Consider the following 56,393-nt stretch of genomic DNA (forward strand, 5'->3'; position numbering starts at 1 on the left):
ATGGAAAGGAAAGAAAATGGTAAAGGTAGACCGTTTCTTTCCTTCTAGTAAAAAATGCTGTAAATGTGGAAGGATAAAGAAAGAGCTGAAATTATCCGAAAGAGCCTATCACTGTGCGTGTGGAAATAAGATGGACAGAGATCGTAATGCGGCAATCAACATACGTGAAGAAGCAAGAAGGATGTTGACAGCATAAACTGTCCGTATCCGGACAAGCTGATAATAAGAAATATGCCCGTATCCGGGCAAAAGAATCGCGGGGCACGCGAGGATAGCTTGTAGATACTTGGCTCAGTAGAGCCATTGAGCAAGAAGCCCCCACTTCAAAATCTATGATTTAAGTGGTGGGAGCATGTCACTAGATATATAGTATAGTTCTTTTATAACAATAAATTTGTAAAGTTAAATTTTCTAAGGGATTCAAGGAGTGTTTGAAAAAATTCTGGTATAGGATAGTGTATTAGCTGTTTAGTAATAATAGTTTATGGACAATCATTTGGCAGTTACAACAAAAGAGTCACGAATCAAACTATATCCAACAATACTTTAGAAGCTAGAAGGAAGAAACACTGGTATGTTACGAAAAATATACAAATTCAGAATCTGTAAATGGACAAATAAAAAATAGGAAAGTAAGAGGAAGAAATCCAAATGTTAAAAGTAATTATTTCCCCAGCGAAAAAAATGAAAATAAGAAACGATATTTTACCGTATAAAAATATCCCATTTTTTATAAAAGAAGCAGAGAAGCTTTTTTCTTACATGGGAAATATGTCATTTGATGAGCTAAAAGATTTGTGGAAATGCAGTGATAAGCTTGTGGAAGAGAATGAGCGACAGTTTCGAATAGGAAACTTAAAACAGAATCTAAGCCCGGCGATTCTTTCCTATGAAGGAATCCAGTATAAATATATGGCTCCAGCAGTATTTGAGGAGCAGGCTTTTACATGGTTAGAAAAACATTTACGGATTTTATCAGGCTTTTACGGTGCACTATCTCCATTTGACGGAGTAATTCCATATCGCCTTGAAATGCAGGCACGCTTCCACAAAGAAGAAATAGATAATTTATATGACTTTTGGGGACAAAAACTGGCAGACTACGTCTTAAAAGACTGCGATTGTCTCATTAACCTTGCCTCCAAAGAATACAGCAAAAGCATTTTAAAATATATCCCTGAAAATGTACGAGTTATAACCTGTGTATTTGGAGAACTGATCGATGGAAAAATAAAAGAAAAAGGAACCTACGCAAAAATGGCAAGAGGTTCCCTTGTACGCTATATGGCAGAACATCAGATAGAAAATCCAGAGGAAATTAAACAGTTCGATGAACTTGGATATAAATACAAAGAAGAATATTCAAACAGTACAAAATATTGCTATTTAATTCATTAAGCGAACTACAGACGAAGGCATTGCCCCCAATAAGGCATATTTGTGATTTTAGTCGCTGCGGTTTAAATGTTCGCTCATGCGCTCACATCCAAACCGCAGCGACTAAAGTCACAAATATAGGATATCGTATCTCTTCTCGGGCGTCTGTCCCTTAATGAATTAAATAGCAACAACCCTATTTTGGTGTTTTATGTAGACTGGGATATGTTTTTTGTGTAAAACCCGGATGACAGGATAGACAATGAAAAGTTCTCCTTCAACGTAAACAGCATCTGGTTTATATTTTAAAATGCCTTTCACATAGTCTTTAATATAAGATGCAAACTCCTCTTTTTCCATAGAAATCTCACCCAAGTTTCTGTCAAATGTAAGTGCGGGCATTTTCGGTAAGTCACAATGGATAATTGCTGCATTTTCCATATGAGGGATTTCTTTAAGGATTTCATCCATTTTGGAAGAACCTCCCAAATTTATAATGCAAGAAGTTTCTGTAAAGTTTTCAAGGCTTATTTTGCAGGCAGAAATTGCATCGTTTACATCATCGACGGTCATGATAAAACCGCCTTTGTGGCAGAAGTTTGCGCTGGTTAAGCCAGTTGCCTGTTTTAATTCGTCTCTCTCTAAACCAAGCCAGTTTTCAGGGAAGCTGCATTTGTAATTGAGAGAATGTTCTTTTTTTAATGGCTGGATGCAATAGCCTCCGCGGTTTGAGGGGAAAATAATAAAGGCAATATCTGTTTCGCGTAATTGTTTCTGGCATGGGACGAATTCAGGGAGAACGAGAATTTTTGCTTCGATTTCAGATTTTTCCCCAGACAAAACAGAAGAATTATGTGCGGCTAAAATTTCTTCTACACGTTTCTCGGCACGTTCATTTCCTTTATATTTTTCGAACATATTTACAAGAATCATTCCAGCTGTCTGTACCGCTCTGGAAAATGCTTCATTTTCTCCATTTTCCACATCCCAGGAAGGATTAAAATTGCCAATTAAAGTGGCAAGTTCATTTTTCTCGCCGGTATTGTCGTTAATATCAAGTGGCTGGATAAATGACTCATCGAACTTTGCGGCAAGTTCTTCGCCAAGAATTTCTGCACCAAGTTCTTCCCATAAAAGACCAAATGCAGCATAAGGAACACCATTTTCACGGATACGGCTGTCGCGCTGGTGATGGTCGTATTTTCCCCTGCCAATATCAAAAACGATTCCATCAAAATCTTTTGGAACTTTATTTCCTCGGGTAATTGTGATTGCAGGATTTAAATATAACAACAGTGCATAGGAGAAAACATCGTCTGCATGAAATTTTCCACTATGTGTAAAAGCTTTTGCATTTTTCTTTTTAATTTGTTCTAATAGAGTATTCATAAAATTCACCTCAGAATTTTTATTTCAGTCGAGAAGCTGCTCAATCTTCAGTATCAGTATAATAGTATAGCATAAAGTTATAGCAGAATTATACAAAAAAATACAAAATATATCCCCCTGGGGAGCTTGTGAGAAAAAATAGAAAGGTATATCCTAGGTTTAAAACATAAAAGCTTTATAGGAGGAAAGAAAGATGCATATACCTGAAAATTATTTGAGTCCTTCGACCTGTGCGGTAATGGCCGCAGCAATGGTTTCGGTATGGACATACTCTGTTAAGAAAGTAAAAGAAGAAATTCCGAAGGTGAAGATGCCATTGCTTGGAATTGGAGCAGCGTTTTCTTTTCTTGGAATGATGTTCAATATCCCGCTTCCGGGAGGTACGACAGGACATGCAGTAGGAGGAACATTGATTGCGATTCTTACGGGAAGTCCATCGGCAGGCTGTATTGCCGTTACGATCGCACTGCTTATTCAGGCATTGTTGTTTGGTGATGGCGGTATTCTCGCTTTTGGAGCGAACTGTTTTAATATGGCTTTCATATTGCCATTTCTCGGATTTGCGATTTACAAGCTTATCTGGGAAAAAACAGGAAAAAGAAAGTTAGCAGCAGGAATTGGTTCCTACATCGGCATTAATGCAGCAGCATTTTGTGCAGCGATTGAGTTTGGAATTCAGCCATTGCTGTTTACTGATGCAGCAGGAAAGGCACTCTATTGTCCATATCCGCTTACTATTTCTATTCCGGCAATGATGATTGGACATCTTACATTATTTGGAATTGCAGAAATAGTTCTTACTACAGCAATCCTTGCATTTGTGGAAAAGATATCACCGGAAACATTAGAGGAAAAACCAGCACAGTCCGCATTTAAGCCATTATATATTCTTATGGCAGTTTTGATTATATTCACACCATTAGGTCTTCTGGCAAGTGGAACCGCCTGGGGAGAATGGGGCGTTGAAGAGATGGCATCCCTTGTAAGTAATGGAAAAGCACTTGGATATACACCGGCAGGAATGGAAAAGGGCTTTAGCCTTGCTTCACTTTTCCCGGATTACTCTATGGCAGGAATGCCGGAATGGATAGGATATATTTTATCTGCAGTTGTTGGCGTAGCGATTATTGTTATCTTCTTTAAACTTTTAGCTGGAAGTAAAAAAGATAAAATAGATTTTTCAAAAGGGCAGTCAGTGTAATGCAAAATCAGGAAAAAAATAATAGTTTTCTTCCATCATGGATGTGTGAAACGGAGCAATATGTTCCGAGTATTGATAAAGATGGATTTATTACAAAAAGTACGCAGGCAGTTCTTGGTGTACTGTCAAAATTAAAATGGAAAGAAGGGAAGGACGGGTGCCTAAGCGCCAGTCCTTCTTTAAAACTATGTTATACATTCCTATATATTTTACTTACTGCCTGTTCAAAAAACTATGTATTTTCATTAATTATGGCAGGCGGAACTATTCTTGCACTTGCAACTTATCCGGCAGAAACAATGAAACAGATACTTTCGGGGACATTTGGAGCAGTACTTTTTTCTGCACTAATACTTTTACCGGCAGTGTTTATAGGAAATCCGCAGATTTTGCTTATTATCACAACCAAAGTGTTTGTATCCGTTACGCTTATAGGTATTCTGTCAGCGGGAACATCCTGGAATAAATTAACAGCAAGCCTCCGCTCATTTCATATACCGGATATCTTTATTTTTACATTGGATATTACATTAAAATATATTGCCGTACTCGGAGAAATCTGCATGGAAATCCTTACGTCACTTCGCTTACGATCTGTAGGACAAAACAGGAAAAAAGCACAGTCCTTTTCTGGGATATTGGGGATTTCCTTTTTAAAATCAAGAGAAATGGCAGAGGAAATGTATGCAGCGATGTGCTGCCGTGGATTTGTTGGAGAATATAAAACACAAAAAACATCTACCTTTCGAAAACAGGATATCTTGAGTCTTCTTTTGATGATAGGAGTAACAGGAATATTCATTTATTTCGAGGGTCTGTGGAAATAACACGAAGCAATCAATCTAGTATCAAAGAGGGTAAAAGACCTTTTAATCCTAACATATAGCAATTTTCTATGAGAAGAGAATAAAAAGTAAAATCAAGAATAACAAAAGTAAAATCAAGAATAACAAAAATAAAAGGAAGATTCAAAATGATAGAATTAAAAAATGTATGTTATGCATATGGGAATGAAATTGCATTACGATACATTAATTTAAATATTCAAAAAGGTGAATCTGTAATAATACAGGGACCAAATGGATGTGGTAAATCTACATTGATAAAAATATTGAACGGAATCATATTTCCGATGGAAGGCAGTTATACCTATGAAGATCACGAAATAACAGAAAAAGCATTAAAAGATTCTCGCTTTGCCAAATGGTTTCATCAGCAGATGGGTTATGTTTTTCAAAATGCAGATACACAGCTTTTTTGTGGAAGCGTAGAAGAAGAAATCGCATTTGGCCCGATCCAGATGGGACTTTCCGAAGAAAAAGTCAAACAAAGAACAGAGGATTGCCTTCGTTTATTTGGAATCGAAAAACTAAGAGAACGCCCACCGTATCATTTAAGCGGTGGAGAAAAACGAAAAGTATCATTAGCGTGCATCCTTTCTATGAATCCCGAAGTTCTTATATTAGACGAACCCCTCGCTGGACTCGATGAAAGTACACAGAAAATGCTTATAGATTTTCTGAAGAAATTTCATGCAGCAGGGAAAACACTAATTATCATTACCCATAATAATCAGCTTGCGAAAGAGCTTGGAACCCGGTTTATCCAGATGAATGAAAATCATGAATTAACTATTTGATTCATTAGGGGAAACAGACGAAAATAAAAAGAATAGACCATAGTAAATGTAAAGATATCACTGCGTAGAAAATGTCTGTCCGGCATTTTTACTTGCTCTCACATTACATTTACTATGGTATTATTTCTTTTTTCGTCTGTTTTCTCTAATGAATAGTAATAGTAAAAGCCTTTCCTAGTGATTTATAGTTAGAGATAGAGATTTCCTGAGCATCATCAGTGTTTGTGGTGCTGACTTCAATTTCAGTAGATTCTGCTACTGTTTTTTCAGTGGATTCTGCCGTTTCTTCTGTACTATTAACAGAGGAAGACAGAGGAAAGTCATTATAATATGGAGTTAAAGTGAGGCAGGTGGCTTTAGGGGAAATATAGCCGGTCATTCTGTCTACTGTAAAAGTACCATTTGTTCCATCGGCGGTATCAAGGTAGAATTCTACAGGGTTTCCAAGGTCATCTTTTCCTTTCAATATAATGTCCCCAGAGAGTCCAGTATTATTTTTTGAAATAGTAAATGAGATTTGATGGTTTACGATATTACTTCTATAATTTTTTAAAGTTATTTTTGTTTTATTTGGTAAGGTAAAAGAATGATTTAATGCTACGTTTGTTGTTTTTGCATTTAATTCTTTACCGGATGCCGCAAATTTTAATTTTCCAATAGAGGTATTTGATTTATCTAATGTGGAAAAGTTGATCGTAAAATCAGCTTTCTCTGATAAAATGGAGGAATCATTTAATTGTATTTCACTTTCAGAAATAGAAGTTAGCTTGTCGATAGGAGTAGAACAGATGCCGACACTTTCTACAATAGGTTCTCCAGCGATAGTAAGGTCTATATCAATTGGCAATTCAGTGATAGTTTTGATATTTGATTTTTTCAATACAGAACTGTCTTTTATTTTTGTTTTGTAGGAAATGATAAGGCTATGTCCATCAAGAATTACTTCATTTAATGTGATAGTGATGCCGTTTTTGGATATAGATTTACCAACGACAGTACTGTAAGGACTAAGGTCTTCTTTGGTGCCTAAAAGTGTGGATAAACTTTCCATAATCTGTTGGGATTGTGCGTATACGTTCTGCCTTACCGGAGCACTGCTTCCACCAAGAAGAATAATAAAGGCAGCTGCGGCAGCAGCATATTTTTTCCAGGTGTGTTTTTTAACGGAAGTTTTTTTCTTTAAAGCAAAAGATTGTTTCCAGTTTTTTAAATCAGTACTTGTAATATCGACAGTTTCAAAAGTATCTATCTGATTGTCAATGTCATTTAATAAATCATAAATATCATTTTTCATAACTCGTACCTCCAGTCAGATGAGTTGAATTTGTTTGAGGGAAAAGAGAACGCAGCTTCTTTTTACTGCGGAAAAGCCGATTATACAGTACAGGCTTGTTTGTATTCATTTCTTTGGATATCTCATCAAATGGTTTTTCTTCTACATATAGTTTGATGAAAAGCTCTCTATCTTGTGGTTTTAGGCAGGATAACATTTGCTTTGTTTCTTCAGAAAATTCTTCTTCAAATTGTGTGTGTAATTCTATTGCATCGTCCAATCCTTTAGTATATTGCGCATTTTCCCAGCTTGTTTCCAAAAGATGATTTGCGTATTTTCTTTTATAATCAAGAGCTTTTAATCGGGCAATTCCGCCAATCCAGTTTGCAAATGGATTACGGGCGGAGTCATATGAGTCGATATGTTCCCATACAGCGAAGAAAACGTCATTCATACATTCCTCTTCGTATTGAGAAAGAACATTCAGATAACGATGCACAACAGACTTTACAAGTCCACCATAATGTACCATCACATATTCTAAAGCTCTCTCATTTCTGTGGGATAACGCTTCCACAAAATTCGATTCTTTTATCTTCATAGGTTACTCCTTTATGTACATTCGAATGTAAAAAATATATGGATAATTATATCGGTTACATTATATATTCGCAAATAAGGGATGAGAATCTCTCACTTTTTTGAAAATATTTTGATTTTTTTGAAAAGGCTGATTTCCGTCTCCCAAACCGCAGAGAACCGAAAGATTTATTTCCTTTGAATGTTACCCTAAAACCTGTTAAGATGGGAGTAGAAATTTTCGAAAGAGGAAACCACCGATGGATTATATTGATATTTTTATAAAAAACGATTATATAGATTTAAAGCAGATTGCAGAGAGTGGACAGTGCTTCCGCTGGAAGAAAATATGTCCGGGAAGATATTTTGTTATTTCTGATGGACGGACGGCATGTTTTTTTCAGGAAAAGACAGGAATCCGTATTTTGTGTCATGAGAAGGATGAGGAATATTTTAGAAAGTATTTGGATTTAGATACAGATTACGAGAAAATAATAGAACAGATTGATCCGGAAGATCGTTTTCTTTCTGGAGCGGCGAAGATGGGAAAAGGGATTCGGATTCTTCGTCAGGATCTGTGGGAGATGATTGTTAGTTTTATCATCAGTCAGAGAAATAATATTCCACGTATTATGAAGAGTATTGATGCATTATGTGAGAAACTTGGAGAAAAAATAGTATTTAATTATGAAGAGGAGCATCTTATTGGTTATAGTTTTCCGGGACCAGAAGTGCTTGCAAAGGCCGATTTGTCGGAGTTTAAGTTTGGATACCGGGAGAAGTATATTCGGCAGACAGCAGAGGATATTTTAACTGGGAAGTTTGAACTGAGTGTACTTCAAACAGCCGTTGCAAAAGGGGCATCGCCGGAAGAGGGAAAGGAGATGCTGAAAAAACTTCATGGAGTGGGAGAAAAGGTAGCATCTTGTATTCAGCTTTTTGGTTTACATCAGCTTTCCTTATTTCCGATTGATACATGGATTGCCAAAGTGGAAAAAATGTATTATAACGGGCATTTTCCAGTAGAAAGATATGAAGGGATAGCTGGTGTGATGCAGCAGTATCTTTTTTTCAGAGTTCGTGAGGAAGCAGAAAAACGTGCCTGCTTGGAAGTAAAAGCAGATAAGATGCAAAAAGAAAAGCCAGAAGAGATACGAAAAAATGTATCAAAAGAAGTTTTAAGAAAGCAGGAGAAGAAAGAATATAATCTTTCTGGCAAAATGCTATATGTATCGGATTTAGATGGCACATTATTAAATAGTGATGCCTTACTTAACGAAGACGTGCCTAAACGATTAAATGCTCTTATTGAGCAGGGACTTTGTTTTACTGTTGCTACAGCGAGAACCTATGCAACTGTGAATTCTATTATGAAAGATGTCAATCTCACCTGTCCTATGATTTTGATGAATGGAGTCATGATTTACGATCCGGTGAAAAAAAGCTGTATTCATGCGGAAATTATTGAAAGAGATTCTGTGGAATATATTTTAAAAGGAAGAAAGAAGTTTGGAGTGACAGGATTTGCATATGCACTGTCCCCTGAAATTTCCGAAGATTGCTCAAAGTCTGGCGAAACATCTGTTGTAGATAGTGCCGGACGAGTCGGCAAGTCTGGACGAAAGATGGCAACCTATTATGAAAAAATTGCGACACAGCATATGGAAAAGTTTTATACGGAACGAAGAGATTTATACCATAAGCCATTTAGTAAAGTGGAAAGATTAGAAGATATTTCAGGTGAAGATATCATTTATTTTTCCATTTGTTATGAAGAAGAAGTGTTACGGCCATTTTATGAATATTTGAAAAAAGATGAGCGGCTGAATCTGAATTTTTATAAGGATGTTTATGGAGATGGTCTGTGGTATTTAGAAATCTCGCATAAAAATGCTTCAAAATATTATGGAATACAGAAGCTGCGAAAGCTTCTTCATCCGGCCGCGATTACCGGAATGGGTGATAATCTGAATGATATTCCTTTATTTGAAGCTTGTGATCGTTCCTGTGCGGTAGGAAATGCACATAAGGAAGTAAAAGAAAGGGCAGACTATATTTTAGATACCAATCTGAATGCGGGAGTGGTAAAATTTCTGGAAAAGGAAATGAAATAAATTATCAAGACAGCCATAGAATCTGGAATTTACCGGAGACTATATAGAGAAGATAGTTGACAAAGAGTTTTGATAATATTAAAATATAGATATGAAAACTACATTACATGGAAATGAGAACACAGATTGCATTGCAGTAAGAGAGAATGCTTCATTTTGAGTGATATTTACAGTGTATTAATTTCTGTGTATAGTAATATAATAATGCATACTGGAGGATGAAATGGATTACAAGATTATTAGTGATGGCTGTTGTGATTTAGAAAAAGAGATCATTGAACAGTATAATTTACGTATTATACCTTTTTATATATCATTTGATGAGGAGACATATTATAAAGAGATTGAAGAAATCGGAATTCGTGAAGTATATGAGCGAATGGTAGGGAATCCAGATGTATATCCGAAGACCTCTCTTCCATCTGTACAGAATTATATTGACGTTTTTACGGAATATGTGAAAGAAGGAACACCGGTAGTCTGTATTTGTTTTACTCCATCTTTGAGTGGTTCTTACAACTGTGCATGTAATGCCAGAGAAATTGTTTGTGAGGATTATCCGGATGCCAAAATTGCGGTGATTAATTCTGAAGCAGGAACAGTAAGTCAGGGTCTTATGGTTATTGAAGCAGGAAGAATGTGTCAGAATGGAGTTCCTTATGAACAATGTGTAGATATTCTTGAGAAGATGAAAAAGACGAATAGAATCTTCTTTACAGTCGGTAACACAGATTATTTAAAACATGGCGGACGAATCGGAAAGCTTGCAGGAATCGCAAGCAGCGCCCTTTCCTTAAAGCCTCTGATTACTTTAGTAAATGGTGAGATCGAAGCTTCAGGAATCGGACGAAGCCGTAAGAAGACAGTTGCCAAAACGATTGCGTTAATGGATGACTATTTTAAAGAAACCGGAGATGCGATGGAAGACTATTCTTTCCGCGTTGGTTTTGGTTACGATATAGAGGAAGGCAAGGAATATTATAATACCGTTGCGAACCATATCTATGGAGAGAGCCATGTAGATCAGGTGGGAATCTGCCAGATTGGGGCAACCATTGCGGTACATACCGGACCATATGCGATTGGAATCGGGTGTGTTAAGAAGTATGAGAATTATTTATAATCTAAGCCAATCCTATTCAAATAATAAAAAAGACCCCACGGAATATAGCTTCGTGGGGTTTTTACTAAATAGAGTTTGAATAGTAAGAAATAATAGAATGTATAAACCAGAAGATATGGTTATTACTTCTCACATTTGCAGAGGCAACTATTATTCTACTTTCTCCGGGAGCGTCTCTCCCTGCCTGAGGCAAAATACTATTTATAAAAATACCAATTATATAAAATGTTTAAGAGAAACTTATTTTACTTTCACAGTTTTCACTTTGCTGTATGCCCCATAAGTCTTAGTCTTTCCAACCTGCTTGTAGGAGCGTACTTTTACAAAGTATTTCTTTTTAGATGTTAATTTCTTTACTACTTTGCTTGTTGTCTTGTTACTCTTTACTACAATTGTTTTCTTTCCTTTGAAAGATTTCTTTGTGGAATATGTGATTTCGTAACCGGAAGCTTTTTTATCTTTTTTCCAGGATACTTTGATTTTTTTCTTTCCATTTGCTTTTACTTTTGTAGTCTGTTTTGCAAGTTTTACTTTTGTGGCTGTTGTGTTTGGCTTCTTTGCTGTAGTAGCAGGTTTTGTAGCTGGTTTAGCAGCAGTTGTTGTATTTGGTTTAGAAGCTGTTGTACTGTCCGGTATGGATGGTGTTGGAGCTTCTGTGGATTGATATGGTTTTAATAATTCAGTAAGTTCATTGATTAAATCAGCAGCATCGGCACTGGTAGAACTTTCGTTTGCTAAGAGTTCTGCTGCCTCATTTTTATGTGCTAATAATACACTATCATCAGCACCGGCACCTTTTAATGCAGTTTCAGCCTGTTTGATAAGTTCCTGTAACTGTGCTTTTTGAGCTTCTGTTACAGGGATTGCAACGTGGATATCAGCGTAGTTATCACAAGAAATAGCAACGCTGTAAGTTCCACCTTCTGCATCAGATGGGATAGCATTTAAGTCAAGAGAAACGCTTTTTGCAATAGCTCCGGAATACAGAGTATAAGGAGTCTTCATATGACCTGCTCCAACAGTATATGTTACAGTTAATGTTCCGTTTTTTACAGTAGGAAGCTGATTTAAAGTAAATGATTTCATATCGTCACTGAAAGTACCGCTGATTTCTTCAGAGTAAGCTGGTTTTATAAAGATTCCATCAGCGAAAGTATAAACATAGTTACCTTCTGGTGTTACATAAGTAATCTTATTAATTGTTTTATTGACAAGCTTTGCAAATTCAGCCGTATTATCTGATTTTGCAATTCCCATAGTAGCTGCTTCATTGGCAACATTAAAAGATAATTTATAAGGTTGTACCCAGATATTTGAAAGATGTTCCAGACCTACTTTATATCCTTCTGTTGTTTCAAGAATGATTCCCTGAATAGTAGAATTGACAGGGAATCCCTCATCTTGTCGGGAATTTCTTAAGTATTTTGTGCTTGTTTCCACCACATCAATCTCGTATTCACCCCAGGTGGATCCTGTTGTTAATGTTGGTACGGCATCAGTTACAGTAGCGACTGTCTTGTTATTAGAAACATAAGAACCGTTTTCCTGAAGTATTTTATACTGAGAAGGAACCTGTGTAGGATTTTCATTTAATGTAATATCAGAAGCTTCCTCATATGCTTTGCTTAATTCTTTGTTTGCATCTTTTAAAATAATAGATTCAACATAAAGGTCAGAATCAACAGCAATATTTACATTCGCAACACCTTTTACATGATATCCCCCTGCAGCTTCTGCACTTTCCTTCTTATAATCTGTCCAGGCATTAGATAAAACAGAATACTTAGAAGTGCTGGCAGTAGTAACGACATCAAAGCTGTCTGTGCTGCTTACGTCACCAGAATAAAATTCTTTGTAAGTTAAATTAGATGTTCCATATATCGTTCCGGAAAAACCTGTACCGTTAGTTAATTTATAATATAATCCACTGTTTCCAATCTGAGTATAGCCTTCTAAAGCTTCTGCAGAATATGTGTAAGTGCTGCCTGCGATAGAAACGGATTTTGTTCCTTCTGCTGCAAATGCAGGAACAGAAAGCTGGCTGACAGACATAAATACTGCCATAGAAGCTGCCAGAGCCTTAGTTAATAATTTTTGTTTTCTCATTAAATTTGTAGTCTCCCTTCTTCTCTTGTATACTTTTAGAACCTGATTATGAAATCAAACATAAAAAATTCCAAAAGGACATATTTGATAAGAAAATAAATATATAAAAATCTGTGCACTGATTTTTAAGGCAAAAAATTAGAGAACTCTCCCTAGCGCGCATACGGAGTGCGTTAGTGGAGGGTCCCCTACCAGGTTTTCATGCATGAATATCTAATAAAAAGATATTAAGCACCGAAAATTCAATTCAAATCTTGTAAGTCTGAGATAGAAAATATATCTCGCAATTAGAGAATACTATATAAAATTAGTTGTGTCAAACAAAAAATACCAAATGAAAAAAGTTCTCAAAAAAGGGAATGCTTAAATACTAATTTTCGTTTCTTTTTTCGTCTACACGAAATCTACAATTATTATTTTGTCTTCACAGTTTTTATTGCAGACCATTTTGATGTAGCTGACTGATATCCGGCTTTTGTATATACGGCGCGGATGCGGACTTTATATCTTGTTTTCTTTTTCAGTTTCTTAAGCTGAGCAGATGTGATCTTAGCCTTGGAAACTTTAATTGTTTTTGTATCTTTTTTGTTACCGAATCCTTTTGTTGTGTACTGGATTTCATAACCGGTAGCCTTCTTAACTTTTTTCCATGTAACTTTTGCTTTGTTCTTTGTTGTTTTTCCAACTTTAAGAACAGGTTTGGAAAGTTTTACGTTTGATTTCTTTAATGCTGGTTTAGTAGCAGGTTTTTTAGTTGTTGTTGTGTCTGGGTTAGAAGGCGTTGCAGGTTTAGAAGGAGTAACAGCTTTTTCTTTTAAGCCTGAAAGAGCTTCTGTAAGTTTTGTGTTTGCAGCATCAACAATTGCCTGTGTGTTAGCGGATTTTGCTTCTTTTGCTTCTGTTAAAGCAGTCTGAAGTGCTTTCCAGGTTTCAGCAGTATATTTGCTGCTATCAAGTGCTTCTGCTTTTTTGATGGAAGCTTCAAGGATAGAAGTATTCAGCTGTACAGTTCCAGATACAGATGGGTAACCGGTTGATGTAAGCTCTATTGTGTAAGAAGCAGATTTGTCTGCAAATACAGGTGTGGAAGAACCATCTTTACCTTTAATTGCTGCATTGAAGTTAATGTTTCCGTCTGCATCAAATAAATCAGTAGCTTTAATTCCGCCTTTTCCTGTTTTTTCTACCCCATTAATTTTAATAGATGTAATATTATTTACATATTTTTTAAAGTTGACACCGGCAGGAAGAGTAACCTGATTATTTTTATTAATGGAGATATCTCCAGTCTTGTAGCCAGATTCTAATGTGAAGGAGGCTACAATATCAGAGTAAGTATCATCTGTAAATACCATAGAATAGGAACCCACACCAGTATTATCTGTAGCTTTTATCGTCAGAGTATTGTTTGCGTATGTATAATCTGTACCTTCTGTCAGGACAGTTTTTCCCATACTTACGCTGCTTAAAGTATAATTAGAACCAGAAGGAACAGCAGTAGTATCAACAGAAACGGTTGCACCATCTTTAAAGTTATCATTAGCGGTAGCTTTAATGCTGTCAGAACCAGCTAAAGTTTTACATTTTAAGTTAGTATTAATAACAATATCAGCACCGTTTTTTACAAGATAAGTAACTTTTTTAATTGTTTTACCTTGTAAAGCTTCATGACGATTATAATCAATTGTGTTTCCATGCTTTTCTTTAAATCCATCTGTTACGGCAAAGGAGAATTTGCCTCCAATCCAGATGTTTTCCAGATGCTCCATACCGTATTTCTTGCCATCTTCGTCTTCAACGATGATACCAAGTAAGGAATCTTTAGCACTTAAATTAGAAAGAGGGCTGTTTTCAGAAGTTACAGGATCTACTTCATATTGTCCGTAGGAAGACTGTGTTTTGATAGTAAGTGTATCAGAAGTATCTTCGGTAACCTCAGATTTCATAGCTGTCAAAGTACCATCACCATTTAAGATTTTATATTCAGATGGTGCATTATCAGATAATTTCATAGAACCAATAATTTCCAATAATTTGTTGCTGCATTCTTTGTTTTCGGAAATAGCCTTTTTCGCATTTTCATATAATGAAGTTGGAACAGCGATATTTACGTCTTTCATACCGATAATAGAGCCACCCTGTCCGTTTGCATTATCTTCTGAATACGTACTGGAGAAGAAAGATTTATATTTATTAGTTGTTGCACTACTTACTGCATCATACATACCACTTTCACGATAAGAAGCGGCTTTATCAGAAGTGAGGTCTAAAGTAGTATCCTCTTTTACGTCATTTAATTCTCCGTAATAGAAGTCTGCATAAGAAAGATTCGCTGTTCCGTATTCATATTTATCAAGAGCATTTTTAGCGGCTGTAAGATGTTCAACTGCTTCATTGATTTCTGCCTGAGTAGGAGTCTCTTTTGCTAAAATGTCTTTTGCTTCATTTAATTCTGTTTCGAAGCTATTCCAGCTTTTTTCTGTATAATCTGATTTCTTTAACTCTTCCACAGAAGAAACAAGTTTGTTTAACTCAGTTGTATCGCCAGCATTTGTGTCAGGTTTTACAATGTTTGCATCAGTAGCTTCAAAGTTATATGTAGAATCAGCGTATCCAAGAGCATAAATGGTTAAACTCCAGTAGCCAGTTCCGTCATATCCTTTTGGAAGCTGGCAGCGAATAGAATTTGTAAGACCTAACTGGATTCCCATACTTTTATGCATCCAGTTATCAGCAGCAAACTTTGTTCCGTAAGTGGCAAGTGCCTTAGAACGTGTGCTGTCATTTCCATAGTAGGTCCATTTTACAGCCTGCATATTAGCGCCAAGATCGCCGTAATTTTTTGTGAAATCTACACGAAGAAATTCACCGTAGCTACCGCTTGCATCCTTTACAGTTGCTCCCATATTGTTTAAATCAGCAGTTTTAAGAGTCTTATCTTTAATACCAGAAGAAGAGCCGTTACTTCTTTGGGTAAATGTGAAGGAACCATCACTCTGCTTTTCGGCAGTCTTTAGGCCATTGGTATCCTTATCAACAGATGCAGTAACGTTGTTATAAGCCTGTAGATTTTTTTCTCCATAGCCGCCAATTAAGGTACCGTTATTTTCTACAACGGAATATTTTGCTTTGAAAGCTTCAAAATCAGAAGACTTTACTGCAACAGGTACATATTTAAGACCATAAACTTTATAATCTTTCATAGTATCTTCAGTGCCATCACTGGTTTTGATTGCGCCCCTAGTAAAGGTGATTTTTTCTCCATTAGTGAGGATTGCAGTATTAGCATCTGTCCAGTGAGATATATTATAAGTTCCCTTTTCACCTTCAATAATCGCAGTACACTGATAACTTCCGCGATGAAGACCGTGATTAGCGGTAGCTCTTGTTACAGCATCAAAGGCACCTTTATCTTTTTCACCGTGTGAATCAGCTGTATCAGAAGAAGTGGTATCTCCGGCTGCCCAAACTCCTTCAGCCTTCCAATATTCAGCCCATGTCAGGCCTGCATAGCAGTAAACGTAGTCATCACTATTTTCTGCTGTCTGTGTCTGTACTGTAGATACACTTGCTGCTTTTACAACTGCTGGAGTAATACTGGAAAATACAGTAGTACAAGTCATTGCAAGAGCAAGAGTACCTGCTACAAGTAATTTGTTTCTCATAAGTTCCTCCTTATATTATAATTGGTATTTGAGTTAGCTTATTCTAACGAAAAATATAATAGTATACTATTATTAGCTGTGTCAAACTGTATATATATTAATGAAAAAAGTTCTCATTTATTTATAAAAAAATTGCATTGTCAGAATATTTTCTATATAATGTATAAAGTTAGAAAGAACTAATAAAAGTAAGTTTCAAGATAATGGAGGATTGTTGTGATAAATTTTAGAAAAAAAGCAGTTGTGATGTTACTGACCACTGTGTTCACTGCAGGAATGCTTTCCGGATGTGGAACATCAGGAGATACAGAGAAAAGTAAGAATGATAGTAGAAAGGCTGTGGAGCAGACAACACAGGCAGAAGTGGATACAGATCGTAAGTCCCAAAACGAAGAGGACGAATCGGAATCACGAGATATTTTTGCGATGGATACGTATATGACTTTAACGGCTTACGGGAAAAATGCCAAGAAAGCATTAGATGCGGCGGTTGATGAGATTAACAATATTGAACAGCTTGTTTCTACGGGAATTGACAGCAGTGAAGTTTCGCAGATTAATAAGAATGGAAAAGGTTCGGTATCAGAAACAACAGGATATCTGATCAAGCGTTCAAAAGAGATTTATGACAGCACGAATGGAGTGTTTGACATTACGATTTATCCGATTATGCAGGCGTGGGGATTCCCGACGGAGAACTATCGTGTTCCAGGAAAGAAAGAGCTGAAGAAGTTAAGGGGACTGATGGGAGCAGATCACGTTTTATATGATGAGAAAAAACAGGAGGTCACTTTAAATAAGGAAGGAATGAAGATTGACCTTGGTGGAATTGCGAAAGGATATACTTCTTCAAAAGTAATGGATATTTTTAAAGAAAATGGGATTTCTAGTGCAGTGATCAGTCTTGGCGGTAATGTGCAGACACTAAACGGAAAGCCAGATGGTTCTGACTGGAGAGTGGCGGTTGAGAATCCGGCAGATACGGGAAGTTATATTGGAGTGCTTTCTATAAAGGATAAGGCAGTGATTACTTCTGGGGGATATGAGCGTTATTTTAAGCAGGATGGAAAAACATATCATCATATTATTGATCCGGCTAATGGATATCCGGCAAATAATGGTCTGACTTCTGTTACGATCGTATCAGATGACGGAACACTTGCAGACGGTTTGTCCACATCATTATTCATTATGGGACCGGAAAAAGCACAGAAATACTGGAAAGAACACAGTGATGAGTTTGACACGATTCTTGTAAAAGATGACGGAAGCATTCTAGTTTCAGAGGGACTCGCAGAGTATTTTACCAGTGAGTCTGATTTTACGATAATAAAAAAATAATGATACAAAAAATTTCTCATAAAATCAAGTACAAAAAGATTTCGAGAATATAAGAATACAAGAGTACAGGAATACAAGAATACATTCAAAAAGAAAGGGAGATATGATGAGAGAAAAGTGGAAAAAATATGTTGAAAAATTTAAAAGTCTTGGTGATAAGGTTTCAGGTGTGAAAGGAATTACAGCGATAATTCCGGCGGTTTGCCTGGCGGTTCTTATGGTGACAGTACTTACCGGATACAAAACCCCACAGGCAAAAAAGTATGAAGCTTCAGAGACAGAAGACATCAGTCAGATTAAGGAAGCGCTTGCGAAGGAAAGTAGGGCAGCAACGGCAGAAACAACGAAAAAGAATACAACAAAGAAGGGAAAGAAGGGGGCTATTGATGTAAAAGATGGAACGTATAAAGGTTCTGCAAACGGATATGGCGGAAAAGTTACAGTAAATGTTACTGTAAGCAAAAAGACGATGACAGCGATTGATGTTGTCAGTGCTCCAGGTGAGACGGATTCTTTCTTTCAGCGTGCAAAAGGGGTTATTGATGAGATGCTTACGGCACAGAGTACAGATGTAGATGTCGTGTCCGGAGCAACATACAGTTCAAATGGAATTATCGGTGCAGTAAAAAATGCACTTTTTGGAACGGAGTCTAATAATGCGACAGCGGCAGCAGCGAACGCAGGTAATGCAGGTGGTTCGGCTCCGAGTGTTTCTAAAGTAAGTGAATCCGGTACATGGAAGGATGGAACTTACACTGGTTCGGGCAAAGGATTTGGTGGAACTATTTCTGTAAAAGTAACAGTAAAAGATGGAAAAATCAGCGCGATCGATGTAACAAGCGCATCAGGAGAAACTGCTTCCTATTTTAGTAAGGCAAAAGGAATTATCCCAAAGATGATCAGCGGACAGACTACAAATGTGGATGTGGCATCCGGAGCAACCTATAGTTCCAATGGAATTATTACCGCAGTAAGAAATGCTCTTTCAAAGGCAGAAACAGGAAAAAGCAGTACGAAAAAGAAAAAGAAGAAAAATAAAAAAAATAAGAAAAAAAACAGTGGTTCTAACAGCAATAATAACAACAATAATATTGCAGCACCGGCAGAAGGGTATGAAGACGGCACCTATACCGGAAGTGCGGCCTGTTCGGGAGAGCAGTTTAAGGAATATAGTGTAACGGCAAATGTAACGATTAAAAATGGAAAGATTTCTGCGGTGGAGATTTCTTCTACAGCAAAAGGAACCAACCTGAAACAGTTTATGAGCAGAGATGAGATTAAGAATCTTCCATCACTTATTGTCTCTAAAAACGGAACAAGCGGAGTAGATGCTGTCAGTGGAGCAACATACAGTTCCCATGCTATTTTTAATGCGGTAAATGATGCTTTATCAAAAGCAAAGAAAAATGGTTCTTCTACGGAAAAGAAAGAAGAGACAACAACGGAGAAAAAGGAAGAGACGACAACAGAAAAGAAAGAGGAAACGACCACAGAGAAAAAGGAAGAGACAACAACGGAAAAGAAAGAGGAAACGACTACAGAGAAAAAAGAAGAAACAACAGAAAATCCAGACGAAGGGAAAAACTACAAAAATGGAACATACAAAGTAAGCATAACCTGCGAGCCGGATGAAGATGAGGATTTTGATCCGTATACGATTTCCATGGATATCACAATTAAAAAAGATAAAATTACAGAAATTTCCAACATTACCGCAAATACAAATTCAACGAATAAAGCATATACAAACGATGCAAAGAAAGGAATGATTTCTAAAATTATAGCAAATGGAAATGCAGATGGCGTAAATACTGTAGCAGGAGCCACCTGTTCTTCTAAAGCAATTAAAGATGCATGTCAGAAGGCATTTAATGCGGCAAAGAAGTAATTTTGAAAAGAGAAGCTTTTGCGTTTATTTAAGAAAAAGTTATTTGAATATTTAAAATAGTAAGAAAATTTATAAAAGACAATAGAAAGCATTTTAGAAGGGACAACGAATGAAGTATAAAAACTTTTTAATCCGTTTATGTGATCTTATTCTCGTTCTGGGGCTTTTAGCAGGATATCAGGCTGTGATTTACAGTCGTGATAAAGAAGCCACAATTGCAGAATTAAAAAGCCAGGTAAATCAGCTTCAAGGAGAAAAAGAGGATATTCTTGAAGCGGCAAAAAATTCTGGAAAGTTAGGGACCGATGGTGCATCTGCCGGTCAGGCAGGAACGTATAAAGATGGAACATATACTGGAAGTTCGCAGGGATTTGGCGGAGAAATTAAAGTAAAAGTAACGGTATCCGGGAAGAAAATTAGTGCGATAGATATTATAGAAGCAAGTGGGGAAGATGAGGCTTATTTATCAATGGCAAAAGATATTGTGAAGACAATACTTGATAAGCAGACGACAGAGGTTGATACAATAAGCGGAGCAACCTATTCATCTACAGGAATAAAGAATGCAGTAGGACAGGCATTAGAAGGAGCAGCTAAATAATGAAGAAAAAGAAAAAAATATCGGTGCAGACAATCATAGAAGTGATGATACGGGCAGTATTTTTTATCATCTATCCAGCGTTATTTTCCACTGCATTTACCGGAATAAAATTAATTGTAGAACAAATTACACAGCGTGCAAGTCTGCAGTGGAATTCCTTTGTACAGACACTTGTTGTATTGCTGGCCTTTACCATTGTATTTGGACGATTTTTCTGTGGTTTTGCCTGTGCATTTGGAACATGGGGTGATTTCGTTTATTTTATTTCATCTATGGTTTGCAAAAAAAGAAAAAAGAAACCGTTGAAATGTTTTTCAAAAGAGGGAAAGATACTCCGGTATTTAAAATATGTTGTACTGCTTGTTGTCCTGCTTCTTTGCATAAAAGGTTACAGTAGTGCCGTTGCTGTACATAGTCCGTTCAGTGCATTTTCCCGTTTTCATCAGTTAAAGATGGCAGACAGTCTTATAGGAACAGGTCTCTTTTTATTGGTTACAGCAGGAATGGCATTGGAACCAAGATTTTTCTGCCGTTTCTTATGCCCAATGGGGGCAGTATTTTCTCTGATGCCGGTGTTACCATTTTCTGTAATCAAACGAAACAGAGAAAACTGTATTCCAAATTGTAAAGCGTGTAATTTAGTATGTCCGGCAAACCTTGAGATACCATCGGATAAAGAAGGGGATAATGCGACATCCGGAGAATGTTTCTCCTGTGGAAAATGTATCGGAAAATGTCCAAAGCAAAACACACATAATGGTTTTTGGGGAAAGCTATGGTTACCAATGCTTGTAGTAAAGGCTGTGATATTGTTTGTGATATTTAGAATATTGTATTAAAGAATTTTCCTGATTTTATCTGTCGGATAAATTACTATATCAAAAAAACTTTTTCGTGTTATAATGGACAGTAATCTGTGTATAAAATTCAGTTTTGCCGTCCCAGCAGGAAAGGAGCATTTTTTGAATAAAGCGAATTTGATTATAGAAGAAGTGAATAAAGTAATTATTGGTAAAGAAAAGGTCATCCGTAAGGTGTGGATGACGATTCTCTCTGGTGGACATGTTTTGCTTGAAGATGTACCTGGTGTGGGAAAGACAACTATGGCGCTGGCTTTTTCAAAGGCTTTGGGACTTTCTTATCGAAGAATACAGTTTACACCGGACGTTATGCCATCGGATGTGGTCGGTTTCTACTATTATAATAAGGAGAGTGGAAAGTTTGAATACCGTCAGGGAGCAGTTATGACGAACCTTCTGCTGGCAGATGAAATTAACCGTACTTCAAGTAGAACACAGTCAGCACTTTTGGAGGTTATGGAAGAAGGACAGGTGACGGTAGACGGTGTGACAAGAAATATACCGGAACCATTTTTTGTTATTGCAACGCAAAATCCGCTTGGTTCTGCGGGTACGCAGATGCTTCCGGAGTCGCAGATGGATCGTTTTATGGTTCTTTTGTCTATGGGATACCCAACAATAAAGGAAGAAATGATTCTGATGAGTCAGAGAAAGGTGAGTGATCCATTAGATGATGTGAATGAGGTTATCTCAAAAGAAGAATTACTTTCTATGCAAAAGGAAGTGAATGAGATTAAGGTTTCTTCTTTAATCTATCAGTATATTGCAATGCTTTCTGATGCGACACGAAGACATGATATGATTCAGCTGGGTGTCAGCCCAAGAGGATCTCTGGCCTTGTGCAGAATGGCAAAAGCGAGTGCATTTTTGGCTGGCAGAGATTATGTTGTGCCGGAAGATGTTCAGGATGTTGTAAAAGATGTTTTCCGTCATCGTCTGGTATTAAAGTCAAGAGCAAGGTTATCGAGGAAAGATGTGGATAAGATTATGGATGAAATTTGTGCCACTGTACATGTGCCAGATCGAAGAGCGGCAGGAGGAAGAAGATGACCCGAAAAAGATTATGGATGAATCGAATTAGCGGGATTGTCTGTCTGTTACTGTGGATTGCGTTAGTCATTTTTCTTTCTGGAACAACAGGGAAGATTGCCGGGATGGCATTAGGAATTATGTTGCTGGTGGCTGTCATTTATAATCTTTATCTTCCAAAAGAAGTTTCTACTCATCTGATTATTCCTGCCTATGCGCAAAAGGAAGAAAAAATTACCGGACGACTTTGTATCAGCAATACAGGAGTGTTCCCTGTTTTATCTGGGAAAGTTTTTTTACAGGTAAAGAAGACGATTAGTGGGGAAAAGGAAATATTTTCTATGAATATCAGGGCAGCGGGACGAAAAAATGGTGCGGCTGCTTTTGTTATAGATTCGGAATATATGGGATTTTTGGAAATCACGATTTTGCGGGTGGAACTGTACAGCTTTTTTGGATGTATGAAAAAGGTAACATATGTAAATCAGGAGAAGGTGGTAATGATTCTGCCACAAACAACGGAACTGCATTTTCCAGTACAAAACAGCGGAGCTGCCTGTTCTTTTTTTGATGAGGAACAAAGTGGTAAAAAGGGAAATGGTCCGGGGGAATATTTTGGAATCCGTCCGTATGTTGATGGAGATTCCATGAAGTTAATTCACTGGAAGCTAACAGGAAAAACAGATGAATATATGGTAAAAGAAGTGGAAGTTCCTATGATGCGGATGCCACTTATTTTTCTCGAAACAAGGGTAGAAAAGCTGGATGCTGCTATGATTGACGGGTTGTTAGAAGCATTTTTTTCTATTTCACAGCATATGGCACAGGAAGGACAGAAGCATTGTCTTTGTTGGTGGGATAAAAAGACCGATGGATGGAATTTTTACAATGTGGCAAATGCAATGCAGTTGGAAGAAGTGTATGCCCATGTATTTCAAAGTATGTTTTTTTCTCAGGGGAATGCAACGATAGATTCTTTTGAAAAAGAAAGAAAAGAACAGTTTTCAGAAGTGATTTATATTACAGAGTATTGGAACGAGAAACAGGCAGTTTTCGATGACTGGAACCTGACTTTATTATTAGAACGACGGGAAGCAAGAAAAGAAGAAGGGGAAGCGTTAGTACCGTATATTTTTTCGGCAGAAACCATGGGAGAGGATATTGATCGGATTTTGACAGCGTACAGGAGTGTAGATTATGGAGCATAAAAACTCATTTCACATTAAAAAATTGAATCATCAGAGTGGATTTGGCTGGGCAGAAATGATGCGGGCCGGGTATGTGTGGCTTGCTGCGCTGTTATGTTTTATCTGGTATGCTGCCGATCGTTTTGAAATGGATACAGCAGGTGTTGCTCTTTTTATCGGGGCAGCCTTTTTTATATTATTGTATTTCGTTGGGATATCTGTTGGAAAAGGTTTTACGGTTTTTATAAGCGGTTTGTATTTTTTTGTTCCATTTTTCATTCTTTCTATGGAGAATATTCGAAGAGCTTTATTGATTTTCTCCCGAACAGTCTTTGATTATCTGGCAGATTATGGACAGAGCAAAAATATTTTTCATCGTATAATTCAAAATACATCGGTAGATATGCAGACAGGAAATGTGGAGTTTTTTCCATTTGTTGTCGGAATATTGGGGATAACTTTGTGGCTTATTCTTTTTATGGCATTGTTGTGGAAAGTCCAGCCTTGTATTTTATTTTTTACCGTAGCGATCTGCTTTGCTTTTCCATTTTTTGTATGGGGAGTTCGGCCAGAATTGTTTGCAGTGTTAAGCTTTCTCATTTTTTGTTTCTTTTTCTTTGCTCCGTCTTTTTGGGGAGGAGTACTTGGAACTTCAATTCTTATTATTTTACTTCTTTTAGGAACTTTCTCAGGAATGACAAATACCGGACAGATGTCGGCAATTCAAAAGAAGTGGAATAAAGAACGATATAAAGAGGATGTATCTGTTCTTCCGGAAGGTCAGCTTACAAAGGCAAAGAAGATGAAGCGGACAGGTGAAGAGGCTCTTAAAGTAAATATTTATAAGAAAAACAGTTATTATCTGAAAGGATTTGTTGGAACAACTTATGAGAATAATTGTTGGAAAGCAAGTACAAATAACTGGAATATTTTTGGCTCAGACAGGAGTATGCTTGCAGCTTCTGACCGGGAGGCATACGAATCTTTATTATGGCTTCATAATAAAGAATTTTACGGAAATACAGTAATGTATCATTTTGTAAGGCAGAAAAAGCTTTCGGAAGGGAAAACAGATCCGTCTCTTTACAGTTTATCTGTAAAAAATGTAGGGGCGAATCGAAAGTATCTTTATCTTCCTTATGAGAGTGCTGTTTTACCAACAATATATGAAGAAGAAGGGACGGCAGCGATTAATAAAACAGAGAATATATTCGCTTCTGGAATAAAAGGAGCAGGAGAATATTCTTTTAAAGCAATGGAAACAATGGCTGGAAAGTTGAAATCGTCTACCAATATTAAGACGGAGGATAAGAATCTTTCCTCAAAAAAAATGACGGAAAGCTATAAAGAATATGTAAATGCAACATGTCTTTTCTTAAATAAAGAAACAAAAACATTGATTTCTTCTGCAACAGAAGGGAGTCTTCAAAGTAATCTATCGGTATTAGCAATTATAAACCGGGTAAAAAGCTTCATGAAAACATCGATTACCTATAATGAAAATCCAGGAAGTATCTCGGAAGATGAAGATTTTGCCCAATGGTTTTTTGAAGATAAAAAAACAGGATACGATGTGCAGTATGCGGCGGCAGCAGTAATGATGTTTCGTTATTATGGAATTCCATCCCGTTATGTGGAAGGATACCTTCTTACACCGGAAACGGTAAAAGAGGCAGGAACGGCAGAGACGGTGACTGTTTCACAAAAATACGCGCATGCATGGCCGGAAATTTATCTGGATGGAATAGGATGGATTCCGGTAGAAGTTACTCCTAAATATGAAAACATTATGGGAACACCGTATTATGAGACACAGGAAACTGCGGTAAGTAATTCAAGTTCGTCAGATCAATCTTTAGAAAATGACGATAAGAAGAAACAAGAAAAACAGCAGGAACAAAAAAAGCAGGAAAAAGAACAGACAACAGAAAAGAAATCAGAAAAGAAAACAGTAGAAACACCGCAGCAGATTCCACAGAATCGCTCAAAGCAAAGCAAAGGTGGAAGAACGGTTCATAAAATCCTGTATATTCTATGTTTCTTTATTTTCATAGTAGGTCTTTTGCTTTTTGTATTTAGAAAACGACTGCAAAAAGTATACCGAAATTATAAAACAGATAAACTTTTAAAACAGCAAAAGTATAGTCAGGCAGTTATGTTCTGGTACGATATTTTGTGTAAAACAATATATGGAAAAGAAAAAATAAAAGATAATCGTGTAAGAACCTTTGAAAAAAGACTTCGTACCTTTGACAGAGAAGTGGAACCGAAAAAGTTACATCTTTGTATGAGGATTCGCCAGAAAGCGGTGTATTCACCAGAAGGAATCACTAGAAAAGAAGCAGAAGCTGCAGTACATTTTCTGAAAAAAGAGTGTGAAAAACTGAAATAAAGGTATTTTAAGTTTCGTTTCTATTGACAGGGAAAACTATAGCGATTAGAATATTTTCATAATTAGATTTAAATTAAGCGAGGAAAAAATATGTGGTTAGCAGATAACTGGAAAGAATATGAAGTCATAGATTGCAGCGAAGGTGAAAAACTGGAACGCTGGGGCAAATACACCCTTCTTCGTCCAGACCCTCAGGTAATCTGGAATACAAAAAAAGAAGATAAACACTGGAAACATTTAAATGCACATTATCACAGAAGCAAAAAAGGTGGCGGAGAGTGGGAGTTTTTTGATCTTCCAAAGCAGTGGGATATTCATTATAGAAGTCTTACCTTCCATTTAAAACCATTCAGTTTTAAACATACAGGGCTTTTCCCAGAACAGGCAGTCAACTGGGACTGGTTTTCTGATAAGATTAAGAAGGCAGGCCGCCCAGTAAAAGTATTGAACTTATTTGCCTATACTGGTGGAGCAACACTTGCAGCCGCAGCTGCGGGAGCATCTGTAACTCATGTAGATGCCTCAAAAGGAATGGTTACCTGGGCAAAGGAGAATGCGGTTGCTTCTGGTCTTGGTGATGCACCGATTCGCTGGCTTGTAGATGACTGTGTGAAGTTCGTAGAAAGAGAAATCCGCCGTGGCAATCATTACGATGGAATTATTATGGATCCACCATCTTATGGACGTGGGCCAAAGGGAGAGATTTGGAAGATTGAGGAGAAGATTTATTCTTTAGTATGTCTTTGTGAAAAGCTTCTTTCCAAAGACCCGCTGTTCTTCTTAATCAATTCCTATACAACAGGATTACAGCCTGCCGTTCTTTCCTATATGTTAGGAACAGCAGTTGCGAAAAAACATGGTGGAAAAGTCAGTGCAGATGAGGTTGGTCTTCCTGTCAGTGCAAATGGACTTGTTCTTCCATGCGGTGCTTCCGGACGATGGGAAAAGAAATAGATGGGAGATAGCATATGAGTGCTAAAAAGACAGCTTTTTATGGAATGTTTCTTGCGCTTGCTTTAGTAGCAGGATATATTGAACAGCTTATACCGATTAATCTTGGAATACCCGGAGTAAAGCTTGGACTTGCAAACATTGTTACAATGCTTCTTCTTTATATAGTAGGAGTCCCTGCAGCCTGCCTGATTTCCGTACTTAGAATCCTATTATCAGGATTCCTCTTTGGAAGCGGATTCGCAATGGTCTACAGTGCAGCAGGAGCGGCAATGAGTATGCTAGTTATGGCACTCTTAAAGAAAACAAAGAAGTTTTCTTCTGTAGGAGTAAGCGTAGCAGGCGGCATATTCCACAACGTAGGACAGATTATCGTTGCCATGATTGTATTGGAAACAAAGGCATTAGCCTACTATCTCCCAATTTTAATCCTTTCTGGACTCGTAGCCGGAATCTTAATCGGAATCTTAAGCGGGATATTAACAAAGAGATTAAATCCGATAATCAAGCAGCATTTTGTATAAACAGACGAAAACTCTAAACATCCTATTTTGACAGCTGCTTTATAGTCGCTGCGTGTTGAATGTTTGCTTTTGCGCTCGCATCCAGCACTTGCTCCGAAGCCGCATCTGCCAAGATAAGATGTTTAGAGTTTTCTGTTTATAGAAATACTAGAGCGTGTTTGAAAAATCATTCCTGCAACCTGCACGCCCCAATTTGCGGTATATTTTGCCTTCATTCGGTTGACGTAGCCCGCTACGCCGCCCTCATTCAGGCGAAATCTCCCGCAAATTGTAACGCACATCTTGCAGAAAGCATTTTTCAAACACGCTCTAAAGGAATGCTGGATTAAATTGGATTACTATCCCCTTTCTTCTTCAGAGATAGAAATCGGATATGGAATAGTGCCACTTTTGAGCAAGTTCATAATGCGGGCGAGCATTATGAGCGCAGTGATACGGAACAGCTGCCATATATCTATTAGCTTAGTTTCGTCTGTCAAATGACGAGATAAAGGAGGAAACACAAATGGAAATTACATACGATTACTATCGCATATTCTATTATGCGGCTAAATATAAAAGCTTTTCAAAGGCGGCAGAGATTCTGATGAGTAACCAGCCGAATATTACGCATTTTATGAATAATCTGGAGAATCAGCTTGGCTGTCGTTTGTTTATTCGTTCAAATAGAGGAGTAACACTTACAAGAGAAGGGGAGAAGCTATACAAGCATGTAACAATTGCATATCAGCATTTTCAACTGGCAGAGTTAGAACTGGCGAATGATAAAAGTCTGCAGAGTGGAATTATAACCGTTGGTGTAAGTGAGATCGCATTACATTTGCTGATCTTACAGGTAATGGCAGACTTTCGAAAAGCATATCCGGGTATCCGCATCCGCCTTTCCAATCATTCTACTCCGGAGACGATTCAGGAAGTAAAAGATGGTCTGGTTGATCTGGCAGTAGTATCTACACCGGCCGATATCCCTGCTACATTAAAATCTACGTCTTTGATGGATTTTTCAGATGTAATGGTAGTGAGCAGCTCGCATAAAGAATTATGTGAGAAGCCGATACATCTTTCAAAGATGCAGGATTATCCACTCATTTGTCTTGGGAGAGGAACAAAGTCATATGAGTTTTTCAGTAATTTTTATCAAAGATATGGTTTAAAGTTAAATCCAGATATTGAAGCCGGAACAATTCATCAGATTCTTCCGATGGTTGTCTATGATCTTGGAGTAGGTTTTTTACCAGAAAATGTAGGTATAGAAGCCTTAGAAGATGGGAAAATAATAAAAGTACCCCTTATAGAGAAAATCCCACAAAGACAGATCTGCCTTGTGGAGTCAAAAAGAACACCGCTTAGTATAGCAGCTAATGCATTAAAGCAATTTATAAATAATTATATTGAAACGAAATTAAAAGACAAAGCGTGATTATTTAAAGAAATTTCCAGGTATGTTATAAAGATATAACAATTATGATTGAAAGCTAATTTATAGTGATTCAGAGATATACAGACTTTCAAAAAATAAAAATAGTCTCTATATTTTAAGAATTATGTCCGAATTGTTATAATAATTTGTAATTATTCTTTCTTTTTTTCTTAAACATTCTTTATCAAATCTGACTGATTTCTGACAAGATTTCTCATATTCATACAAATCGTTTTGTCAAATTGAATAAAAAAATCGTATTTATATGAGAAATCTTTGCACTATGTAAAATTTACATGATAGATAAAAATATAAAACATTTCCACATAAATAAAAAGAGGGGTAGAATGTGTAGCAATGGTTCAGGGCGAACAATCTCTTCCTATTAAATAGGGTAGCAAAGAAGATTGTCACCAATATAAGAATCAGGAAGGAGTGTGGCAGATGGATGCTCTGGTCAATGAACTGATGAAAGAGTTGAATTGCGACACTGTCTTTACGATTCCGGTACTCGGAGGAATCCCGGTTAAAGAATCTGTAGTAGTAACATGGATCATCATGGCGGTCATTCTGGTACTTTGTATAGCGTTAACCAGAAATTTAAGCGTAGAAAATCCAAGTCGTGGACAGATCATACTGGAAACAATCGTAAGCGGCGGACACAATTTCTTCAAGGACACACTGGGAGAACATGGAGCGGAATATATACCGTATCTTATGACAGTGACCCTCTACATCGGTATTGCCAATCTTATCGGACTGCTTGGTTTTAAACCACCGACAAAAGACATGAACGTGACGGCGGCATTAGCATTTATGAGTATTGTCTTAATTGAGGTAGCCGGCATCAGACAAAAAGGAGCAAAAGGATGGGTAAAGAGTTTTGCGGAACCAATTCCAATTATCTTACCGATCAATATTATGGAGATTTTTATTAAACCATTATCTCTGTGCATGCGACTTTTTGGTAACGTACTTGGTTCTTTCGTTATCATGGAATTATTAAAGTTAATTGTTCCGGCAGTATTACCGGCAGTGTTTAGCTGTTACTTTGATATTTTTGATGGTTTGATTCAGGCCTACGTATTTGTATTCCTTACATCGTTGTTTATTAAGGAAGCGACAGAATAAGAAAACAACAAAAAATTTAAAGAGAAAAGAAAAGGAGTGTTGTAATTATGTCATCAGCATTATTTGTAGCAATTGGAGCAGGAGTTGCAGTATTAACAGGTATTGGAGCAGGTATCGGTATCGGTAAAGCTACCGCAGCCGCAACAGATGCAATCGCAAGACAGCCGGAAGCAGAAAGTAAGATCAGTAAAGCATTATTACTTGGTTGTGCGTTAGCAGAGGCAACAGCTATTTACGGTTTCGTTATCGCATTATTAATCATCCTTTTCCTTAAATAATAAAAGCTTAAAAGGCTATTTGGAAACTTACAGATTTTTAATGAAAAAGGAAGGCGGACGAAGAATATGCTTAATATAAATCCATGGAATATGGTAATGATTGTAATAAATCTTCTTGTATTATATGCGATTTTTCGTAAGTTCTTATATAAACCGGTTATGAATGTAATTCATCGGAGAGAAGAATTGATTCAGGGACAGTTTGATTCTGCTAAAAAAACGCAGGATGATGCCCTTCAGTTAAAGGCTGATTATGAAGAAAAATTACAGAAGGCAAATGTAAAGGCCGATGAGATTATTCTTGCAGCAAGAGATCAGGCAAAAGAAGAGCATGAGAAAGCAGTGCTTGAGACACAGGCGAAGACGGACAGAATGATCGAGAAAGCAAAAGCAGATATCGAAAAAGAACAGAAACAGGCACAGCAGGAAGTGCAGGGTGAGATTGCGAAACTTGCACTTATCGCCGCAAGAAAGATTATAGAGACAGGTGAGGCCCATGACGCAGAAGGCAGTAAATAATGCGAAAGTATTATACCGTCTGAATATTTCAAGAAGCGATGTAGAAGAAGCCCATAAAATTTTCACGAAGGCCCCTTTCCTTCTCGAGACTCTGACAAATCCAGTTGTTTCAGAGGAAGCGAAAGAGGTAGTGCTTGACAAAATTGCGAGACAGAGTGGAATGCCGGAACTTCTTGAGAATTTTATGAAGATGATGTGCCGGATTGGTGAAATCGGACAGATCACAGATATTTTTAACTGCTATTATGAATACTGGGATAAAATGAATCACATTCTTCACGCAAAAGTCATTTATGCAGATGACAAGGCAAAAGAAGAAAAAGAAGCAATTCAGAAGCAGTTAGAGAGCATTTATCCAGATGAAAAGGTTGTTCTTTCGGAAGAGACAGATGCTTCCCTTCTTGGTGGTTATGTTGTTCGTGTCGGTTATGAAGAGTATGACCACAGTTATGAAGGTAAACTCAGACGGTTAGAAAGAAAATTAACAGGGAGGTGAATCTTGTGGGCGCAATCAGTGCAGAAGATATAATCTCTATTATACAGAGTGAAATCGAAAATTTTGATGTGGACAACACAAGTGAAGAGACAGGTACGGTCATATATGTAGGTGACGGAATCGTTACTGTTTATGGTATTGACCATGCGATGTACGGTGAGGTTGTCGTTTTTGATAATGGAGTAAAAGGAATGGTTCAGGATATCCGTCAGAACGAGATTGGTGTAATCCTTTTCGGACGTGATACTGGAATCAAAGAAGGAACAAAAGTAGTTAGAACAAAGAAAAAAGCAGGTATTCCTGTTGGTAACGAATACATTGGACGAGTAATTAATGCGTTAGGTGAGCCAATTGACGGCGGCGCAGAGATTAAGGCAGATGGTTATCGTCCGATTGAGGAAGAAGCACCTGGTATCATTGAGAGAAAGTCAGTAGATACCCCAATGGAAACGGGTATTCTTTCCATCGACTCCATGTTCCCAATCGGACGTGGACAGCGTGAGTTAATCATTGGTGACCGTCAGACTGGTAAAACTTCTATTGCAACAGATACGATTCTTAACCAGAAAGGAAAAGGAGTTATCTGTATTTACGTTGCAATTGGACAGAAGGCATCCAGCGTTGCCAAGATTGTAAATACCTTAGAGAAATATGACGCAATGGATTATTCTATCGTTTTATCCTCTACAGCAAGTGAACCTGCATCCCTGCAGTATATTGCACCATATGCAGGTACAGCGTTAGCAGAATATTTCATGCATCAGGGAAAAGATGTGTTAATCGTATATGATGACTTATCCAAACATGCGGTAGCATACCGTGCGATTTCCCTGCTGTTAGAGCGTTCTCCTGGACGTGAGGCTTATCCTGGAGATGTATTCTACTTACATTCCAGATTATTAGAGCGGTCCAGCCGTCTTAGTGATAAGCTTGGTGGAGGTTCTATCACAGCACTTCCAATCATTGAGACACAGGCCGGCGACGTATCTGCTTACATTCCTACAAACGTAATTTCTATTACAGATGGACAGATATTCTTAGAGAGTAATCTTTTCTTCGAAGGTATGCGTCCAGCGGTAAACGTTGGTTTATCCGTATCCCGTGTAGGTGGAGCAGCACAGACAAAAGCAATGAAGAAGGCATGCGGAAGTATTCGTATTGACCTGGCACAGTATCGAGAGATGGAGGTATTTACCCAGTTCTCATCAGACCTTGATGATGCAACAAAGGCACAGTTAGCACATGGACGTGCAATCATGGAACTGTTAAAACAGCCATTATGCCATCCATTATCCTTACATGAGCAGGTAATTACATTATGTCTTGCAAACAATGGTATCTTTGATATCGTTATGCCAAAAGAAGTAAAGAAATATCAAAAAGATATTCTTTCTTATCTTGATCTCAAACATCCTGAAATCGGAAAAGAAATTGAGAAAAAGAAAGATTTAACTGATGAATTAATTGCAAAGATTATAGAAGCAGCAAAGGAATACACTGATAAATAACAGGCAGGTGTTGGTATGGCAAGTGCAAAAGAAATTCAGGACAGGATGCGAAGTATCAAAGATACATTGAAAATTACAAATGCAATGTATATGATTTCTTCCTCCAAACTGAAAAAATCAAAAAAAATGTTAGCGGACACAGAGCCGTATTTCTATACCCTTCAGTCTGAAATGAGCCGAATTTTAAGACATCTTCCAGATATGAACAGCATTTATTTTAAGACAAATGCAGAAATTCCGGAAAGAAAGAGAAAAGCCGGTTATATCGTCATTACAGCAGATAAGGGACTGGCTGGTTCTTATAATCATAATATTTTAAAACTTGCAGAAGAAGAACTTGAAAAAAGAGATGATTATAAACTGTTTGTTCTCGGTGAATTAGGACGGCATTATTTTGAACAGAAAGGAATTAATATTGATAAACAGTTCCATTTCGTTGTTCAGGATCCATCTTTAAGCCGTGCCAGAAGAATTGCCGAGGATTTATTAAAGCTTTACCATGAAAATCAACTTGATGAACTTTACATTATATATACAACAATGGTAAATGCAATGCAGGAGGAGGCACAGGTTGCCCAGCTCCTGCCACTGAAGAAAACAGACTTTAAGATTCCAGTTCCGATTGATATCCCATTAGAGGGACTTGCATTAAAACCTTCTGCTGAAGAGGTTATGGACCACATCGTTCCAAACTATGTAGTAGGTTTTGTGTATGGTGCGTTAGTAGAAGCATTTTCCTGTGAGCAGAATGCCAGAATGATGGCAATGGAAGGTGCGACAAACAGTGCGAAACAAATGTTAAAAGAACTGGATATTGAATATAACAGAGCCAGACAGGCTGCGATCACGCAGGAGATTACGGAGGTAATAGCCGGAGCGAAGTCGCAGAAGAAAAAGAAGAAATAAAAAGCGGAAATAATATAAGGAGGCTTTTTTGATGAAAACAGGAAAAATTATTCAGGTTCTTGGACCTGTAGTCGATGTTGAATTTGAAAATCAAGAATTGCCTGCAATCAGAGATGCTCTCGAAGTACAAAATGGAGATAAAAAATGTGTGATGGAGGTTGCACAGCATATTGGTAATCACGTTGTAAGATGTATTATGCTGGCAGCCAGTGAAGGTCTTCACAGAGATATGGAAGTTACTGCTGAGGGAAGCGGTATCAAAGTACCTGTTGGAGAGAAAACATTAGGCCGTCTCTTTAACGTACTTGGTGAGACAATCGATGACGGAGAGCCTATCAAAGACGCTCCAAAGATGGTAATTCACAGAGAACCTCCGACATTCGAAGAACAGAACCCGGCAGTAGAGATTCTTGAAACCGGAATTAAAGTTATCGACCTTCTTGCGCCATATGCAAAAGGTGGTAAGATTGGTCTGTTCGGTGGTGCCGGTGTAGGTAAGACCGTACTGATTCAGGAATTGATCAGTAATATCGCAACAGAACATGGCGGATATTCTATCTTTACCGGTGTAGGAGAGCGTTCCAGAGAGGGTAATGACCTTTGGACAGAAATGGGAGAATCCGGCGTTCTTGCTAAGACAGCTTTAGTGTTTGGACAGATGAACGAGCCACCTGGAGCCCGTATGAGAGTAGCAGAAACCGGACTGACTATGGCAGAATATTTCAGAGATGAAAAGAAACAGGACGTGTTATTATTCATTGATAACATTTTCCGTTTTACACAGGCAGGTTCCGAGGTATCCGCCTTACTTGGACGTATGCCTTCCGCCGTTGGTTATCAGCCAACATTAGCAACAGAGATGGGTGAATTACAGGAGCGAATCGCTTCTACAAAGAACGGTTCCGTAACAAGTGTACAGGCAGTATATGTACCAGCCGACGACTTAACTGACCCGGCTCCAGCAACAACATTTGCTCACTTGGATGCAACAACTGTACTTTCAAGAAAGATTGTAGAACAGGGTATTTATCCTGCCGTTGACCCACTCGAATCCTCATCCCGTATCCTTGAGGCCGATATCGTAGGAGAAGAACACTACGAAGTAGCCAGAAAGGTACAGGAAGCATTACAGAAATACAAAGAATTACAGGATATCATCGCTATTCTTGGTATGGAAGAATTATCTGACGAAGATAAGACAGTCGTATTCAGAGCAAGAAAGATTCAGAAATTCCTTTCCCAGCCATTCCATGTAGCAGAGAACTTTACCGGTATCAAAGGTGTTTATGTACCAGTAAAAGAAACCATTCGTGGATTTAAGGCAATCCTTGATGGTGAGATGGACGAATATCCGGAAAATGCATTCTTCAATGTCGGAACAATCGAGGATGTAAAGAAAAAAGCTGAGGAAATGAAAGCAGCAAACTAGGAGGGGTAGATATGGCTTCAAATACATTTAGTTTAAAAATCATATCCGCCAACCGTGTATTTTTTACAGGAAGATGCCAGTCTGTTATCGTTCCGGGATATGACGGACAAAAAGAAGTACTGGCACATCATGAAAACATGGTTATTGCTGTCAATGAAGGAGAGATGCGTTTCCTTCCAGAAGGGGAAGAGGAATGGCAGTATGCTGTAGTCGGCATCGGTTTTATCGAAATTGTTAATAACCGTGTCACTCTTTTAGTAGAAAGTGTCGAACGCCCAGAGGAAATCGATATCGCAAGAGCACAGGAAGCAAAGGAGAGAGCTTTGGAAAAAATACGTCAGAAACAGAGTATTCAGGAGTATTATCATACACAGGCTTCCCTTTCCCGTGCGATGGCGAGACTTCGGGTTGGACATAGACAGAAACATGTTTAAGATGCTTTAGAAAGCTGACGAAAATCGAATAAGGGTATCGTATACAGATGCTTCAATCTTATATGTGACCGAAAAAGTTAAAAAATAAAAAAAGAATGGTTTTATTCCGTTGCGCTAAACATTCCATTCTGCCTCGAAAAACGGAAACTTCATCTCAAAACCTCCACTGGAGCTTTTTTCGAAATGCTCAGGCAGGAGAAAGCAGTCCGAAGTTTCCAGAGTCAGAATTCCATAGCGCAAAGTCATAAAATCATTCTTTTTTATTTTTTGACTTTTTCTCTTCAAGTTTATTGGAGAAGCATCTGTTATAGAAGGTTTTGCTCGATTTTCTGTGTGTTTTAAAGCATTTCTGGTTATGTTGCGCTATACAGAACTATGCCTTCTTTATGAATATTGGAATAGAATGGGTAGTTAATAATCCATTTTTTGAAATGTGCATTGCTTTTGGCGATAGGCTTAATATCTAAAGTGTAATCTAAATTAAAATCGTATGTCATATAAGAAAGTTGTTGTGCATATGCTTTTAATTCTAAATCTGACATATCGACTAAAATCATAATATCCACATCTGAATCTTCGTGTTAAAAAACTTGATAAAAGACAAGACGAGTTCCACGATTACAATCTTACAGCACTGGCTTACACATCAGATGGGGATGTGTATCATATTAAAGCAGGAGTGGGCGAATATTCTGAGAACGATATTGCTATAGAGGAAGCGTGTTATGAAGGAACAGAAAATGTAGTACGGTTACTGGAAAAATAGCTTCTATAGTGATTTTACAGAATACTATCAAAATCTTAATACTTCAAGGCATAGAAATAAAACAGACCGTTAGATTTGACATTCATTTTGATATGAGTTGTCAAACCTAGCGGTCTACTTTTAATACTATTAACTTATTCTATTTCTTATTTCTTACAGAAAAACGTCAGTGATTTCTGTTTTGTCAGATTATCTTTATTCTTTGCTCACAAGCTGTTCACAAATCTACAGTATGATAAAACCATCAAAAACAACAACAGATTTTTGATAGATTTTTTCATACTTTCCTCTCTTTTGAAGCCGGCGTTATGTCGGTTTCTTTTTTATCTATTAAATTGAAGCTTACTCATTCTCTATAATTTCTCGTACCTCCTCGGCTGTCATATCTAATATATCACTTATCTGCTCTGCTTCATATCCTTTTCGGTACATTTTAATTATAGTCTCGGCAATTCCTTCTTGTTTTCCAATAGTAATTCCTTCTTGTTTTCCAATGGCGATTCCATTCTCAGTACCTTCCACATATGCCTGTTCTTTTATTCCCTGACTCAGATTACACATATCATTCACATCCTTTCTGATATCACTTTCCAATGGAATATCAAATTCATTTCCTATAATATCAAACTTCTCATCTACATTTAATTTTGCGGATAATAACGCTCCCAGTAAACGATGAAGTTCATATCGTTCCTCTTTTTCTGGAAGGTCTTCTGCTAAACCTATTAAGACAATATTTGCAAGGTCTATGTCACCTTTCCATTGATAAGTACCGACTACACTTTCCTGTGTAAAATGAATATAATTCATACAGTTTTGCGACATATTCATACAAATCCATATGGAATATACTCGTTTTATATCATTATAATTGGAATTTACAAATTCTCTACCCTTCTGTGAAGAAATCATCCTGCTGACATAGAATACTGCTCTATTTATTATATCGTATGCCGATGGTTCTGCTTTCTGTGCTTCTATATTCACAATAACCTGTGATAAACCGTCTTTCATCCGCACATAGAATATAATATCAAACCGTGCCAGTCCCTCATGAAGTTCACTATTTTCTGTATTTAATCCAATTACTTTTTCTCCATCTTGTTCTTTTTCTACGTTTGTGCTTCCTGTATCTACTGGAACTGTGCTAATATATGGTTTTCCTTCAATATACTGCACGACATCTTTAGGGTTCATTCCTTTAAATTCATCAATCGTCTTTACAAGTATATGTGCAAGTATAATTTTATGCCCCAGTAGATTCTTTGCCTTTTCATCATATTGTGCATCTTTATCGGTCGCTGATATTGATTTCTTAATATCTTTGTCCACAGATACGCTCCTTTCTGCCACAATGAAAATATCTTATTTTGTCACTTTCATTATAGCTCATGCTATATCTTTATAGCAAATACTTTTTCCTTTTTATTTACCAAAAGTTTCCTTTTGATGTGGCTTTATAAATGGAGAATAATCGCATTCTGTAATATGTGCATTTTTAATGCTATTCTATATAGAGTAATTAGAAGATTCCTCAAACCGCAGCGACTAAAGTCACAAATATAGGAGCTATACTCTTTTTGGGGGCGTCTCTTTTGCCTGCGGCAAATTCTATTTAATGCAAAGGACTTTACCTGTTATGAAATCAAGTATATAATACAAAAAAGTACAGTTGGAATTTTGATTTCCTCACAAAATCAGATATACAAAATCAGACAGAAAAAACAGGGAGAAAAATACAATGAAATGGATGATTGCATCAGATATACATGGTTCTGCATTTTACTGTGAGAAGATGCTTAAGGCATTTGAAAGAGAACAGGCAGATAAATTACTTTTGTTAGGGGATATCCTCTATCATGGACCACGAAATGATTTGCCGAAAGGATATGCGCCCAAAAAAGTAATAGAGCTGCTTAACAACATAAAAGAAAAGATTCTCTGTGTTCGTGGAAACTGCGATGCGGAAGTGGACCAGATGGTATTAGAATTCCCGATTATGGCAGACTATGCGATGATCACAGAGGGAGATTTGAATATCTTTGTGACACATGGTCATCATTTTAATGAAAAGAAGCTGCCGCCGATGTTTGAAAAGACACAGGAGGGGTTGATATTATTGCATGGGCATACCCACGTTCCAGTATGCAGAGTACATGAAAGTTATACTTACATGAATCCAGGCTCTGTATCTATTCCAAAGGAAAATTCGGAACACAGTTATATGATACTGGAGAATGGAGCGTTCTGGTGGAAGACATTAGACGGTGAGACATACCTTAATTTTAAAGGAAGTAAGCCGGAAAGAGGGTATTGCAGAGAGGAGTATAGGTAGTATATCAGATGTGAGATGACTCCAGCATCTCACAGCAAGAATGCCGGGGCATTCTTGAATCTTGAGATATTAATACAGAACAGGAGGTGTGCTATGAAAAGAACGGATCAATATCTTTATCTTGCGAATGGAAGACTGCATCGGTCGTTATTTGGTGCAATCAATGAAAAAGGAGAAGTTAAGATTGTAAAAGATAATCAGGTGTTAACTAGGATGAATGAGAAGCAAGCGAAAGCGTTAGGGAATATAGCAAGAAAGATTAAAGAATTGGACAATCAAAAATCAATATCTGCTGTATATCTTTATGGAAGTGTTGCCAGAGGGTCTGCACATGGAATGAGTGATTTGGATATTTTTATTGTATTAAACGATAATGATTTAACGCCAGAAGAGTGTAGAAAGTTTCGTATAGAAAATAGCTCGTTTAACGATATAGATATAGATATTCACTTTGAAAATAGGAATATTTTTTTGAAATCAAATAGCACATACCATACAAATATAAAAAAGGAGGGATTAGAATTATGGACAGCATGACTTATTTAGATTTTGCAGAAAATGATTATAAATATTTTATGCATAGTTATGAATCAGGATATGTAGCCAATAATATGGCTGCGAATGCACAGAATACTGCCGAGAAGTATTTAAAACACCTGATAGACCAATATGACCATGATGAGCAAAGACTTGATTTGCGAACGAGAACTTTACGAACACATAACTTATCTCAGTTGATGAATTATTTATCTAACGAAATGGGTATGGAGATTCCGCTGAGAGTAAAACGTGATATCAATGCTTTAAATAACTATTATTTTAATGCAAGATATCCGGGAGATAATTCCTTTTTTGTAAGTAAGGATGACATAGAAATATGTAAAGAAGGCTTGGATTCTTGCAGAGAATTGGTGTTGAGCGTAGATAAGGAAATGAGGACAAAAAATAAAGAGAAAGAACTAATATCTGAGAATATTCCAATAGTGGAAGACGAGGAATGGGATATCTAATATGAAAAAACAAATTTTATCTATTATTATGGCAGGCTGTCTGCTCTTATCTATGACAGCATGTTCTTCAGACAAGAAAAATACGAAATCAGCATCCGAACAAACAACAGCAGATACTTCTACATCAACTAACTCACCGCAGGAATACAGCAAAACCGATTTCGTCATGAGCACCGTCTTAAGTGAAAAAATATACGGAACAAAAGATGTTACACAAGACATAAAAGAAGAACTCGATAAATTAGAGAAAGAACAGCTTTCCTGGCGAGAAGACAGCAGCATTGTTTCAAAAATTAATGCCGATGCACAAAAAGGCACAAAAACCAAACTGGATTCTGATATGACTTCGTGGGTTGAAGATTCCTTAGAGCTTGCCAGGCGAAGCAACGGAGCCTTTGACCCAACCATCGGCAGACTCACAAGACTGTGGAACATAGAAGGGGACAACCCTAAAGTTCCATCAAAACAGGAAGTAAAGAATACTTTAAAAGATACTGGGTATACTAAAATACATCTGGAGAAAGTAGAAACCCAGAATACAGCTATTACTAAAAAGAACGTAGATAAAGATATAAAAGATAATACAGATAAAAATGGAGATGCAGCCAAAGATACAGACAATAACACGATAAATAGTACCGCCCAGAATACAGCTGATAACATGGTAAACAATGAAGCTAATAATACGCCTGACAATACAGCTCTAAATGAAGAAAGATTAGAGACGACAGACAAAAAGACCAATACAGATGAAAGTATTTCTTCTATATATATAGAAGACCAATGCACCCTCGACCTCGGAGCAGTAGGCAAAGGAATCGCCTGTGACGTAGCACAGAACTATTTAAAACAACAAAAAGAAGTAAGCGGAGCGGTCATCGCCGTTGGAGGCAGCATCCTCTTATATGGAAGCAAGACAGACGGAACCAACTGGAATGTTGCTGTACAAAATCCAAGAGGCAAGGATGGAGAAGCAATGGGAGTCCTGTCCCTCTCTGGTACAACCAACGTTTCCACATCAGGAGACTACGAAAAGTACTTCATGCAAAACGGAAAAAGATACCACCACATCCTAGATCCTTCAACCGGTTATCCAGCAGAAAGCAGTCTGATTTCTGTAACAGTAGTAAGCGACAACGGCTTACTCTCCGACGGTCTTTCCACCGCCTGTTTTGTCCTCGGCAAAGAAAAAGGCCAAAAACTTTTAGAAACCTACGGAGCCGAAGGCATTTTCATCGACCAGAATAAAAAAGTCACCGTCACCAAAGGACTCAAAGATAAATTCACAATACTGAATGAAGAATATAGCGAGTAGATGAAGGATAGAAAAAATCAAAAGATTCCCCACAGCCATCTGACCTATTCCTCAAATACTTTCCGATAAATTAAAAAGTTTACTCAACTATTGAGGAAGCGCACTAAGAAGCAAGTATAGAAGCTTTTCAGCTATTGAGGAAGTACACTAAGAAGTAAGTATAAAAGCCTTTCAGCTATTGAAAGCGCATTGAGAAGTATACTAAGGAAAGAAGTGGATTCAAAAAGCTTTTGAGCAAAGCTGTACTGCATAAGCGGTAGTTAATTACTCAACGTGACAAAACAAAGTGCTTCAAAACGGAGTTGCAGAAGACAGAAACCTTAGACTTTCTCCTAATAGAAAGTCTAAGGTTTCATCAGCCTTGTCAACACCCCATTGGAGCTACTCTTCGTCAATCTGCACAAAAACTTTCTTGATATTCCTTTAAAACTTTTTGAAAAAAACACTTGATTTATCCCTAGAATCGTGTATAATAGAAAGCGTTGTGTGACATGATAGCAAAGAAGCGCGAGGTTGCTGTGATGGAAAAATCCATTGCAGGTTTTCCGTGGAGCGAATGTCAAGTTTAGAAACTGGCGACAAGTCACTGTACAATATTTACAATCTACAAATTCAGCGTAGAGACGCAGTGTGGTATCATAGATGATACACACGGAGGAGTGTACAGTCACCGCTTGTCGTACTAGATTAAGTGCGAAAAGGAGGCGACTTTTTTTATGGCAAGTCAAATTATGAGAATCACGTTGAAAGCGTATGATCATCAGTTAATCGATGCATCCGCAAAGAGCATCATCGAAACTGTAAAGAAAACAGGATCTAAGGTGAGCGGTCCAGTACCGATGCCAACTAAGAAAGAGGTAGTTACAATTCTTAGAGCGGTTCACAAATATAAAGATTCCAGAGAGCAGTTCGAGCAGAGAACACACAAGAGATTAATTGATATCATTACACCAACACAGAAGACAGTTGATGCATTATCAAGACTCGAAATGCCAGCAGGTGTTTACATCGACATCAAGATGAAACAGAAATAATTTTACGTCCTATAGCTAGTATGATTATCCAGGCTAGAACGTAAGACATTTTGAGAGGGTAATCCGCTGTAGACTAGAATGATTGCATCAGATGTTTGAAGCAATCCGCTGTAGAAAATTAGGAGGAAGACGAAATGAAGAAGGCTATTTTAGCAACAAAAATCGGTATGACTCAGATCTTCGCAGAAGATGGTGAATTAATTCCGGTTACAGTATTACAGGCTGGACCTTGTGAAGTAACACAGGTTAAAACAGTTGAAAATGACGGTTACAGTGCCGTACAGGTTGGCTTCCAGGATATGAGAGAAAAGTTATCCACAAAGCCAATGAAAGGACATTTCGAAAAAGCAGGAGTATCTGTTAAGAGATTCGTCAGAGAATTTAAATTAGACGATGCAGAGAATTACGAATTAGGTCAGAAAATCACAGTTGATGTTTTTGAAGCTGGTGATAAAGTTGATGCAACTGCTATTTCAAAAGGTAAAGGTTTTCAGGGAGCTATCAAGAGACATGGACAGCATACAGGTCCTAAGACACATGGTTCTAAATACCATCGTCATGCAGGATCAAACGGTATGGCATCTGACCCATCCAAGGTAATGAAAGGCAAGAAGATGCCTGGACAGATGGGACATGTACAGATTACTATCCAGAATCTTGAAGTAGTTAAAATAGATGCAGAAAATAATGTTATTTTAGTAAAAGGATCCGTTCCAGGACCTAAGAAGTCTTTAGTAACATTAAAAGCAGCAGTTAAAGCGTAGGCGCTTAAGGAAGGAGGACTTACAAATGGCATCAGTATCTGTTTATAATATGGAAGGTGCTCAGGTTGGTACAATCGAATTAAGCGATTCTATCTTTGCAGTGCCTGTGAATGAACATTTAGTACATCAGGCTGTTGTAGCACAGCTTGCAAATAAACGCCAGGGTACTCAGAAGGCTAAAACACGTTCTGAAGTAAGAGGCGGCGGAAGAAAACCATGGAGACAGAAAGGAACAGGTCATGCAAGACAGGGATCTATCCGTGCTCCACAGTGGACAGGCGGCGGAGTTGTATTTGCTCCAACACCAAGAGATTATTCCGTAAAGATGAATAAGAAAGAAAAACAGCTCGCAATGAAATCTGTTTTAACATCTAAAGTTAATGAGAGCAAATTCATCGTATTAGATGAGTTAAAATTAGCTGAGATTAAAACAAAACAGATCAAAGCAGTTTTAGATAATCTCAAAGTTGAGAAGGCTTTAATCGTAACAAAAGAAAAAGACGATGTTGTGGTTAAGTCAGCTAACAACTTACCTAAAGTAGCAACTACTGCATTAAACAACATCAACGTATACGATATTCTTAAATACGATACAGTTGTTGTTACAAGCGAGGCAGTTGCAGCAATCGAGGAGGTATACGCATAATGGCAGATTTAAAATATTATGACGTCATCTTAAAGCCAGTCGTTACTGAAAAAAGTATGACTGCTATGGGCGAAAAGAAATACACATTTTACGTAAATCCAGATGCAACTAAGACTCAGGTTAAAGAAGCAGTTGAGAGAATGTTCGAGGGTGCTAAAGTTGCTAAAGTTAACACAATGAACTTAAATGGTAAAAAGAAAAGAAGAGGCATGGTTTACGGAAGAACTGCTGCTAAGAAAAAAGCCATTGTTCAGTTAACACAGGATAGTGCAGATATTCAGATTTTTGAAGGTCTGTAAGATTTAAAGATAACAGGAAATTATACGCATAAAAGCGTGATATCAAATATTCGGAAACGAAAGGAGTGAAAGTAATGGGAATTAAAACTTATAACCCATATACACCTTCCAGAAGACATATGACCGGTTCTGATTTTTCAGAGATCACAAAGAAAACTCCTGAGAAATCTCTCACTTATTCTTTAAAGAAAAATTCCGGCCGTAACAACCAGGGTAAAATCACAGTTAGACATCGTGGCGGCGGTGCTAAGAAGAAATATAGATTAATCGATTTTAAGAGAAATAAAGATGGTATTCCAGCAAAAGTTGTTGCTATCGAATACGATCCAAACAGAACAGCAAACATTGCTTTAATCTGTTACGTAGATGGACAGAAGTCCTACATTATTGCACCTAATAAATTAGAGGTTGGCACAACAATCATGAACGGTCCAGACGCTGAAATTCATATTGGAAACTGCCTTCCACTTGAGAATATCCCAGTTGGTACAGAAATTCACAACATTGAGATGCATCCTGGAAAAGGAGCTCAGTTAGTTCGTTCCGCTGGTAACTCCGCACAGCTTATGGCTAAGGAAGGAAAATATGCAACATTAAGACTTCCATCCGGAGAAATGAGAATGGTTCCTTTAAACTGTCGTGCTACAATCGGTCAGGTTGGAAACATCGAACATGACCTTATCAACATTGGTAAAGCAGGACGTAAACGTCACATGGGAATCCGTCCTACAGTTCGTGGTTCTGTTATGAACCCTAACGATCATCCACACGGTGGTGGAGAAGGTAAGGCTAGTATCGGTCGTCCAGGTCCATGTACTCCATGGGGTAAACCGGCACTCGGCTTAAAGACCAGAAAGAAAAACAAACATTCTAACAAATTGATCGTAAGAACAAGAGACGGAAAGAACGTTAAATAATTAAGGAGGTAACTCATGGCTCGTTCATTAAAAAAAGGACCATTTGCTGATGCAAGTTTATTAAAAAAAGTAGATGCGATGAATCAGTCCGGCGACAAGAGTGTTATTAAGACATGGTCCCGCCGTTCTACTATCTTCCCATCCTTCGTAGGTCATACCTTCGCAGTTCATGATGGAAGAAGACATGTACCTGTATATGTTACAGAAGATATGGTTGGACATAAATTAGGAGAATTCGTTGCAACCAGAACATACAGAGGACATGGAAAAGACGAAAAGAAGAGTAAAGTTAGATAGATAACAGCCTGAAAGGAGGGTTCATCCATGGCAAAAGGACATAGATCCCAGATTAAAAGAGAGAGAAATGCAAATAAAGATAACAGACCATCTGCTAAGCTTTCTTACGCTAGATGTTCTGTAACAAAAGCATGTTTCGTACTTGATGCCATCAGAGGTAAAGATGTTGAAACAGCTTTAGGAATTTTAGAATATAATCCAAGATATGCTTCAGAAATCATTGGAAAGTTATTAAAATCTGCCATTGCAAACGCAGAGAACAATAATGGCATGAATAGAGAGAACCTTTATGTAGCAGAGTGTTACGCAGATAAAGGACCTACAATGAAGAGAATACAGCCTAGAGCACAGGGCCGTGCTTACAGAATCGAAAAGAGACAGTGCCATATTACTGTTGTTCTGGATGAAAGATAAGGAGGTTTACAATGGGACAGAAAGTTAATCCTCATGGTTTAAGAGTCGGAATCATCAAGGATTGGGATTCAAGATGGTATGCAGAAAAAGATTTCGCAGACAATCTTGTTGAAGATGATAAAATCAGAAAATATATTAAAAATCGTTTATACAGCGCAGGAATTTCTAGAACAGAAATCGAACGTGCTTCTGATCGTGTAAAGATCATTATTCATACAGCAAAACCGGGTATCGTTATTGGACGTGGCGGTTCTGCAATCGATGAGTTAAAGAAAGAACTTGAAAAACTTACAGGAAAGAAACTCATCATCGAAATCAAAGAAGTTAAGAGATTTGATGTAGATAAAGATGCTCAGTTAGTAGCTGAGAACATCGCACAGCAGTTAGAGAATCGTATTTCCTTCCGTCGTGCAATGAAGTCCTGTATGCAGAGAACTATGAGAAACGGCGCATTAGGTATCAAGACATCTTGTTCCGGCCGTTTAGGCGGAGCTGATATGGCCCGTACAGAGTTCTACAGCGAGGGAACAATTCCACTGCAGACACTTAGAGCAAATATTGATTATGGTTTCGCTGAAGCTAACACAACTTATGGAAAAGTTGGTGTTAAAGTTTGGGTATACCATGGTGAAGTACTTCCTACAAAGGAAACTAAGGAAGGGAGCGATAAATAATGTTAATGCCTAAAAGAGTAAAACGTCGTAAACAGTTCCGTGGTTCCATGGCTGGAAAAGCTACAAAAGGAACAGCTATCACTTATGGTGATTTCGGACTGGTAGCTTGTGATCCATGCTGGATTAAATCCAACCAGATCGAAGCTGCCCGTGTAGCCATGACTCGTTATATGAAGCGTGGTGGTAAAGTTTGGATTAAGATTTTCCCAGATAAACCGGTTACAGCAAAACCTGCAGAAACTCGTATGGGTTCTGGTAAAGGTTCACTGGAATATTGGGTAGCAGTAGTTAAACCAGGTCGTGTAATGTTTGAAGTTGCTGGAGTACCTGAAGAAACAGCGAGAGAAGCTTTACGTCTTGCAATGCATAAATTACCTGTAAAATGTAAAATCGTATCTCGTGCAGATTTAGAAGGCGGTGATAACAGTGAAAACAACTAAGTATGTAGAAGATTTAAGAACAAAATCCATCGCAGAACTTAATGAAGAATTAGTAGCTGCTAAGAAGGAATTATTTAATTTGAGATTCCAGAACGCAACAAATCAGTTAGATAACACCAGCAGAATTAAAGAAGTCAGAAGAAATATTGCCAGAATCCAGGGAATTATTGCTGAACAGAATAGTGCTGAGTAATCGGGAAGGAGGAATTTGTTGTGGAAAGAAACCTTAGAAAAACTCGTGTAGGTCTCGTAACAAGCGATAAAATGGATAAAACAATCGTTGTAAGTGTAACAGACAACGTAAAACATCCTTTATATAACAAGATCGTAAAAAGAACTTATAAATTAAAAGCTCATGATGAAAACAATGAGTGCAGAATTGGTGACAGAGTAAAAGTAATGGAAACAAGACCTTTATCTAAAGATAAGAGATGGAGACTTGTTGAAATCGTTGAGAAGGCTAAATAGTTAGCACGGAAGGAGATATAGTATGATCCAACAGGAATCTAGACTTAAAGTTGCTGATAATACTGGAGCAAAAGAACTTCTTTGTATCCGTGTTATGGGTGGCTCAACAAGAAGATATGCTAATATCGGTGACACTATCGTTGCTACAGTTAAAGATGCAACACCAGGCGGTGTTGTAAAAAAAGGTGACGTAGTTAAAGCCGTAGTTGTACGTACAAAAAAAGGCGCTCGTCGTAAAGATGGTTCTTACATCAAATTTGACGAAAATGCTGCAGTTATCATCAAAGATGATCTGAATCCAAGAGGAACCCGTATTTTTGGACCAGTTGCTAGAGAACTTCGTGAGAAGAAATTCATGAAGATTGTTTCCTTAGCACCGGAAGTATTATAAGGAGGTAACTACTGTGGCTCAGAAAATTAAAAGAAATGACATGGTAAAAGTTATTGCCGGTAAAGATATCGATAAAGAAGGAAAGGTTCTTTCCGTTGACGCTAAGAATCATAAAGTTGTTGTAGAAGGCATCAACATGGCTACAAAACATACAAAACCAAGCATGCAGAATCAGGCAGGCGGTATTGTTCAGGAAGAAGCAGCAATCGACGTATCTAACGTTATGCTTCTCCACAACGGACAGCCTACAAGAGTTGGTTTCAAGTTTGTAGATGGAAAGAAAGTACGTTTCGCAAAATCAACTGGCGAAGTAATCGACTAATTTAAGAGAGGAGGCTGACCGAAGTTGACTAGACTGAAAGAACAGTATGACAGCCAGATTAAGGCTGCCATGATGAAAAAATTTGGCTATAAAAATGAAATGCAGATTCCAAAGCTCGTTAAGATCGTTGTAAACATGGGTGTTGGTGATGCAAAAGAAAATCATAAATTATTAGACTCTGCAATCGGTGATATGGAAAAAATCACAGGTCAGAAAGCTGTAGTTTGTAAAGCAAAGAAATCCGTTGCTAACTTCAAGTTAAGAGAAGGAATGCCAATCGGATGTAAAGTAACTTTAAGAGGCGACAAGATGTACGAATTCGCTGATCGTCTTATTAACCTTGCTTTACCACGTGTACGTGACTTTAGAGGTGTTAATCCTAACGCGTTCGACGGAAGAGGAAACTACGCACTTGGTATTAAAGAGCAGTTAATCTTCCCTGAAATCGAGTACGATCAGGTAGACAAAGTTAGAGGTATGGATGTTATCTTCGTTACAACAGCTCATACTGATGAAGAAGCTCGTGAATTACTTACTTTATTTGGAATGCCGTACGCAAAATAGTTAGGAGGATTTCTAATGGCTAAGAAAGCAATGAAAGTTAAACAGCAGCGTAAACAGAAATTCTCATCTAGAGAATATTCTCGTTGCAAAATTTGTGGCCGCCCACATGCTTATTTAAGAAAATACGGAATCTGCAGAATCTGTTTCCGTGAATTAGCATACAAAGGTCAGATTCCTGGAGTTAAAAAAGCAAGCTGGTAGAAATATTAGGAAGGAGGCAGCTAATAATGACAATGAGCGATCCAATTGCAGATATGCTTACTAGAATTCGTAATGCAAATACTGCAAAACACGATACAGTAGATGTTCCTGCATCTAAAATGAAAATTTCCATCGCTGATATTCTTTTAAAAGAAGGATATATCAAAGGTTATGACATCATCGAGGATGGTGCATTTAAGACAATCCGTATTGCATTAAAATACGGTGCTGATAAGAACGAAAGAATTATTTCTGGATTAAAGAGAATCTCTAAACCAGGACTTCGAGTATACGCAGACGTTGAAAATATGCCAAAAGTACTTGGTGGTTTAGGCGTTGCGATCATCTCCACAAACAAAGGTGTTGTTACAGACAAAGAAGCTCGTTCTATGAACGTAGGTGGAGAGGTATTAGCATTTGTATGGTAGTTCTTTAAGAACTGCATTACATTAACCGTATAGGTTACGGGATTAGCTTAAGAAGAAAGGCTTTATTAAAAGCCTTTTCTGAAAAGCTCATCGCTAAGACGATGAGAGATATATATACTACTGAAAACAGAAAAGACATGGTCTTTTCCGACAATTTAAGGAGGTGCAATATGTCACGAATTGGTAGATTACCAGTTGAAATCCCTGCAGGTGTTGAAGTTACTGTTGCAGAGAACAACGTTGTGACTGTAAAGGGTCCTAAAGGAACACTCACAGAGAGTCTTCCAGTAGAAATGGACATTAAAGTTGAAAATAATCAGGTAGTTGTTACAAGACCTAACGATTTAAAGAAAATGAAATCTTTACATGGTCTTACAAGAACTCTGGTTGCAAATATGGTAACAGGTGTTACAAAGGGATACGAAAAAGTTCTTGAAATCAACGGTGTTGGTTACAGAGCTCAGAAACAGGGCAAGAAACTTATTCTTTCTCTTGGATATTCTCATCCTGTAGAAATGGAAGATCCAGAAGGTCTTGAGTCTGTATTAGACGGACAGAACAAGATTACTATCAAGGGAATCGACAAACAGAAAGTTGGACAGTACGCAGCTGAAATCAGAGAAAAGAGAAAACCAGAACCTTACAAGGGAAAAGGTATCAAGTATGCTGATGAAGTAATCAGACGTAAAGTCGGCAAGACAGGTAAGAAATAATTAGGAGGAAGTAAGAATGATTAATAAAAAATCAAGAAGTGAAGTTCGTGCTAAAAAACATAGAAGACTTCGTAACCGCATCAGCGGAACTGCTTCTACTCCACGTTTAGCCGTATTCAGAAGCAACAATCATATGTATGCTCAGATTATCGATGATACCGTTGGAAAAACTCTTGTTTCAGCTTCTACAGTACAGAAAGAAGTTAAGGCAGAGCTTGAAAAAACTAATGACGTTGCAGCAGCAGCTCATTTAGGAACAGTAATTGCTAAGAGAGCAATTGAAAAAGGTATCACAACAGTTGTCTTCGACAGAGGAGGTTTCATTTACCAGGGTAAGATTCAGGCACTGGCAGATGCAGCCCGTGAAGCTGGTCTTAATTTCTAAACAAGGAGGATATAACATGAAGCGCGAATTAATTGATGCTAGTCAATTAGAATTAGAAGAAACAGTAGTATCAATCAAACGTGTTACTAAGGTAGTAAAAGGTGGACGTAATATGCGTTTCGCTGCTTTAGTAGTAGTTGGTGATAAAAACGGTCATGTTGGAGCTGGTTTAGGTAAAGCGATTGAAATTCCTGAAGCTATCCGTAAGGGAAAAGAAGACGCTATGAAGAAACTGGTTAAGGTTCCTGTAAATGAAGTAGGTTCCATCCCACATGATTTCATTGGAAAATTTGGAAGTGCAGAAGTTTTATTAAAAGCATCTCCAGAAGGTACCGGTATCATCGCCGGAGGTCCTTCTCGTGCGGTTCTTGAACTTGCAGGATATAAGAATATCCGTTCCAAAGCATTAGGTTCTAACAATAAACAGAACGTAGTACTTGCTACAATCGCTGGTCTTAAAGAGATTAAGACTCCAGAAGAAGTTGCAAGACTTCGTGGCAAATCAGTTGACGAACTGTAAAAGGAGGAAAGAAAGATGGCAGATAAATTAAAAATCACATTAGTTAAGTCTCCTATCGGTGCTATTCCTAAACAGAGAGCAACTGTAGAAGCATTAGGACTTAAAAAAGTCAACAAAACAGTTGAAATGCCTGACAACGATGCTGTACGCGGAATGATTTGGCATGTTAGACACTTGGTAAAAGTTGAAGAAATTTAATTGCAGATAAGGAGGTACCCGTAAATGAATTTATCTAATTTACATCCTGCTGCAGGTTCCAAACACAGCGATGCTTTCCGTGTAGGTCGTGGACATGGTTCAGGAAACGGAAAGACTGCAGGCAGAGGACAGAAAGGTCAGAAATCTCGTTCTGGCGGAAAAGTTCGTGTAGGTTTTGAAGGTGGACAGATGCCTTTATACAGAAGACTTCCTAAGAGAGGCTTCACTTGTATCAACTCAAAGAAAATCATCGCAATCAATGTTTCCGAACTTGAAAGATTCGAAGCAGATAGCGTTGTAACAATCGACACTTTAATCGAAAGTGGTTTAGTAAAAAATACCTTTGACGGTGTTAAAATTCTTGGAAACGGAGAATTAAGCAAGAAGCTTACAGTTCAGGTTAACGCATTCTCTAAGAGTGCTGTAGCTAAGATTGAAGCTGCTGGCGGAAAAGCTGAGGTGATTTAATGTTCGAAACTCTCAGAAATGCTCTGAAAGTGAAGGATATTAGAAAAAGACTCCTATTTACATTAGTAGTTTTAATTATCTGCCGATTGGGCAGTCAGCTTCCAATACCGGGAATTGACACTGATACAATCAGCCAGTATTTAAACTCTTTGTTAGGAGATTCTTTTAACCTGTTGAATTCCTTTACTGGCGGATCATTTGAATCTATGTCATTGTTCGCGTTAAACGTAACACCATATATCACGGCTTCTATCATTATCCAGCTCCTTACCATTGCCATTCCGGCATTGGAAGAGCTGTATCGTGATGGCGAGGACGGACGTAAGAAGATTAACAACATCACAAGATTTGTTACCCTCGGACTTTCCGTTCTTGAAAGTGCCGGTCTGGCAATCGGTTTTGGAAAACAGGGCCTTTTGTCAAACTATGGTCCGCTGATCGTAATGGAGATGATTGTTTGCTTAACAGCAGGATCAGTCTTTGTTATGTGGCTTGGAGAACAGATTACAGATAAAGGTGTAGGAAACGGTATTTCCATCATCTTACTTTGTAACATCGTTTCCCGTATGCCAAGTGATTTATATAATCTGTACCAGAAATTTATGGAAGGTAAACAGATTAGCAACGTAATTATTGCCGGAGTGATTATTTTCATTGTTATTATTGGAACGATTATTCTTACAATTATTTTAAATGATGCAGAGAGAAGAATCCCTGTGCAGTATTCAAGAAAAATCCAGGGTGGAAGCCAGCTTGGAGGATTAGGATCAACATTACCTGTAAAAGTAAATACAGCAAATGTAATGCCAATCATCTTTTCTTCCTCACTGTTACAGTTTCCATTGGTAATCAAGCAACTCATTGGAGCAGATCCAAAAGGTGCTGCCGGATTTATTTTCAACGCATTAAATCAGTCAAACTGGTGTAATCCAGATCACTGGAACTGGTCTATCGGTTTAATCGTTTACCTGGTTCTCAACGTAATATTCGCATATTTCTACACATCGATTACATTTAACCCGTTAGAAATATCCAATAATATGAAGAAACAGGGTGGTTACATTCCAGGAATTCGTCCTGGTAAGGCAACCGTTGATTACTTAAATTCAATTTTAACTTATATTATTTTTATCGGTGCAGTTGGTCTTTGTATCGTTGCAGTAATTCCGATTTTCTTTAACGGATACTTTGGTGCGAATGTCTCCTTTGGAGGAACATCTATCATCATTATCGCTGGTGTAGTATTAGAGACAATGAAACAGATTGAATCTCAGACATTAGTACGTCAGTATACCGGATTTTTAACAGAATAATATTCGAATTTTTTATAGAAAACCTGTGTTGTTGAATCTATGATTGAACAGCGCAGGTTTTTTTGTTGGGGACAGACGAAGGCTGGATGATTTATAGATAGTATTTGTGACTTTAGTCGCTGCGGGGAGGGTGTTGTGGAAAAAGGTTCTTTGTAAAGGTATTGATTTTGACTCAGTTGTAAAAAACACAAAGTCGCAAAATCAATACCTTTACAAAGAACCTTTTTTAATATTGACTTCTAGCAGCTCCGAGGCCACAAATACTATCTATAAATCATCCAGCCTTCTGTTCGTTGGCAACTGAAAAAACGCGGCGGGATTCAGGGTATAGATTTACATATATTACACAGTTTATAGCTGTTAAAAGCTCTTATGGTATTCTGTTAATAAATCCGTGGGGGAAGTTGGGGAGAAGGCAGAAGATTTATTTCTTCTAGAGCAAGTAGAAATCTCCCGACTTATCCCCCAAATCTTCCTCCCATTACCCTTGAACGAGCCATTCTAGGCATGCCAAAGACAGCGGCTGAAGAGAGTGGATAGCCTATATTTGTGACCTCGGAGCAAGGTTTGGATGCGAGCGTACAAGCGAGCATTCAAACCGCCGCGACTAAAGTCACAAATATAGGCTATCCACTCTCTTCGGCTGCGTCTGTTGACCACCCACAAGGGTAATTTTTTGTTTTTGTATCGGGAATTTTCCCAAACATCGTGGAAAAATACAAAAAATTAAGCACATTTGTAAAAATGTATAATTTACAGAACAAAGAAAATGTTGTAATATATACATATAGAAACGGGTGACATAAGCGGTAATATTTGTGCGATTTTATCGGAATGTATTTTTTTGTAAGCAATTGGCTGGTGAATTTTATTTCTTTCCGATATATTTTAATGCTCAGATAAGCAGAAAGGGAATGCGTAGCTTTTTGTCATGCGGCCAAAACAAATGGAGGTATAAGAAGATATGTATGACATTATTGTAATTGGTGCCGGTGTTACTGGTACTTGTACTGCAAGAGAGTTGTCCAAGTATCAGGTAAATATGTGCGTAATCGATAAGGGTGATGACGTTGCATCTGGAACATCCAAAGCAAACAGTGGTATTGTTCATGGTGGATATGACTGTAAACCAGGAACTCTTATGGCAGAGATGAACGTAAGAGGTAACGAGCTTCTTTATGAACTGGCAGAGGATCTGGATTATCCAATTAAGAAAAACGGTTCCCTCATTGTCTGTACTGTACCGGGAGAAAGAGGCAAGTTAGATGTCCTTTTAGAGCAGGCAAAAGAGAACGGTGTTCCAGGATGTCGTATTATTGATAAAGAAGAAGCTCTTAAGATGGAGCCTAATCTGACTGATAATACAGTAGCAGCTCTGTATGTTCCAACAGGTGGTATTATCTGTCCATGGGGACTTGCGATTGCTATGGGTGAAAATGCTGCAATGAACGGATGCGAATTTAAGTTTGAGCATGCAGTTGAGAACATCATCAAGAAAGATGACCACTACGAAGTAGTAACCAATAAAGGAACATTTGAAACTAAGATTGTTGTTAATGCAGCAGGTGTATATGCAGATACTCTTCATAACATGGTTAGCGAAGATAAGAAACATATTATCGCTCGTAGAGGTGAGTATCTCCTTATGGATAAAGAATTAGGAGATTACTTCTCAGCAACAGTATTCCCACTTCCTGGTAAGATGGGTAAAGGTATCCTCTGTGCACCTACAATCCACGGCAATATGTTCGTAGGACCATCTGCAACAGACGTTGAAGGTAAGGATGCAGTAGAGACAACACAGGAGATTCTTGATGATTTAGCTTACAAAGCACAGCACAGCTATCTCACAAGAACAAAACTTCCTATGAATAAGATTATCACTTCTTTCGCCGGACTTCGTGCTCATTTACCAGAACATGAATTCATTATCGAAGAAGCAAAAGATGCACCGGGATTCTTTGATGCATTAGGAATCGAGTCTCCGGGACTTACAAGTTCCCCTGCGATTGCTGAGAGAATTGCCGGACAGATTCAGGATAAATATCATTTCCCAGAGAAAGACAACTTCATCGCAAAACGTAAAGATGTTATCCATATGGAAGACCTTACTTTAGAAGAAAAGAATGCTTTAATCAAAGAAAAACCAGAATACGGCAGCATCGTATGTCGTTGTGAGATGATTACTGAAGGCGAGATCATGGATGCAATCAATCGTCCACTTGGTGCAAGAACTATGGATGGTGTAAAACGTAGAACTCGTGCAGGTATGGGTCGTTGCCAGGCAGGTTTCTGTACTCCTAGAACAATGGAAATTCTTTCAAGAGAGCTTGGTATTCCAATGACAGAAATCACTAAGAAGGGTGAAGGTTCCAATCTGTTAGTAGGAAAGATTAAAGAAGACTAGGATCAGTATTGAAAGAAAGTGAGGAATAATACTATGAAATCTTATGATGTCGTAATCGTAGGTGGAGGTCCTGCTGGTTTAGCTGCTGCAATCGCTGCTAAAAAAGAGGGCATCGACAGTATTTTAGTTATTGAAAGAGATAATCAGCTTGGTGGTATTTTAAATCAGTGTATCCATAATGGATTCGGTCTTCATACATTTAAAGAAGAGTTAACCGGTCCGGAATATGCAGCTCGTTTTATTGATCAGGCAGCTGAGTTAAATATCGAGTATAAGTTACATACAATGGTATGTGATATTTCTAAAGATAAAGTAGTAACCGTAATGAACCGCGAAGAAGGTATCGTTATGTATCAGGCAAAGGCAGTGATCTTAGCGATGGGATGTCGTGAACGTCCTCGTGGAGCCCTGAACATTCCTGGATATCGTCCGGCAGGTATTTATTCTGCAGGTACTGCACAGAGACTTGTTAACATGGAAGGTTTCATGCCTGGTAAAAAGGTTGTGATCTTAGGTTCTGGTGATATCGGACTGATCATGGCAAGACGTATGACATTTGAAGGAGCAGAAGTTAAGGTTGTAGCAGAAGTTATGCCTTACTCCGGCGGCTTAAAGAGAAATATCGTACAGTGTCTTGATGATTATGACATTCCACTGTTATTAAGCCATACTGTAATCGATATCGAAGGAAAAGACAGACTGACAGGCGTAGTGATCGCAGAAGTTGGTCCAGACAGAAAACCAATCCCTGGAACAGAAGTACATTACGATTGTGATACACTTCTTCTTTCCTGTGGTCTTATTCCTGAGAACGAATTATCAAAACAGGCAGACGTAGCAATGAACCCTGTAACAAATGGTCCATTAGTAGACGAAAGTCTTGAGACAAACATCGACGGTGTATTTGCCTGTGGTAACGTACTGCATGTACATGACCTTGTTGATTACGTTTCAGAAGAAGCAGCAACAGCAGGTAAGAATGCAGCACTTTATGTAAAGAACAACTGTGGCAAAGATGCACAGAAATCTGATAAAGTAGTAGAAATTAAAGCAATCGATGGTGTTCGTTACACAGTACCAAGCACGATCCATGTAGATAACATGGCAGACCTTCTGACAGTACGTTTCCGTGTAGGCGGTGTATTTAAGAATAGCTATATCAGCGTATACTTAAATGATGAAAGAGTACAGCATCGTAGAAAACAGGTTATGGCTCCGGGCGAGATGGAACAGGTTATCTTAAAGAAGAAAGATCTCGAAGCATATGAAGGTCTTGAGACCATCACTGTAAAGATTGAGGAGGAGTAGTATCATGGAAAAAAGAGACTTAACATGTATTGGATGTCCTCTTGGATGCCAGATTACAGTTACAATGGAAAACGGTGAAGTAACAGATGTAAAAGGTAATACTTGTCCTCGTGGAGATAAATATGCAAGAGAAGAAGTAACAAACCCAACACGTGTAGTTACATCAATCGTTAAGGTAGAAGGTGGAAACCTTGCCGCTGTATCCGTAAAGACAAAAGACGTTATTCCAAAAGGAAAGATTTTTGATATTCTTGATGAAATTAAACCGGTCGTAGTAAAAGCACCAGTTAAGATTGGTGATGTCATCGTTCCTAACGTAGCAGGAACAGGTGTTGATGTAATCGCAACAAAGAATATCCAGGCAGTATAAAAGTAAGCTTCTGATTTGCCGCAGGCAAAGGAGACGCATCCTAAAAAAGAAGAGAACCTATATTTG

The 56,393-nt window shown here is 37.8% G+C and carries 63 protein-coding genes; 55 read left to right on the forward strand and 8 right to left on the reverse strand.

Annotated elements, in window-relative coordinates; translation table 11 throughout:
• Nucleotides 1-196: zinc ribbon domain-containing protein (locus tag EUBHAL_RS07480; RefSeq protein ID WP_005347390.1), on the forward strand; the 196-nt coding region annotated here is incomplete at its 5' end.
• A gap of 455 nt (nt 197-651) precedes the next feature.
• The gene (gene yaaA, locus EUBHAL_RS07485) at nt 652-1,398 is read left to right on the forward strand and encodes a peroxide stress protein YaaA (RefSeq protein ID WP_005347416.1); all 747 of its coding nucleotides are present in this window, start codon (nt 652-654) and stop codon (nt 1,396-1,398) included.
• 159 nt (nt 1,399-1,557) lie between these two features.
• On the opposite strand, the gene EUBHAL_RS07490 is transcribed toward yaaA, so the two are convergent.
• Complete coding sequence (locus EUBHAL_RS07490; protein ID WP_005347419.1) at nt 1,558-2,766, reverse strand: MYG1 family protein; 1,209 nt, start codon at nt 2,764-2,766, stop codon at nt 1,558-1,560.
• A 193-nt stretch (nt 2,767-2,959) separates the two neighbouring features.
• Between EUBHAL_RS07490 and cbiM the strand changes: the two genes are divergently transcribed.
• From cbiM to EUBHAL_RS07505, 3 genes are all read left to right on the forward strand, one after another.
• Nucleotides 2,960-3,967 (forward strand): cobalt transporter CbiM, encoded by a 1,008-nt coding sequence (gene cbiM, locus EUBHAL_RS07495; RefSeq protein WP_005347423.1) that lies wholly within the window; start codon nt 2,960-2,962, stop codon nt 3,965-3,967.
• Between the two features lie 41 nt (nt 3,968-4,008).
• Nucleotides 4,009-4,794: an energy-coupling factor transporter transmembrane component T gene (locus EUBHAL_RS07500; protein ID WP_242648762.1), complete on the forward strand. Its 786-nt coding sequence runs from the start codon at nt 4,009-4,011 to the stop codon at nt 4,792-4,794.
• Nucleotides 4,795-4,940: 146 nt separating this feature from the next.
• Nucleotides 4,941-5,606, forward strand: coding sequence for an energy-coupling factor ABC transporter ATP-binding protein (locus tag EUBHAL_RS07505; RefSeq protein ID WP_005347429.1), 666 nt, complete (start codon nt 4,941-4,943; stop codon nt 5,604-5,606).
• 145 nt (nt 5,607-5,751) lie between these two features.
• Here the strand turns inward: EUBHAL_RS07505 and EUBHAL_RS07510 are convergent, their stop codons facing one another.
• On the reverse strand, nt 5,752-6,900 hold the full coding sequence (locus EUBHAL_RS07510) for a DUF4179 domain-containing protein (protein WP_005347432.1): 1,149 nt from the start codon (nt 6,898-6,900) through the stop codon (nt 5,752-5,754).
• A complete protein-coding gene (locus EUBHAL_RS07515) occupies nt 6,890-7,480 on the reverse strand; it encodes a sigma-70 family RNA polymerase sigma factor (RefSeq protein ID WP_005347436.1) in 591 nt (196 codons plus the stop codon). The genes EUBHAL_RS07510 and EUBHAL_RS07515 overlap by 11 nt, the downstream gene beginning before the upstream one ends.
• Before the next feature lie 238 nt (nt 7,481-7,718).
• Here EUBHAL_RS07515 and EUBHAL_RS14800 point away from each other — a divergent pair, with 238 nt between their 5' ends.
• Both EUBHAL_RS14800 and EUBHAL_RS07530 read left to right on the forward strand, forming a co-directional pair.
• Nucleotides 7,719-9,572: an HAD-IIB family hydrolase gene (locus tag EUBHAL_RS14800; RefSeq protein ID WP_005347439.1), complete on the forward strand. Its 1,854-nt coding sequence runs from the start codon at nt 7,719-7,721 to the stop codon at nt 9,570-9,572.
• 223 nt (nt 9,573-9,795) lie between these two features.
• The gene (locus EUBHAL_RS07530) at nt 9,796-10,695 is read left to right on the forward strand and encodes a DegV family protein (RefSeq protein ID WP_005347442.1); all 900 of its coding nucleotides are present in this window, start codon (nt 9,796-9,798) and stop codon (nt 10,693-10,695) included.
• Between the two features lie 240 nt (nt 10,696-10,935).
• Here EUBHAL_RS07530 and EUBHAL_RS07535 read toward each other — a convergent pair whose 3' ends face one another.
• Together EUBHAL_RS07535 and EUBHAL_RS14805 are read right to left on the reverse strand one after the other, a co-directional pair.
• On the reverse strand, nt 10,936-12,801 hold the full coding sequence (locus EUBHAL_RS07535) for a fibronectin type III domain-containing protein (protein WP_005347445.1): 1,866 nt from the start codon (nt 12,799-12,801) through the stop codon (nt 10,936-10,938).
• A gap of 413 nt (nt 12,802-13,214) precedes the next feature.
• Complete coding sequence (locus EUBHAL_RS14805) at nt 13,215-16,466, reverse strand: penicillin-binding Tp47 domain C-containing protein (RefSeq protein WP_005347448.1); 3,252 nt, start codon at nt 16,464-16,466, stop codon at nt 13,215-13,217.
• 216 nt (nt 16,467-16,682) lie between these two features.
• Between EUBHAL_RS14805 and EUBHAL_RS07545 the strand changes: the two genes are divergently transcribed.
• The 9 genes from EUBHAL_RS07545 (at nt 16,683) to EUBHAL_RS07585 (ending at nt 27,239) form a co-directional block, all read left to right on the forward strand.
• A complete protein-coding gene (locus EUBHAL_RS07545; protein ID WP_005347450.1) occupies nt 16,683-17,807 on the forward strand; it encodes an FAD:protein FMN transferase in 1,125 nt (374 codons plus the stop codon).
• 103 nt (nt 17,808-17,910) lie between these two features.
• On the forward strand, nt 17,911-19,695 hold the full coding sequence (locus EUBHAL_RS07550; protein ID WP_081452278.1) for an FMN-binding protein: 1,785 nt from the start codon (nt 17,911-17,913) through the stop codon (nt 19,693-19,695).
• Nucleotides 19,696-19,804: 109 nt separating this feature from the next.
• A complete protein-coding gene (locus tag EUBHAL_RS07555) occupies nt 19,805-20,296 on the forward strand; it encodes an FMN-binding protein (RefSeq protein WP_005347457.1) in 492 nt (163 codons plus the stop codon).
• Nucleotides 20,296-21,135, forward strand: a complete 840-nt coding sequence (locus EUBHAL_RS07560) for a 4Fe-4S binding protein (protein ID WP_005347459.1) — start codon at nt 20,296-20,298, stop codon at nt 21,133-21,135. Before EUBHAL_RS07555 ends, EUBHAL_RS07560 begins: the two co-directional genes overlap by 1 nt.
• 63 nt (nt 21,136-21,198) lie before the next feature.
• Nucleotides 21,199-22,206 carry an AAA family ATPase gene (locus tag EUBHAL_RS07565; protein WP_005347461.1) on the forward strand — a complete coding sequence of 336 codons (1,008 nt, stop codon included), beginning with the start codon at nt 21,199-21,201 and terminating at the stop codon, nt 22,204-22,206.
• Complete coding sequence (locus EUBHAL_RS07570; protein ID WP_005347464.1) at nt 22,203-23,393, forward strand: DUF58 domain-containing protein; 1,191 nt, start codon at nt 22,203-22,205, stop codon at nt 23,391-23,393. Before EUBHAL_RS07565 ends, EUBHAL_RS07570 begins: the two co-directional genes overlap by 4 nt.
• Nucleotides 23,383-25,764 (forward strand): transglutaminase-like domain-containing protein, encoded by a 2,382-nt coding sequence (locus EUBHAL_RS07575; protein WP_005347465.1) that lies wholly within the window; start codon nt 23,383-23,385, stop codon nt 25,762-25,764. The genes EUBHAL_RS07570 and EUBHAL_RS07575 overlap by 11 nt, the downstream gene beginning before the upstream one ends.
• Before the next feature lie 90 nt (nt 25,765-25,854).
• A complete protein-coding gene (locus EUBHAL_RS07580) occupies nt 25,855-26,718 on the forward strand; it encodes a class I SAM-dependent methyltransferase (RefSeq protein WP_005347466.1) in 864 nt (287 codons plus the stop codon).
• A 14-nt stretch (nt 26,719-26,732) separates the two neighbouring features.
• Nucleotides 26,733-27,239 (forward strand): Gx transporter family protein, encoded by a 507-nt coding sequence (locus tag EUBHAL_RS07585; protein ID WP_005347468.1) that lies wholly within the window; start codon nt 26,733-26,735, stop codon nt 27,237-27,239.
• A gap of 122 nt (nt 27,240-27,361) precedes the next feature.
• Here EUBHAL_RS07585 and EUBHAL_RS16805 read toward each other — a convergent pair whose 3' ends face one another.
• On the reverse strand, nt 27,362-27,490 hold the full coding sequence (locus EUBHAL_RS16805; protein ID WP_334290887.1) for a DUF6783 domain-containing protein: 129 nt from the start codon (nt 27,488-27,490) through the stop codon (nt 27,362-27,364).
• Here EUBHAL_RS16805 and EUBHAL_RS16810 point away from each other — a divergent pair.
• From EUBHAL_RS16810 to atpC, 10 genes are all read left to right on the forward strand, one after another.
• A complete protein-coding gene (locus EUBHAL_RS16810) occupies nt 27,440-27,568 on the forward strand; it encodes a DUF6783 domain-containing protein (protein WP_334290888.1) in 129 nt (42 codons plus the stop codon). The genes EUBHAL_RS16805 and EUBHAL_RS16810 overlap by 51 nt on opposite strands.
• Nucleotides 27,569-27,744: 176 nt before the next feature.
• Nucleotides 27,745-28,659 carry a LysR family transcriptional regulator gene (locus EUBHAL_RS07590; RefSeq protein ID WP_005347471.1) on the forward strand — a complete coding sequence of 305 codons (915 nt, stop codon included), beginning with the start codon at nt 27,745-27,747 and terminating at the stop codon, nt 28,657-28,659.
• Between the two features lie 444 nt (nt 28,660-29,103).
• Complete coding sequence (locus EUBHAL_RS07595) at nt 29,104-29,790, forward strand: F0F1 ATP synthase subunit A (RefSeq protein WP_005347473.1); 687 nt, start codon at nt 29,104-29,106, stop codon at nt 29,788-29,790.
• Nucleotides 29,791-29,837: 47 nt separating this feature from the next.
• Entirely contained in the window at nt 29,838-30,068 is a 231-nt protein-coding gene (gene atpE / locus EUBHAL_RS07600; RefSeq protein ID WP_005347476.1) for an ATP synthase F0 subunit C, read from the forward strand.
• Nucleotides 30,069-30,164: 96 nt separating this feature from the next.
• A complete protein-coding gene (gene atpF / locus EUBHAL_RS07605; protein WP_242648763.1) occupies nt 30,165-30,587 on the forward strand; it encodes a F0F1 ATP synthase subunit B in 423 nt (140 codons plus the stop codon).
• On the forward strand, nt 30,565-31,083 hold the full coding sequence (gene atpH, locus EUBHAL_RS07610; protein WP_005347481.1) for an ATP synthase F1 subunit delta: 519 nt from the start codon (nt 30,565-30,567) through the stop codon (nt 31,081-31,083). Before atpF ends, atpH begins: the two co-directional genes overlap by 23 nt.
• On the forward strand, nt 31,080-32,591 hold the full coding sequence (atpA, locus tag EUBHAL_RS07615) for a F0F1 ATP synthase subunit alpha (RefSeq protein WP_005347483.1): 1,512 nt from the start codon (nt 31,080-31,082) through the stop codon (nt 32,589-32,591). Before atpH ends, atpA begins: the two co-directional genes overlap by 4 nt.
• 15 nt (nt 32,592-32,606) lie before the next feature.
• Complete coding sequence (gene atpG, locus EUBHAL_RS07620) at nt 32,607-33,497, forward strand: ATP synthase F1 subunit gamma (RefSeq protein WP_005347486.1); 891 nt, start codon at nt 32,607-32,609, stop codon at nt 33,495-33,497.
• 31 nt (nt 33,498-33,528) lie between these two features.
• Nucleotides 33,529-34,926, forward strand: coding sequence for a F0F1 ATP synthase subunit beta (atpD, locus tag EUBHAL_RS07625; protein WP_005347489.1), 1,398 nt, complete (start codon nt 33,529-33,531; stop codon nt 34,924-34,926).
• 11 nt (nt 34,927-34,937) lie between these two features.
• Nucleotides 34,938-35,360: an ATP synthase F1 subunit epsilon gene (atpC, locus tag EUBHAL_RS07630; RefSeq protein WP_005347491.1), complete on the forward strand. Its 423-nt coding sequence runs from the start codon at nt 34,938-34,940 to the stop codon at nt 35,358-35,360.
• Between the two features lie 353 nt (nt 35,361-35,713).
• Here atpC and EUBHAL_RS07635 read toward each other — a convergent pair whose 3' ends face one another.
• Together EUBHAL_RS07635 and EUBHAL_RS07640 are read right to left on the reverse strand one after the other, a co-directional pair.
• Entirely contained in the window at nt 35,714-35,917 is a 204-nt protein-coding gene (locus EUBHAL_RS07635; RefSeq protein WP_005347497.1) for a hypothetical protein, read from the reverse strand.
• Nucleotides 35,918-36,468: 551 nt separating this feature from the next.
• Nucleotides 36,469-37,458 carry a hypothetical protein gene (locus EUBHAL_RS07640; protein ID WP_044922553.1) on the reverse strand — a complete coding sequence of 330 codons (990 nt, stop codon included), beginning with the start codon at nt 37,456-37,458 and terminating at the stop codon, nt 36,469-36,471.
• 409 nt (nt 37,459-37,867) lie between these two features.
• Between EUBHAL_RS07640 and yfcE the strand changes: the two genes are divergently transcribed.
• The 29 genes from yfcE (at nt 37,868) to EUBHAL_RS07785 (ending at nt 56,327) form a co-directional block, all read left to right on the forward strand.
• Entirely contained in the window at nt 37,868-38,461 is a 594-nt protein-coding gene (yfcE, locus tag EUBHAL_RS07645; RefSeq protein WP_005347501.1) for a phosphodiesterase, read from the forward strand.
• 93 nt (nt 38,462-38,554) lie between these two features.
• Nucleotides 38,555-38,998: a nucleotidyltransferase domain-containing protein gene (locus tag EUBHAL_RS07650; protein ID WP_022169418.1), complete on the forward strand. Its 444-nt coding sequence runs from the start codon at nt 38,555-38,557 to the stop codon at nt 38,996-38,998.
• A complete protein-coding gene (locus tag EUBHAL_RS07655) occupies nt 38,986-39,471 on the forward strand; it encodes a HEPN domain-containing protein (RefSeq protein ID WP_022169419.1) in 486 nt (161 codons plus the stop codon). Before EUBHAL_RS07650 ends, EUBHAL_RS07655 begins: the two co-directional genes overlap by 13 nt.
• A gap of 1 nt (nt 39,472) precedes the next feature.
• The gene (locus EUBHAL_RS14810) at nt 39,473-40,786 is read left to right on the forward strand and encodes an FAD:protein FMN transferase (protein ID WP_005347511.1); all 1,314 of its coding nucleotides are present in this window, start codon (nt 39,473-39,475) and stop codon (nt 40,784-40,786) included.
• 716 nt (nt 40,787-41,502) lie between these two features.
• Nucleotides 41,503-41,820 (forward strand): 30S ribosomal protein S10, encoded by a 318-nt coding sequence (gene rpsJ, locus EUBHAL_RS07665; protein WP_005347514.1) that lies wholly within the window; start codon nt 41,503-41,505, stop codon nt 41,818-41,820.
• A gap of 134 nt (nt 41,821-41,954) precedes the next feature.
• Nucleotides 41,955-42,584 (forward strand): 50S ribosomal protein L3, encoded by a 630-nt coding sequence (gene rplC, locus EUBHAL_RS07670; protein ID WP_005347517.1) that lies wholly within the window; start codon nt 41,955-41,957, stop codon nt 42,582-42,584.
• 25 nt (nt 42,585-42,609) lie between these two features.
• The gene (rplD, locus tag EUBHAL_RS07675; RefSeq protein WP_021907828.1) at nt 42,610-43,230 is read left to right on the forward strand and encodes a 50S ribosomal protein L4; all 621 of its coding nucleotides are present in this window, start codon (nt 42,610-42,612) and stop codon (nt 43,228-43,230) included.
• Nucleotides 43,230-43,529 carry a 50S ribosomal protein L23 gene (rplW, locus tag EUBHAL_RS07680; protein WP_005347522.1) on the forward strand — a complete coding sequence of 100 codons (300 nt, stop codon included), beginning with the start codon at nt 43,230-43,232 and terminating at the stop codon, nt 43,527-43,529. The genes rplD and rplW overlap by 1 nt, the downstream gene beginning before the upstream one ends.
• Nucleotides 43,530-43,603: 74 nt before the next feature.
• Nucleotides 43,604-44,446 (forward strand): 50S ribosomal protein L2, encoded by an 843-nt coding sequence (gene rplB, locus EUBHAL_RS07685; protein WP_022169421.1) that lies wholly within the window; start codon nt 43,604-43,606, stop codon nt 44,444-44,446.
• 15 nt (nt 44,447-44,461) lie between these two features.
• A complete protein-coding gene (rpsS, locus tag EUBHAL_RS07690) occupies nt 44,462-44,743 on the forward strand; it encodes a 30S ribosomal protein S19 (RefSeq protein WP_005347529.1) in 282 nt (93 codons plus the stop codon).
• A gap of 27 nt (nt 44,744-44,770) precedes the next feature.
• A complete protein-coding gene (gene rplV, locus EUBHAL_RS07695) occupies nt 44,771-45,157 on the forward strand; it encodes a 50S ribosomal protein L22 (protein ID WP_005347532.1) in 387 nt (128 codons plus the stop codon).
• 11 nt (nt 45,158-45,168) lie between these two features.
• Nucleotides 45,169-45,831: a 30S ribosomal protein S3 gene (gene rpsC, locus EUBHAL_RS07700; protein ID WP_005347533.1), complete on the forward strand. Its 663-nt coding sequence runs from the start codon at nt 45,169-45,171 to the stop codon at nt 45,829-45,831.
• On the forward strand, nt 45,831-46,271 hold the full coding sequence (gene rplP / locus EUBHAL_RS07705) for a 50S ribosomal protein L16 (protein ID WP_005347534.1): 441 nt from the start codon (nt 45,831-45,833) through the stop codon (nt 46,269-46,271). Before rpsC ends, rplP begins: the two co-directional genes overlap by 1 nt.
• Entirely contained in the window at nt 46,258-46,464 is a 207-nt protein-coding gene (gene rpmC / locus EUBHAL_RS07710; protein ID WP_005347535.1) for a 50S ribosomal protein L29, read from the forward strand. Before rplP ends, rpmC begins: the two co-directional genes overlap by 14 nt.
• Before the next feature lie 71 nt (nt 46,465-46,535).
• Nucleotides 46,536-46,739, forward strand: coding sequence for a 30S ribosomal protein S17 (gene rpsQ, locus EUBHAL_RS07715; RefSeq protein ID WP_154580640.1), 204 nt, complete (start codon nt 46,536-46,538; stop codon nt 46,737-46,739).
• Between the two features lie 22 nt (nt 46,740-46,761).
• A complete protein-coding gene (gene rplN, locus EUBHAL_RS07720; protein ID WP_005347537.1) occupies nt 46,762-47,130 on the forward strand; it encodes a 50S ribosomal protein L14 in 369 nt (122 codons plus the stop codon).
• A gap of 13 nt (nt 47,131-47,143) precedes the next feature.
• Complete coding sequence (rplX, locus tag EUBHAL_RS07725; RefSeq protein ID WP_005347539.1) at nt 47,144-47,452, forward strand: 50S ribosomal protein L24; 309 nt, start codon at nt 47,144-47,146, stop codon at nt 47,450-47,452.
• A 24-nt stretch (nt 47,453-47,476) separates the two neighbouring features.
• The gene (rplE, locus tag EUBHAL_RS07730; RefSeq protein ID WP_005347541.1) at nt 47,477-48,016 is read left to right on the forward strand and encodes a 50S ribosomal protein L5; all 540 of its coding nucleotides are present in this window, start codon (nt 47,477-47,479) and stop codon (nt 48,014-48,016) included.
• A 15-nt stretch (nt 48,017-48,031) separates the two neighbouring features.
• Complete coding sequence (locus EUBHAL_RS07735) at nt 48,032-48,217, forward strand: type Z 30S ribosomal protein S14 (RefSeq protein ID WP_005347543.1); 186 nt, start codon at nt 48,032-48,034, stop codon at nt 48,215-48,217.
• Nucleotides 48,218-48,243: 26 nt separating this feature from the next.
• Nucleotides 48,244-48,645 carry a 30S ribosomal protein S8 gene (gene rpsH / locus EUBHAL_RS07740; protein WP_005347545.1) on the forward strand — a complete coding sequence of 134 codons (402 nt, stop codon included), beginning with the start codon at nt 48,244-48,246 and terminating at the stop codon, nt 48,643-48,645.
• A gap of 170 nt (nt 48,646-48,815) precedes the next feature.
• Nucleotides 48,816-49,358 carry a 50S ribosomal protein L6 gene (rplF, locus tag EUBHAL_RS07745; RefSeq protein WP_022169422.1) on the forward strand — a complete coding sequence of 181 codons (543 nt, stop codon included), beginning with the start codon at nt 48,816-48,818 and terminating at the stop codon, nt 49,356-49,358.
• Between the two features lie 16 nt (nt 49,359-49,374).
• Nucleotides 49,375-49,743, forward strand: a complete 369-nt coding sequence (rplR, locus tag EUBHAL_RS07750) for a 50S ribosomal protein L18 (RefSeq protein WP_005347549.1) — start codon at nt 49,375-49,377, stop codon at nt 49,741-49,743.
• Between the two features lie 16 nt (nt 49,744-49,759).
• Nucleotides 49,760-50,263, forward strand: coding sequence for a 30S ribosomal protein S5 (gene rpsE / locus EUBHAL_RS07755; RefSeq protein ID WP_021907837.1), 504 nt, complete (start codon nt 49,760-49,762; stop codon nt 50,261-50,263).
• Between the two features lie 15 nt (nt 50,264-50,278).
• Nucleotides 50,279-50,461, forward strand: a complete 183-nt coding sequence (gene rpmD, locus EUBHAL_RS07760; protein WP_005347554.1) for a 50S ribosomal protein L30 — start codon at nt 50,279-50,281, stop codon at nt 50,459-50,461.
• Nucleotides 50,462-50,485: 24 nt separating this feature from the next.
• A complete protein-coding gene (gene rplO / locus EUBHAL_RS07765) occupies nt 50,486-50,929 on the forward strand; it encodes a 50S ribosomal protein L15 (RefSeq protein ID WP_005347555.1) in 444 nt (147 codons plus the stop codon).
• Nucleotides 50,929-52,242, forward strand: coding sequence for a preprotein translocase subunit SecY (gene secY / locus EUBHAL_RS07770; protein WP_005347557.1), 1,314 nt, complete (start codon nt 50,929-50,931; stop codon nt 52,240-52,242). Before rplO ends, secY begins: the two co-directional genes overlap by 1 nt.
• Before the next feature lie 964 nt (nt 52,243-53,206).
• Nucleotides 53,207-54,649: an NAD(P)/FAD-dependent oxidoreductase gene (locus EUBHAL_RS07775; protein WP_005347558.1), complete on the forward strand. Its 1,443-nt coding sequence runs from the start codon at nt 53,207-53,209 to the stop codon at nt 54,647-54,649.
• A 33-nt stretch (nt 54,650-54,682) separates the two neighbouring features.
• Nucleotides 54,683-55,957, forward strand: a complete 1,275-nt coding sequence (locus tag EUBHAL_RS07780) for an NAD(P)/FAD-dependent oxidoreductase (RefSeq protein WP_005347560.1) — start codon at nt 54,683-54,685, stop codon at nt 55,955-55,957.
• A gap of 4 nt (nt 55,958-55,961) precedes the next feature.
• On the forward strand, nt 55,962-56,327 hold the full coding sequence (locus tag EUBHAL_RS07785; protein ID WP_005347562.1) for a DUF1667 domain-containing protein: 366 nt from the start codon (nt 55,962-55,964) through the stop codon (nt 56,325-56,327).
• Nucleotides 56,328-56,393: the final 66 nt, after the last annotated feature.

The sequence above is a fragment of the Anaerobutyricum hallii DSM 3353 genome (assembly GCF_000173975.1).
Lineage (GTDB): Bacteria > Bacillota > Clostridia > Lachnospirales > Lachnospiraceae > Anaerobutyricum > Anaerobutyricum hallii.

What these genes read in the sequence shown, in the direction of transcription:
- yaaA (WP_005347416.1), top strand. Translation starts at nt 652, where the DNA reads ATGTTAAAAGTAATTATTTCCCCAGCGAAAAAAATGAAAATAAGAAAC.
- EUBHAL_RS07490 (WP_005347419.1), bottom strand. Translation starts at nt 2,766, where the DNA reads ATGAATACTCTATTAGAACAAATTAAAAAGAAAAATGCAAAAGCTTTT.
- cbiM (WP_005347423.1), top strand. Translation starts at nt 2,960, where the DNA reads ATGCATATACCTGAAAATTATTTGAGTCCTTCGACCTGTGCGGTAATG.
- EUBHAL_RS07500 (WP_242648762.1), top strand. Translation starts at nt 4,009, where the DNA reads ATGTGTGAAACGGAGCAATATGTTCCGAGTATTGATAAAGATGGATTT.
- EUBHAL_RS07505 (WP_005347429.1), top strand. Translation starts at nt 4,941, where the DNA reads ATGATAGAATTAAAAAATGTATGTTATGCATATGGGAATGAAATTGCA.
- EUBHAL_RS07510 (WP_005347432.1), bottom strand. Translation starts at nt 6,900, where the DNA reads ATGAAAAATGATATTTATGATTTATTAAATGACATTGACAATCAGATA.
- EUBHAL_RS07515 (WP_005347436.1), bottom strand. Translation starts at nt 7,480, where the DNA reads ATGAAGATAAAAGAATCGAATTTTGTGGAAGCGTTATCCCACAGAAAT.
- EUBHAL_RS14800 (WP_005347439.1), top strand. Translation starts at nt 7,719, where the DNA reads ATGGATTATATTGATATTTTTATAAAAAACGATTATATAGATTTAAAG.
- EUBHAL_RS07530 (WP_005347442.1), top strand. Translation starts at nt 9,796, where the DNA reads ATGGATTACAAGATTATTAGTGATGGCTGTTGTGATTTAGAAAAAGAG.
- EUBHAL_RS07535 (WP_005347445.1), bottom strand. Translation starts at nt 12,801, where the DNA reads ATGAGAAAACAAAAATTATTAACTAAGGCTCTGGCAGCTTCTATGGCA.
- EUBHAL_RS14805 (WP_005347448.1), bottom strand. Translation starts at nt 16,466, where the DNA reads ATGAGAAACAAATTACTTGTAGCAGGTACTCTTGCTCTTGCAATGACT.
- EUBHAL_RS07550 (WP_081452278.1), top strand. Translation starts at nt 17,911, where the DNA reads ATGATGAGAGAAAAGTGGAAAAAATATGTTGAAAAATTTAAAAGTCTT.
- EUBHAL_RS07555 (WP_005347457.1), top strand. Translation starts at nt 19,805, where the DNA reads ATGAAGTATAAAAACTTTTTAATCCGTTTATGTGATCTTATTCTCGTT.
- EUBHAL_RS07560 (WP_005347459.1), top strand. Translation starts at nt 20,296, where the DNA reads ATGAAGAAAAAGAAAAAAATATCGGTGCAGACAATCATAGAAGTGATG.
- EUBHAL_RS07565 (WP_005347461.1), top strand. Translation starts at nt 21,199, where the DNA reads ATGGACAGTAATCTGTGTATAAAATTCAGTTTTGCCGTCCCAGCAGGA.
- EUBHAL_RS07570 (WP_005347464.1), top strand. Translation starts at nt 22,203, where the DNA reads ATGACCCGAAAAAGATTATGGATGAATCGAATTAGCGGGATTGTCTGT.
- EUBHAL_RS07575 (WP_005347465.1), top strand. Translation starts at nt 23,383, where the DNA reads ATGGAGCATAAAAACTCATTTCACATTAAAAAATTGAATCATCAGAGT.
- EUBHAL_RS07580 (WP_005347466.1), top strand. Translation starts at nt 25,855, where the DNA reads ATGTGGTTAGCAGATAACTGGAAAGAATATGAAGTCATAGATTGCAGC.
- EUBHAL_RS07585 (WP_005347468.1), top strand. Translation starts at nt 26,733, where the DNA reads ATGAGTGCTAAAAAGACAGCTTTTTATGGAATGTTTCTTGCGCTTGCT.
- EUBHAL_RS07590 (WP_005347471.1), top strand. Translation starts at nt 27,745, where the DNA reads ATGGAAATTACATACGATTACTATCGCATATTCTATTATGCGGCTAAA.
- EUBHAL_RS07595 (WP_005347473.1), top strand. Translation starts at nt 29,104, where the DNA reads ATGGATGCTCTGGTCAATGAACTGATGAAAGAGTTGAATTGCGACACT.
- atpE (WP_005347476.1), top strand. Translation starts at nt 29,838, where the DNA reads ATGTCATCAGCATTATTTGTAGCAATTGGAGCAGGAGTTGCAGTATTA.
- atpF (WP_242648763.1), top strand. Translation starts at nt 30,165, where the DNA reads ATGATTGTAATAAATCTTCTTGTATTATATGCGATTTTTCGTAAGTTC.
- atpH (WP_005347481.1), top strand. Translation starts at nt 30,565, where the DNA reads ATGACGCAGAAGGCAGTAAATAATGCGAAAGTATTATACCGTCTGAAT.
- atpG (WP_005347486.1), top strand. Translation starts at nt 32,607, where the DNA reads ATGGCAAGTGCAAAAGAAATTCAGGACAGGATGCGAAGTATCAAAGAT.
- atpD (WP_005347489.1), top strand. Translation starts at nt 33,529, where the DNA reads ATGAAAACAGGAAAAATTATTCAGGTTCTTGGACCTGTAGTCGATGTT.
- atpC (WP_005347491.1), top strand. Translation starts at nt 34,938, where the DNA reads ATGGCTTCAAATACATTTAGTTTAAAAATCATATCCGCCAACCGTGTA.
- EUBHAL_RS07635 (WP_005347497.1), bottom strand. Translation starts at nt 35,917, where the DNA reads ATGATTTTAGTCGATATGTCAGATTTAGAATTAAAAGCATATGCACAA.
- yfcE (WP_005347501.1), top strand. Translation starts at nt 37,868, where the DNA reads ATGAAATGGATGATTGCATCAGATATACATGGTTCTGCATTTTACTGT.
- EUBHAL_RS07650 (WP_022169418.1), top strand. Translation starts at nt 38,555, where the DNA reads ATGAAAAGAACGGATCAATATCTTTATCTTGCGAATGGAAGACTGCAT.
- EUBHAL_RS07655 (WP_022169419.1), top strand. Translation starts at nt 38,986, where the DNA reads ATGGACAGCATGACTTATTTAGATTTTGCAGAAAATGATTATAAATAT.
- EUBHAL_RS14810 (WP_005347511.1), top strand. Translation starts at nt 39,473, where the DNA reads ATGAAAAAACAAATTTTATCTATTATTATGGCAGGCTGTCTGCTCTTA.
- rpsJ (WP_005347514.1), top strand. Translation starts at nt 41,503, where the DNA reads ATGGCAAGTCAAATTATGAGAATCACGTTGAAAGCGTATGATCATCAG.
- rplC (WP_005347517.1), top strand. Translation starts at nt 41,955, where the DNA reads ATGAAGAAGGCTATTTTAGCAACAAAAATCGGTATGACTCAGATCTTC.
- rplD (WP_021907828.1), top strand. Translation starts at nt 42,610, where the DNA reads ATGGCATCAGTATCTGTTTATAATATGGAAGGTGCTCAGGTTGGTACA.
- rplW (WP_005347522.1), top strand. Translation starts at nt 43,230, where the DNA reads ATGGCAGATTTAAAATATTATGACGTCATCTTAAAGCCAGTCGTTACT.
- rplB (WP_022169421.1), top strand. Translation starts at nt 43,604, where the DNA reads ATGGGAATTAAAACTTATAACCCATATACACCTTCCAGAAGACATATG.
- rpsS (WP_005347529.1), top strand. Translation starts at nt 44,462, where the DNA reads ATGGCTCGTTCATTAAAAAAAGGACCATTTGCTGATGCAAGTTTATTA.
- rplV (WP_005347532.1), top strand. Translation starts at nt 44,771, where the DNA reads ATGGCAAAAGGACATAGATCCCAGATTAAAAGAGAGAGAAATGCAAAT.
- rpsC (WP_005347533.1), top strand. Translation starts at nt 45,169, where the DNA reads ATGGGACAGAAAGTTAATCCTCATGGTTTAAGAGTCGGAATCATCAAG.
- rplP (WP_005347534.1), top strand. Translation starts at nt 45,831, where the DNA reads ATGTTAATGCCTAAAAGAGTAAAACGTCGTAAACAGTTCCGTGGTTCC.
- rpsQ (WP_154580640.1), top strand. Translation starts at nt 46,536, where the DNA reads ATGGATAAAACAATCGTTGTAAGTGTAACAGACAACGTAAAACATCCT.
- rplN (WP_005347537.1), top strand. Translation starts at nt 46,762, where the DNA reads ATGATCCAACAGGAATCTAGACTTAAAGTTGCTGATAATACTGGAGCA.
- EUBHAL_RS07735 (WP_005347543.1), top strand. Translation starts at nt 48,032, where the DNA reads ATGGCTAAGAAAGCAATGAAAGTTAAACAGCAGCGTAAACAGAAATTC.
- rpsH (WP_005347545.1), top strand. Translation starts at nt 48,244, where the DNA reads ATGACAATGAGCGATCCAATTGCAGATATGCTTACTAGAATTCGTAAT.
- rplF (WP_022169422.1), top strand. Translation starts at nt 48,816, where the DNA reads ATGTCACGAATTGGTAGATTACCAGTTGAAATCCCTGCAGGTGTTGAA.
- rplR (WP_005347549.1), top strand. Translation starts at nt 49,375, where the DNA reads ATGATTAATAAAAAATCAAGAAGTGAAGTTCGTGCTAAAAAACATAGA.
- rpsE (WP_021907837.1), top strand. Translation starts at nt 49,760, where the DNA reads ATGAAGCGCGAATTAATTGATGCTAGTCAATTAGAATTAGAAGAAACA.
- rpmD (WP_005347554.1), top strand. Translation starts at nt 50,279, where the DNA reads ATGGCAGATAAATTAAAAATCACATTAGTTAAGTCTCCTATCGGTGCT.
- rplO (WP_005347555.1), top strand. Translation starts at nt 50,486, where the DNA reads ATGAATTTATCTAATTTACATCCTGCTGCAGGTTCCAAACACAGCGAT.
- secY (WP_005347557.1), top strand. Translation starts at nt 50,929, where the DNA reads ATGTTCGAAACTCTCAGAAATGCTCTGAAAGTGAAGGATATTAGAAAA.
- EUBHAL_RS07775 (WP_005347558.1), top strand. Translation starts at nt 53,207, where the DNA reads ATGTATGACATTATTGTAATTGGTGCCGGTGTTACTGGTACTTGTACT.
- EUBHAL_RS07780 (WP_005347560.1), top strand. Translation starts at nt 54,683, where the DNA reads ATGAAATCTTATGATGTCGTAATCGTAGGTGGAGGTCCTGCTGGTTTA.
- EUBHAL_RS07785 (WP_005347562.1), top strand. Translation starts at nt 55,962, where the DNA reads ATGGAAAAAAGAGACTTAACATGTATTGGATGTCCTCTTGGATGCCAG.